This window comes from Ruegeria sp. CDSC051, from assembly GCF_059610665.1.
Genome location: NZ_JBXWOC010000009.1, coordinates 1 through 57,671, shown reverse-complemented (window position 1 = coordinate 57,671; position 57,671 = coordinate 1). Strand labels below are relative to the sequence as shown.

General features: G+C 54.2%; 52 protein-coding genes and 2 pseudogenes. 30 read left to right on the top strand and 24 right to left on the bottom strand.

What is annotated here, in order from left to right; genetic code table 11:
- The first annotated feature begins 106 nt into the window (after positions 1 to 106).
- The 4 genes and pseudogenes from AC2FH0_RS17690 to AC2FH0_RS17675 all read left to right on the top strand — a co-directional run bounded on the left by AC2FH0_RS17690 (position 107) and on the right by AC2FH0_RS17675 (position 3,050).
- Positions 107 to 979 (top strand): hypothetical protein, encoded by an 873-nt coding sequence (locus AC2FH0_RS17690; protein WP_496692139.1) that lies wholly within the window; start codon positions 107 to 109, stop codon positions 977 to 979.
- Positions 976 to 1,740, top strand: coding sequence for a hypothetical protein (locus tag AC2FH0_RS17685; RefSeq protein WP_496789987.1), 765 nt, complete (start codon positions 976 to 978; stop codon positions 1,738 to 1,740). The genes AC2FH0_RS17690 and AC2FH0_RS17685 overlap by 4 nt, the downstream gene beginning before the upstream one ends.
- 114 nt (positions 1,741 to 1,854) lie before the next feature.
- On the top strand, positions 1,855 to 2,127 hold the full coding sequence (locus AC2FH0_RS17680) for a DUF3604 domain-containing protein (RefSeq protein ID WP_496703652.1): 273 nt from the start codon (positions 1,855 to 1,857) through the stop codon (positions 2,125 to 2,127).
- Positions 2,128 to 2,346: 219 nt separating this feature from the next.
- A pseudogene (locus AC2FH0_RS17675) lies at positions 2,347 to 3,050 on the top strand (DUF3604 domain-containing protein).
- Between the two features lie 370 nt (positions 3,051 to 3,420).
- On the opposite strand, the gene AC2FH0_RS17670 reads toward AC2FH0_RS17675, so the two are convergent.
- The 8 genes from AC2FH0_RS17670 to AC2FH0_RS17635 all read right to left on the bottom strand — a co-directional run bounded on the left by AC2FH0_RS17670 (position 3,421) and on the right by AC2FH0_RS17635 (position 12,782).
- Entirely contained in the window at positions 3,421 to 4,371 is a 951-nt protein-coding gene (locus AC2FH0_RS17670) for a DMT family transporter (protein WP_496703650.1), read from the bottom strand.
- A 113-nt stretch (positions 4,372 to 4,484) separates the two neighbouring features.
- Positions 4,485 to 5,243 (bottom strand): alpha/beta fold hydrolase, encoded by a 759-nt coding sequence (locus AC2FH0_RS17665; RefSeq protein WP_496789986.1) that lies wholly within the window; start codon positions 5,241 to 5,243, stop codon positions 4,485 to 4,487.
- A 360-nt stretch (positions 5,244 to 5,603) separates the two neighbouring features.
- The gene (locus tag AC2FH0_RS17660; RefSeq protein WP_496709587.1) at positions 5,604 to 6,575 is read right to left on the bottom strand and encodes a D-cysteine desulfhydrase family protein; all 972 of its coding nucleotides are present in this window, start codon (positions 6,573 to 6,575) and stop codon (positions 5,604 to 5,606) included.
- 61 nt (positions 6,576 to 6,636) lie between these two features.
- Complete coding sequence (locus tag AC2FH0_RS17655; protein ID WP_496789984.1) at positions 6,637 to 7,365, bottom strand: TSUP family transporter; 729 nt, start codon at positions 7,363 to 7,365, stop codon at positions 6,637 to 6,639.
- Positions 7,366 to 7,465: 100 nt separating this feature from the next.
- On the bottom strand, positions 7,466 to 8,209 hold the full coding sequence (locus AC2FH0_RS17650) for an aspartate/glutamate racemase family protein (protein ID WP_496789983.1): 744 nt from the start codon (positions 8,207 to 8,209) through the stop codon (positions 7,466 to 7,468).
- A gap of 28 nt (positions 8,210 to 8,237) precedes the next feature.
- On the bottom strand, positions 8,238 to 9,476 hold the full coding sequence (locus AC2FH0_RS17645; protein WP_496789981.1) for an NAD(P)/FAD-dependent oxidoreductase: 1,239 nt from the start codon (positions 9,474 to 9,476) through the stop codon (positions 8,238 to 8,240).
- 4 nt (positions 9,477 to 9,480) lie between these two features.
- The gene (locus tag AC2FH0_RS17640; protein ID WP_496789980.1) at positions 9,481 to 11,694 is read right to left on the bottom strand and encodes a TRAP transporter permease; all 2,214 of its coding nucleotides are present in this window, start codon (positions 11,692 to 11,694) and stop codon (positions 9,481 to 9,483) included.
- Between the two features lie 80 nt (positions 11,695 to 11,774).
- Positions 11,775 to 12,782, bottom strand: coding sequence for a TAXI family TRAP transporter solute-binding subunit (locus tag AC2FH0_RS17635; protein ID WP_496709582.1), 1,008 nt, complete (start codon positions 12,780 to 12,782; stop codon positions 11,775 to 11,777).
- A gap of 129 nt (positions 12,783 to 12,911) precedes the next feature.
- Between AC2FH0_RS17635 and AC2FH0_RS17630 the strand changes: the two genes are divergently transcribed.
- Both AC2FH0_RS17630 and AC2FH0_RS17625 read left to right on the top strand, forming a co-directional pair.
- Positions 12,912 to 13,889: a LysR family transcriptional regulator gene (locus AC2FH0_RS17630; RefSeq protein WP_496697300.1), complete on the top strand. Its 978-nt coding sequence runs from the start codon at positions 12,912 to 12,914 to the stop codon at positions 13,887 to 13,889.
- Between the two features lie 718 nt (positions 13,890 to 14,607).
- Positions 14,608 to 15,732: an ImmA/IrrE family metallo-endopeptidase gene (locus tag AC2FH0_RS17625; RefSeq protein ID WP_496709580.1), complete on the top strand. Its 1,125-nt coding sequence runs from the start codon at positions 14,608 to 14,610 to the stop codon at positions 15,730 to 15,732.
- Here AC2FH0_RS17625 and AC2FH0_RS17620 read toward each other — a convergent pair.
- Both AC2FH0_RS17620 and AC2FH0_RS17615 read right to left on the bottom strand, forming a co-directional pair.
- Entirely contained in the window at positions 15,711 to 16,649 is a 939-nt protein-coding gene (locus tag AC2FH0_RS17620; protein ID WP_496709579.1) for an alpha-glutamyl/putrescinyl thymine pyrophosphorylase clade 3 protein, read from the bottom strand. The genes AC2FH0_RS17625 and AC2FH0_RS17620 overlap by 22 nt on opposite strands.
- Positions 16,650 to 16,880: 231 nt before the next feature.
- Positions 16,881 to 17,702: a thymidylate synthase gene (locus AC2FH0_RS17615; protein WP_496789978.1), complete on the bottom strand. Its 822-nt coding sequence runs from the start codon at positions 17,700 to 17,702 to the stop codon at positions 16,881 to 16,883.
- Between the two features lie 148 nt (positions 17,703 to 17,850).
- Between AC2FH0_RS17615 and AC2FH0_RS17610 the strand changes: the two genes are divergently transcribed.
- A complete protein-coding gene (locus AC2FH0_RS17610) occupies positions 17,851 to 18,651 on the top strand; it encodes a hypothetical protein (protein ID WP_496709577.1) in 801 nt (266 codons plus the stop codon).
- A gap of 167 nt (positions 18,652 to 18,818) precedes the next feature.
- Here the strand turns inward: AC2FH0_RS17610 and AC2FH0_RS17605 are convergent.
- Positions 18,819 to 19,320 (bottom strand): annotated as a pseudogene (locus AC2FH0_RS17605) (tyrosine-type recombinase/integrase).
- Between the two features lie 367 nt (positions 19,321 to 19,687).
- Here AC2FH0_RS17605 and AC2FH0_RS17600 point away from each other — a divergent pair.
- Positions 19,688 to 20,077 carry a hypothetical protein gene (locus AC2FH0_RS17600; RefSeq protein ID WP_496692096.1) on the top strand — a complete coding sequence of 130 codons (390 nt, stop codon included), beginning with the start codon at positions 19,688 to 19,690 and terminating at the stop codon, positions 20,075 to 20,077.
- Positions 20,078 to 20,347: 270 nt separating this feature from the next.
- On the opposite strand, the gene AC2FH0_RS17595 is transcribed toward AC2FH0_RS17600, so the two are convergent.
- Both AC2FH0_RS17595 and AC2FH0_RS17590 read right to left on the bottom strand, forming a co-directional pair.
- Entirely contained in the window at positions 20,348 to 21,586 is a 1,239-nt protein-coding gene (locus AC2FH0_RS17595; RefSeq protein WP_282022217.1) for an adenylate/guanylate cyclase domain-containing protein, read from the bottom strand.
- Between the two features lie 61 nt (positions 21,587 to 21,647).
- Positions 21,648 to 22,100 carry a MarR family winged helix-turn-helix transcriptional regulator gene (locus tag AC2FH0_RS17590; protein WP_142639108.1) on the bottom strand — a complete coding sequence of 151 codons (453 nt, stop codon included), beginning with the start codon at positions 22,098 to 22,100 and terminating at the stop codon, positions 21,648 to 21,650.
- A gap of 58 nt (positions 22,101 to 22,158) precedes the next feature.
- Between AC2FH0_RS17590 and hmgA the strand changes: the two genes are divergently transcribed.
- From hmgA to AC2FH0_RS17555, 7 genes are all read left to right on the top strand, one after another.
- Entirely contained in the window at positions 22,159 to 23,514 is a 1,356-nt protein-coding gene (gene hmgA, locus AC2FH0_RS17585; RefSeq protein WP_496709576.1) for a homogentisate 1,2-dioxygenase, read from the top strand.
- A gap of 65 nt (positions 23,515 to 23,579) precedes the next feature.
- Positions 23,580 to 24,836 carry a fumarylacetoacetase gene (gene fahA, locus AC2FH0_RS17580; protein ID WP_282022216.1) on the top strand — a complete coding sequence of 419 codons (1,257 nt, stop codon included), beginning with the start codon at positions 23,580 to 23,582 and terminating at the stop codon, positions 24,834 to 24,836.
- Between the two features lie 10 nt (positions 24,837 to 24,846).
- Positions 24,847 to 25,797, top strand: coding sequence for an MBL fold metallo-hydrolase (locus tag AC2FH0_RS17575; protein ID WP_496702843.1), 951 nt, complete (start codon positions 24,847 to 24,849; stop codon positions 25,795 to 25,797).
- A gap of 127 nt (positions 25,798 to 25,924) precedes the next feature.
- The gene (locus AC2FH0_RS17570; RefSeq protein WP_496789977.1) at positions 25,925 to 27,535 is read left to right on the top strand and encodes an FAD-dependent oxidoreductase; all 1,611 of its coding nucleotides are present in this window, start codon (positions 25,925 to 25,927) and stop codon (positions 27,533 to 27,535) included.
- 5 nt (positions 27,536 to 27,540) lie between these two features.
- Positions 27,541 to 27,738, top strand: coding sequence for a DUF2783 domain-containing protein (locus tag AC2FH0_RS17565; protein WP_142639098.1), 198 nt, complete (start codon positions 27,541 to 27,543; stop codon positions 27,736 to 27,738).
- A gap of 19 nt (positions 27,739 to 27,757) precedes the next feature.
- Entirely contained in the window at positions 27,758 to 28,396 is a 639-nt protein-coding gene (gene maiA, locus AC2FH0_RS17560) for a maleylacetoacetate isomerase (protein ID WP_282022213.1), read from the top strand.
- A gap of 73 nt (positions 28,397 to 28,469) precedes the next feature.
- The gene (locus AC2FH0_RS17555; RefSeq protein ID WP_496789976.1) at positions 28,470 to 28,820 is read left to right on the top strand and encodes a DOPA 4,5-dioxygenase family protein; all 351 of its coding nucleotides are present in this window, start codon (positions 28,470 to 28,472) and stop codon (positions 28,818 to 28,820) included.
- Here the strand turns inward: AC2FH0_RS17555 and AC2FH0_RS17550 are convergent.
- Positions 28,817 to 30,445: an acyl-CoA synthetase gene (locus AC2FH0_RS17550; protein WP_282022212.1), complete on the bottom strand. Its 1,629-nt coding sequence runs from the start codon at positions 30,443 to 30,445 to the stop codon at positions 28,817 to 28,819. The genes AC2FH0_RS17555 and AC2FH0_RS17550 overlap by 4 nt on opposite strands.
- Before the next feature lie 243 nt (positions 30,446 to 30,688).
- Here AC2FH0_RS17550 and AC2FH0_RS17545 point away from each other — a divergent pair, with 243 nt between their 5' ends.
- Both AC2FH0_RS17545 and tnpB read left to right on the top strand, forming a co-directional pair.
- A complete protein-coding gene (locus AC2FH0_RS17545) occupies positions 30,689 to 32,080 on the top strand; it encodes an aminotransferase family protein (RefSeq protein WP_496709575.1) in 1,392 nt (463 codons plus the stop codon).
- A gap of 647 nt (positions 32,081 to 32,727) precedes the next feature.
- Positions 32,728 to 33,081: an IS66 family insertion sequence element accessory protein TnpB gene (gene tnpB / locus AC2FH0_RS17540; RefSeq protein ID WP_496692091.1), complete on the top strand. Its 354-nt coding sequence runs from the start codon at positions 32,728 to 32,730 to the stop codon at positions 33,079 to 33,081.
- 106 nt (positions 33,082 to 33,187) lie between these two features.
- Here tnpB and AC2FH0_RS17535 read toward each other — a convergent pair whose 3' ends face one another.
- From AC2FH0_RS17535 to AC2FH0_RS17505, 7 genes are all read right to left on the bottom strand, one after another.
- Entirely contained in the window at positions 33,188 to 34,765 is a 1,578-nt protein-coding gene (locus tag AC2FH0_RS17535) for an arylsulfatase (RefSeq protein ID WP_496692090.1), read from the bottom strand.
- Positions 34,766 to 34,836: 71 nt separating this feature from the next.
- Positions 34,837 to 35,697 (bottom strand): DUF302 domain-containing protein, encoded by an 861-nt coding sequence (locus AC2FH0_RS17530; protein ID WP_496703609.1) that lies wholly within the window; start codon positions 35,695 to 35,697, stop codon positions 34,837 to 34,839.
- 14 nt (positions 35,698 to 35,711) lie between these two features.
- Positions 35,712 to 36,092 carry a DUF4345 domain-containing protein gene (locus AC2FH0_RS17525; protein WP_496702829.1) on the bottom strand — a complete coding sequence of 127 codons (381 nt, stop codon included), beginning with the start codon at positions 36,090 to 36,092 and terminating at the stop codon, positions 35,712 to 35,714.
- 588 nt (positions 36,093 to 36,680) lie between these two features.
- Positions 36,681 to 37,112 (bottom strand): glyoxalase superfamily protein, encoded by a 432-nt coding sequence (locus tag AC2FH0_RS17520; RefSeq protein WP_496786541.1) that lies wholly within the window; start codon positions 37,110 to 37,112, stop codon positions 36,681 to 36,683.
- On the bottom strand, positions 37,109 to 38,500 hold the full coding sequence (locus AC2FH0_RS17515; RefSeq protein WP_496709574.1) for an MATE family efflux transporter: 1,392 nt from the start codon (positions 38,498 to 38,500) through the stop codon (positions 37,109 to 37,111). The genes AC2FH0_RS17520 and AC2FH0_RS17515 overlap by 4 nt, the downstream gene beginning before the upstream one ends.
- Positions 38,501 to 38,840: 340 nt before the next feature.
- Entirely contained in the window at positions 38,841 to 41,216 is a 2,376-nt protein-coding gene (locus AC2FH0_RS17510) for a thiamine pyrophosphate-binding protein (RefSeq protein WP_496789975.1), read from the bottom strand.
- 11 nt (positions 41,217 to 41,227) lie between these two features.
- The gene (locus AC2FH0_RS17505; protein ID WP_496692084.1) at positions 41,228 to 42,433 is read right to left on the bottom strand and encodes a methionine gamma-lyase; all 1,206 of its coding nucleotides are present in this window, start codon (positions 42,431 to 42,433) and stop codon (positions 41,228 to 41,230) included.
- Between the two features lie 113 nt (positions 42,434 to 42,546).
- Here AC2FH0_RS17505 and AC2FH0_RS17500 point away from each other — a divergent pair, with 113 nt between their 5' ends.
- The 5 genes from AC2FH0_RS17500 to AC2FH0_RS17480 all read left to right on the top strand — a co-directional run bounded on the left by AC2FH0_RS17500 (position 42,547) and on the right by AC2FH0_RS17480 (position 44,759).
- Positions 42,547 to 43,005 carry an Lrp/AsnC family transcriptional regulator gene (locus AC2FH0_RS17500; RefSeq protein WP_281973936.1) on the top strand — a complete coding sequence of 153 codons (459 nt, stop codon included), beginning with the start codon at positions 42,547 to 42,549 and terminating at the stop codon, positions 43,003 to 43,005.
- A gap of 168 nt (positions 43,006 to 43,173) precedes the next feature.
- Positions 43,174 to 43,617, top strand: coding sequence for a MarR family winged helix-turn-helix transcriptional regulator (locus AC2FH0_RS17495; protein WP_496703599.1), 444 nt, complete (start codon positions 43,174 to 43,176; stop codon positions 43,615 to 43,617).
- Positions 43,618 to 43,628: 11 nt separating this feature from the next.
- Positions 43,629 to 44,006 carry a hypothetical protein gene (locus AC2FH0_RS17490; protein WP_142640351.1) on the top strand — a complete coding sequence of 126 codons (378 nt, stop codon included), beginning with the start codon at positions 43,629 to 43,631 and terminating at the stop codon, positions 44,004 to 44,006.
- Positions 44,007 to 44,036: 30 nt separating this feature from the next.
- Positions 44,037 to 44,351: a monooxygenase gene (locus tag AC2FH0_RS17485; RefSeq protein WP_142640352.1), complete on the top strand. Its 315-nt coding sequence runs from the start codon at positions 44,037 to 44,039 to the stop codon at positions 44,349 to 44,351.
- A gap of 228 nt (positions 44,352 to 44,579) precedes the next feature.
- Positions 44,580 to 44,759, top strand: a complete 180-nt coding sequence (locus AC2FH0_RS17480; protein WP_058275054.1) for a hypothetical protein — start codon at positions 44,580 to 44,582, stop codon at positions 44,757 to 44,759.
- Positions 44,760 to 45,061: 302 nt separating this feature from the next.
- Here AC2FH0_RS17480 and AC2FH0_RS17475 read toward each other — a convergent pair whose 3' ends face one another.
- Together AC2FH0_RS17475 and AC2FH0_RS17470 are read right to left on the bottom strand one after the other, a co-directional pair.
- On the bottom strand, positions 45,062 to 46,012 hold the full coding sequence (locus AC2FH0_RS17475) for a proline racemase family protein (RefSeq protein ID WP_496707097.1): 951 nt from the start codon (positions 46,010 to 46,012) through the stop codon (positions 45,062 to 45,064).
- A 446-nt stretch (positions 46,013 to 46,458) separates the two neighbouring features.
- The gene (locus AC2FH0_RS17470; RefSeq protein ID WP_496692080.1) at positions 46,459 to 47,112 is read right to left on the bottom strand and encodes a TetR family transcriptional regulator C-terminal domain-containing protein; all 654 of its coding nucleotides are present in this window, start codon (positions 47,110 to 47,112) and stop codon (positions 46,459 to 46,461) included.
- A gap of 109 nt (positions 47,113 to 47,221) precedes the next feature.
- On the opposite strand from AC2FH0_RS17470, the gene AC2FH0_RS17465 reads away from it, so the two are divergent.
- From AC2FH0_RS17465 to AC2FH0_RS17430, 8 genes are read left to right on the top strand one after another with little or no spacing between them, the layout of a single operon-like run.
- Entirely contained in the window at positions 47,222 to 48,091 is an 870-nt protein-coding gene (locus AC2FH0_RS17465) for an ABC transporter permease (RefSeq protein WP_496692079.1), read from the top strand.
- Positions 48,088 to 48,876, top strand: coding sequence for an ABC transporter permease (locus AC2FH0_RS17460; protein ID WP_496789973.1), 789 nt, complete (start codon positions 48,088 to 48,090; stop codon positions 48,874 to 48,876). The genes AC2FH0_RS17465 and AC2FH0_RS17460 overlap by 4 nt, the downstream gene beginning before the upstream one ends.
- Entirely contained in the window at positions 48,873 to 49,970 is a 1,098-nt protein-coding gene (locus AC2FH0_RS17455; RefSeq protein WP_496789972.1) for an ABC transporter ATP-binding protein, read from the top strand. The genes AC2FH0_RS17460 and AC2FH0_RS17455 overlap by 4 nt, the downstream gene beginning before the upstream one ends.
- A 17-nt stretch (positions 49,971 to 49,987) precedes the next feature.
- On the top strand, positions 49,988 to 51,049 hold the full coding sequence (locus tag AC2FH0_RS17450; RefSeq protein ID WP_271952673.1) for an extracellular solute-binding protein: 1,062 nt from the start codon (positions 49,988 to 49,990) through the stop codon (positions 51,047 to 51,049).
- Between the two features lie 60 nt (positions 51,050 to 51,109).
- A complete protein-coding gene (locus AC2FH0_RS17445; protein ID WP_496789970.1) occupies positions 51,110 to 53,170 on the top strand; it encodes an oxidoreductase in 2,061 nt (686 codons plus the stop codon).
- The gene (locus AC2FH0_RS17440; protein WP_496692076.1) at positions 53,170 to 54,402 is read left to right on the top strand and encodes an aromatic ring-hydroxylating oxygenase subunit alpha; all 1,233 of its coding nucleotides are present in this window, start codon (positions 53,170 to 53,172) and stop codon (positions 54,400 to 54,402) included. Before AC2FH0_RS17445 ends, AC2FH0_RS17440 begins: the two co-directional genes overlap by 1 nt.
- A complete protein-coding gene (locus tag AC2FH0_RS17435) occupies positions 54,395 to 55,957 on the top strand; it encodes a trimethylamine methyltransferase family protein (RefSeq protein WP_271952679.1) in 1,563 nt (520 codons plus the stop codon). The genes AC2FH0_RS17440 and AC2FH0_RS17435 overlap by 8 nt, the downstream gene beginning before the upstream one ends.
- Positions 55,950 to 57,314 carry an aminotransferase gene (locus tag AC2FH0_RS17430; RefSeq protein ID WP_496789969.1) on the top strand — a complete coding sequence of 455 codons (1,365 nt, stop codon included), beginning with the start codon at positions 55,950 to 55,952 and terminating at the stop codon, positions 57,312 to 57,314. Before AC2FH0_RS17435 ends, AC2FH0_RS17430 begins: the two co-directional genes overlap by 8 nt.
- Positions 57,315 to 57,441: 127 nt before the next feature.
- Here AC2FH0_RS17430 and AC2FH0_RS17425 read toward each other — a convergent pair.
- The coding region (locus tag AC2FH0_RS17425; RefSeq protein ID WP_496789967.1) for a hypothetical protein at positions 57,442 to 57,671 on the bottom strand (230 nt) is incomplete at its 5' end.

The following is a 57,671-nucleotide window of genomic DNA, read 5'->3' as shown; positions in this document are numbered from 1 at the left end:
ACAACACAACACCGCACCAGTATATTTTCGTGGTGCAAACTGTTGACCTTCGCCGTGACGCTGTACGTTAGGGTTGATATTCAACGGTGAGGTTGAGCGAAGGGTAATGGGAATAGAACTACAATGGAGTTTGGCGGAACTTGGGGCGCGTAAAACCGTACCTTTTGCCTTTGTGTGTTTACTGTTCTTCGCATCCTGCGCAACCACGAACCCAGAACTTTTGAAGTCCGAGTTGAACGCTCGGCCCAGTGCACAGAATGCGTCGCCAAGCGACTACGCCGGGGAAGTTCAATTTAGCATCTCAAACAAGATTCCCGCTCGTGGGAAAAACCTACCTTACACATTTAACGCGGGCATCAGCAGTGTTACTTCAACGCGCCTAGGTTTCCGGGGGCTCTTAGATCTGCGAGAAATCCAAGTCCAAGCGCCAGCGCTTCTGTCGGGTACTCTGGAACAAAGTTGCTCTTTGAATGTTGATTTTGAACTCGACGACGCCCGCGCCAGCGGTGATCTCATTGAACTCGTAGGCTCAGTGGACGTCGAGCTTTATCGTTGTCGAAACGAAGAATCCGAGGGGACCAACGGGCGTGGAGTTCGCTTTATCTCGACGACTGTTGGGATCGCCGCAGCGGCACGCGCCAATGTTCAAGATCAATGCGTTCACTTTGATCTTGCCGACGTCGTGCTTCAACCTACTGGGTTTGTCGGCGGGTTGGTTAACCTAATTGGCCTCACGGAGCGTGTCGAGGAGGTCGTTCTCACCAAGGCAAAGGAGTTCACCGAAGAGAATGTGATTTGTCCGGAGATGCCTTCGGAGCTTTCTTCGTTGAATCCGGTTTTCGACGCCGGCGGTACACGAGAAATTGGTGACGGTGGCATCGGTGTTGCGTTGAGCGGCTCAATCGACACCAGTGCGATGACGATGATGGAACTCCTGGCGGTTATGCAATCTCGCGGTATTGTTGGGGGGGCAGGATGATGGATCGGATCTTTCTTCTGATACTAGCTACTGCCGGGCTTTTCGGAACCGCGCTGCTGGCTGAAGAGGTTACCTTCGAAGCAAACGGGGACGTCAAGCTAGGAGGTCGTGAGTTTCCCGTCGATCTGGCATTGAGACTAAAAGATGTGAACGCGACAAGGATCTCAATCGAAAGTGTCATAGACCTACGCCGAACAAACGAAGTACTTGTAGAGGAACTCAAACGAGCCGCGTTTGTAGATGTCTGCAACGCACTGATCGGTGTGACCGAAGCAACGGCCCGTGCCGACGATACAGTGATTTCGCTAAGTGGGAGGATCGAAGCAGAGCTTTTCCGATGCGAAAGCCGCAGCGGCGGTGGATCTATACGCGGCGAGAACACTTTCGCTGGTGGTTTGACGGTGGGTGCTTCCGCTTCGGCCGAATTCAAAGATGACTGCCTTTTTTTCCGTTTGGATGACCTGAGACTTGCTCCGGATCAACTCACCGAGTCGTCCGATGCAAAGGGTAATGTCGAAAAGGTTCGGCAGGTATTCATCGAGACCGCGAACGCAATACTTCAAAGAAACCCAGTATGCCCAGAACTACCTCCCGAACTTGTCTCTCTCTCGCCAACTTACGACGCCGGTGGCACACGGGAGTTAGGGGAAGGTGGCATCGGACTGTTCTTCCGAGGTTCAATCGAAACGAGTACTGAAGCGATTATTGACATCCTTCAGGTGCTCCAGTCGAAGAAGGTGCTTCCACCTCCGCCCCGCTGAACCTAGCCAACGGCTTAGTGCGGCAGATAGAATTTAATTATTTCGAAGAACAGGAACGAGTCGTAGAAATATGCATTTAACGTAGCATCATTCGTGCAATAGATGAGGTCGAAAATGATCCGTTTTGCATCTGTTCTTACCAATTTGCTTGCTTTTTGCGCCCATGCCGAGGACATCCCGAGCACTCAACGCGGCGACAGGCAGTATTCACCTTATCCACGGCAGAGCTTTCCCAATCAGGTCTTTTTTGGCGACACTCATTTGCATACGTCCGACTCTGCAGATGCCGGTATGATCGACAACGTGCTAGGCCCTGAAGAAGCCTACCGCTTTGCCAAGGGCGAGGTGGTGATATCCAGCACCGGTGTCGAAGCTAGGCTGCGCTGACCATTGAACTTTTTGGTGGTTGCCGATCACGCTAAGAACTTGGGTCTCGCGCCGCTGTTGGCAGCGAAAGACGCCACGCTTTTCACGCCTGAGTTTGGGCAACAACTTAACGCTGCCGTTGAACCCACTGCGAACCCGATCCGTTTCGAAGAAGTCGTGGGCGGCATCGGTGGCGACGAGAAGGTTGCCCAATATGCATGGCAAACTTCGGCGTCGGGAATGGCGGCAGTTTGGGCAAGAGAAAACACACGCGAGGCCATTTGGCACGCTCTTGCTGGGAAAGAAGTCTACGCAACCACAGGTCCGCGCATGCGCATTCGCGTTTTTGCCGGATACGATTTTGAAGATACGGACCTGCCGCGTGCAGATTTTGCCGCGTATGGATATGAAGGAGGCGTCCCGATGGAGCCAATCTAGACCGCATTCAAATCGTCAAAGGGTGGTTAAATAGCGACGGGACAACTTCGGAACGCGTTTACGATATATCTTGCGGCGGGCGCGAACTAGTGAACGCGAAGTGTGGCGGACCCGTTGGCGGCACGGTTGACGTTGAGAGCGCTACTTGGACAAACGATATTGGTCAGGCAATTCTATCCGGGTATTGGGAAGACCCCGATTACGATCCGGAACAAAGCTCTTTCTACTATGCCAGAGTGTTGGCAATACCAACGCCACGTTGGACAACATACGATGCCAAAGTGCTCGGAACCGAGATCCCTGACGAAGCCCCACGGTCGATACAAGAGAGGCATACACATCGTCAATCTGGCACACACCTTAGGGACGATTGTTATAAGGCTGAAACCAGAATTTACTTGTTCCGCTTTGGGCTCATACCAGACCCCGGTGCCGTTGCAGAAAGGGCTCCTGCCCCACCTATAACTGATCATGCGGACAGCCCATTCCGAACCTTCACGCCATAATCTCCATGCTGCGGCGCGGCCCGTCGAACCTGCCGTTCGCTGCGAGCGCAAAATCAAAGGCTGCTTGAACTCGCAAAGTGCGGGACGAAGTTGCCCTTCGCCTGTCTAGGATCAAAGACCGCAAGCGGCCCAGAGCCGACATCCCTCAGCCAACTTACATGCTGCGGTCGCAGCCCGCATTACTGCCCTTCGCCGCGAGTGCAAAGCCAGAAGGCCATTATGCTCACTGTTTGCGGACTTTGCAGCCATTCGGTTGCCCCTGCTGAATGTCCGCTACTCAAAAATAGACCCGACGCTTGGCCTGGTCAGTTGGTGACGACGGGGGTCGTCACTCCGTAATGTGGTGGTCAAAGGTATTCCAGAAAGCGCCTCATTCTGCTTGTTGGGGCTTGCGTTTTGTGAAGCGGGAGAAAAGCCGCCCATCTGTTACAGCAAAGCCAAGAGCAATGATGGCGAACCCGACCCAAGCTTCCGGCTCCATCTTTTCACCAAGGAACGTGACACCAAGACCGATAGCGAACGGTGGGATCAGCAGCGTAACCAAAAGAAGATTGGCGGCTCCGGCGCGCGCAAGGATTGCGAAATAAAGTACATAGGCCAGCGCTGTTGATAGAGCGGCCATCCCAATAAGCGCTGCCCATACACCAGCAGACAGAGCGAAGCTTGGGGGGCCATCCATCACGAGAACAATCGGGATCATAAGCACTGTACTGCTGATCAGCATGCCAAGTGCGTTCACAAGTGGTAGTTGGCCTGAAAGAGCAGTTCTACCCCAGACACCGGCAAAAGCATACGAGAGCGTCGCCCCAAAGATAGCCAACTGCGCCAAGTTACTCGGATTGAACTCAGTCAATGCACTTGGTCCCATAATGAAGGCCACCCCTAAAATACCCAGGGCGGCACCTGCTATTTTCTTCGGAGTCAGCGGCTCATCCTTTAGAAGCAAGCCAGCCACGACCGCTGCAAACATTGCCGTCGTTGCGTTGAGTATTGAAGCCAACCCGCTGTCGATTTGCGTTTGCCCCCAGAAGATCAGCGAGAATGGAATAGCGTTATTGAGCGCTCCCATAACGAGATAAGCGCCCCATACCCGAGGGGCACGTGGAACTCTCAATCCTTTGAATAGGACGATGAGTGCCAGTATTGGGACAGCCCAGATCACTCTATGCAGCGTTATTGTCAGCGGGGGCACTTCAGTCAGTGCGACCTCGCCAAAGAAGAAGGACCCGCCCCAAACAGCAGCGAGCAGAAGCAGCATGACGCTGGCCGTAAAATCCATTGCTGGCATGGGTTGGTTTGTCATGTCTTCTGGTTCCGTCACTAACTATCACCTAACGGATTAGCTGACGTGCCCCCGACACCGCGACCCGTTTCTTGCGGAAAGCCAAAACAATGCCAACTCTCATCTATCCAATTGTGAACGGCTGCATTCGCCTATCGGCGGAGTGCCTCAGCAATCATTTCTGCAAGCCTTTCGGGCTGATCAACGCTCGCCCAGTGTGTGGCATTATCGAGAACGATCCGATCCATCTTGTTTTCTTCTAACCAGCGGACGGTGCTATCCGGACAGTTATCAGGGTTGTAGAGATAAATCACATTTGCCGCGTTCTGCAAAAATTCGCCGGGCACGCAGCTTGCTGAAAAACGCCGTGCGTCGGTGCCGAGTTGCCACAGCGCCAGAGTATCAGCCTTCGAAACTTCATTACGATACCGTCGGATGATTGGTGCCGTTTTCGCCATTTCATCAAGCCGCTCAAGAAAAGCTGCACGAAACGCAACCGGATCACTGTAGTCCGCGGCAGCTCCCGAAAAATAGGCATCCTCAGCGGTGATATTACCCTCTAGAGAAATAATGGTTGTCAAAGGACAGTCGGCCCTTTTGGCGGCCAGGGAGGCTATGATTGAAGCAACCGAATGAGCGACAATGATCTCAGCTCCGTGCTTGATCGCTTTGTCGGCGACGGTTTGTGCAAGTGCTTCAAGAGTTGTTGCCTTTGCCAGAGGCTGAGCGCCAAACCCCGGAAGATTGATGGGTAGCAAACGATAGCTATTGGCGAGGTGGGTGTCAGCCAAACCTTCAAACATGCTCGCATTGCCACCAAAGCCTGCAGCACAGAGAATGGTGGGTCTTTCATCGTTCATTTGACTGGGGTGTTTGGTCATTTCGGCTTCCAGAGCATCGTTTGCAGACATTAACACTGCTCCGCAGCATTCGACAATTCGAGCTCGTTACGGTCATCGACAGGCAGTACAACTTCACCTTTTTCAGACGAAAACCTGACCGTCGCGCACGGCCCGAAGGAGACATTCATCGTAAGTGCCGCCGCAGCAATGCGGCTTCGGCCTCTCGCTGCGCTCGCAAGATCGTTCGCCATGCGAATTCACAGATCGCGCAACAATCCTGCCGTTCCCAGCGAAGAACTCAGTTGCCACTCGCGAACCAAAGCTGACCTTGCGTATTCGCAAATCGAGCCGGAACGGGCTAAAAAAATCGTTTGGGTACTAAAAGTACAGCCAAGCAGGGTCCTGATCCGGATTTGTGCTTTGGACACCTCAAGCCGGGTTGCCTACTAGCTCTTTTTGATACCCGAAAAGTGCGGGCAACCCGCCCGTGTGCAGCAAAACGACTTTCTCACCTGGTTTTATCTTTCCACGTTCGATCAGGTCCAGCAAACCGGCGAATGTTTTGGCAGAATAGACCGGGTCTAGAAAAACCCCTTCGGTTCGGGCCATTTTCTCCAAAGCAGCGCGTGTTTTGGCATTCACTTTGCCATAGCCTGGCGGCAAGGCTTCATCCCAAACATCAATCCTGTCCTGTAGAAAACCTGCGTCGATATTCAGCAAATCCGCGAGATTCTGCAGAACGGTTTTCATTCGAGCCTTTTGCTTTTCACGATCCCGGCGCACGCAAATCCCAAACACCGAGGCAATGCTTTCTTCCAGCGCCAATCCGGTTAGCAAACCGCCATGTGTCGCGCCGCTGCCTGACGGGACAACGACCGCATCGAAATCTGGCATCTGCTGGTACAATTCCTGCCCAGCGACGACATAACCCAGGGCTCCTAGGGGTGGATGATGCAGGCCAAGGTGAATAACGTAAGGTGTGCAACCTTGGGCTTTCAATTCGTCGGCGCGTGCATGCAATGCCGCGTCCGCTCCGGGTTCGTCTTCGCCCTCTGGGTAACTCATTTGCTCGGCACCCAAGATTTGTGCCAGGAGTACATTTCCGGACGCATAATACTCTGATCCCATGTCCGGCACACGCTCTTCCAACTGAAGCACCGATTGCATACCCAGTTTGGCCGCTGCGGCGGCTGCAGATCGCACAAAATTGGATTGAACGGCGCCCGTGATCAGAATGGTATCAGCGCCTTTTTGCTGCGCATCTCCTAGATAAAATTCAAGCTGCCGTGTTTTGTTGCCACCAAAACTAAGCCCGGTCAGATCATCACGTTTCAGCCAGAGATCGATATCCAGCTCGGCCGATAGGTTGTCCAGGTGCTCCAAAGGTGTTGGGCCAGACATGAGTTGGGCACGTGGAAATCTGTGCAGATTTTCGTTTCGTATCATCGTGTGACCTTTGAGATTAAGCCGTCATATAGGCGCGATAGAACAGAACACAGCACGCGATCAGTGAAACCACGCGGATCGATGCTATGACGACCGCCTGTGGCAAGTAGGGACCTGTCGCACGGCCAAGTAAGCTGCCGATCAAGGTTATGGCGAGGAACCCCCATACTGACGACCCATACGAGATTGATTGTGCCCCGGACAGATTGTGCAACAAAAATGCGATGCCATATGCCACCAGCGCTATTGGTTGAACCAGCTTTGCCACCTCTTTGGCGGACCGACCCTTTGCAATCAAACCGAACACCATAAGTGGACCCGGGGTTGCCGCCCATACAGTTGCAAGCCCGGACAATCCGGTAACAGCTGAAAACCCGACGTTTCCAATTAAGCCACGCAAGGGGAGCAAGGTTGTAATCAAGCCGATTAACAACAGGCAGGCCGTCAGGGCGAGAACAAACGCCTCGCTCAAAAGGGGATAAACAATGCGGCCAGCAGCCACTCCAACGACGCATCCAATGACCGCAGTGACGATTATTCGCCGATTGTTTTTCAGAACATGCCGGTCCGTTGCCACCGCTGACACAACGGTGTTTAGCAGAAGCAAAATGGGAACCGCCGTCGGCGTGCCAAGCATAATCATCATGGGTGGCCCCGCAATGATGCTAAATCCGATGCCAACCCCGACTTGCAGCATAGCGCCAAGGCAAATAGCGGTCATCAGGATGTACAGTTCAGCGGGCACTCAAACTCCTATGGATCGGGGGATTGTTGCAGGGCCACAGGTACCTTGATTGACCAGCTGAGGTCTACTTCAATTCCAACCCGCCTACGGCACGGCGCGGTCAGCGCTGCCACGGCATCATTCCAGAGTATGGTACTCGGGCCGCCACAGAATGCGCCATATGCGCCAGTGTTGTAAGGTCAAAAACGGGAAGCTGCAGTTCTTCCTGAAGGCGCGCGGCATATGGCGGCAGATCTGTACACTCCAATACCAATGACCGAATATCCGGAGCTTCAAGCATAAGACTGCGAGCGGCATCCAAGACCTCGGCTTCGATCAGATCAGTATCCATCCTCGTTCGTGCGTTCCGCAAGATCACCTCGGCGAATTCTGATGTACCTTCCAAGCCCTTCACTGCCACAGGAACACCGGCTGCACCGACACCTTCAAAATGCTGGGGCGTCAGTGCCGATGCATCCGCAGTCAGCACGCCCACTGGGGCGCTGGCCCCGGTCATGTGATAAGCCAGCGGCACCTGGATCAGGCTGGATGCAAAAACAGGAACGGAAACCGCCGCTGCCAATTCCTTTTGAAACAGGGCCAGGAAGCCACAGCTGCCGGTGATGGCACGAACGCCCTCAGCCTCAAGCCGCTTGGCTCCTTCAATGAAGGGGGTCAGTAATTCGGGCGTAGGGTTGTTCAGCAAGGTTGGGACCGTCACGCCATCGATCATCTCATACAGGACCGGAAATGGCAGGCTGGATGGGTTCTTGATATGGCCCGGCGGTTTTGGAAAATAACTTTCAAGGCACAGAACACCGATCGACGCGCCGCATATATTCTGACCGCCTTGGTAAATTGGCATTGTTATTAGACCTTTCTGACTTGAGTGTTCAAAACCTAGCCAACGAAAACGGCGCCATATCGACGTTCGGGCTGCGACCGGATACAAGATCCGCCACAAGCTCACCGGTTTTCGGGGCCATCATTAGCCCGTAATGTGAATGTCCGAACGCGGCATACAGCCCGTCTGAGCCGTTGATCGGCCCGATAGCAGGCAAACTGTCCGGAAATGATGGCCGTCGACCCATCCAGAATCGTGCCTCGCTTGTTTCGAGGTCTGGCAACATCGCCTTTGCCTGTTCGGTCAGGATTTCTTTCTTGCGCGGATCAGCGGGCGCATCGACGCTGCCAAATTCGGCCGTGCCGGCGACTCTCAGGCCGCCCAGCATCGAGCTTGCGACGACCTTTGCGTCCACATCCATGACCGAGTTGTTCAATTGGACTGAACGGTTCGGGAATTCAACGTGGTAGCCGCGCTCGGCAACAAGGGGCACTGGCAACCCAAACGGTTTCAGCAGGTCGGCGGACCACACCCCAGCCGCAAGTATAAGCCTGGGGGCGTGCAGCGTATCCTGTGATGTTGTAATCTGCCAACTTCCATCTTGGGTCTGGATCAACTTGGAGACTTCGGTTTGTACGATCTCGGCCCCTTGCATGCGTGCTTTTTCAGCCAGAACTGCCCCCAGACGTCCTGGTGAGGTTACGCGTGCCTGACCTTTGATCACGATCGCGGCTTTGAATTCTTCTGACAGTGCAGGTTCCAGGCCGCGCAACTCGGCACCATCGACAAGCTCCAGATCGCCTCCTTTTTCCTGACGGATCAGATATCCAAGCCCATTCAGATCAGCCTGCTTCCGGTGGCGAAAAGCGTGAATATAGTAGCTGTCAGTGATCAGGTTTTCGTGCCCGGTGCCTTGGAGATGGCGACGATACAGGTCGATAGAAGGGCGGCACAAAAGCTCCATCGCGTCCGAGATTTCGCGCACTGATCTTTCGCCAGAGTTTCCCAAAAACCGCAGCCCCCAGGGGATCATTTTCGGCCAGAAACTGGTTCTGACCGAAAGCGCGCTTTTAGGATCCAGTAGCATCTGGGGCAGTGATTTCCATATGCCCGGCATCGCTTGCGGAATGATTGACCACGGCGACACTACACCTGCGTTCCCGAAAGAAGTTTCCTGCCCCGGTTGACCGCGGTCAATCAGCCGAACCGGAATGCCGCGCTCTTGTAGCGACAAAGCGCAACAAATGCCGACGATCCCTGCGCCGATAATGGTCACTTGTTCTGTCATGGTTTCACGCCGGTGAGTGACTGCGGTTGCGGGCGATCAGTTGGGTGACGATGACAGGTGAAGCCACGGCCAGCGCGATCAGATCAGCAGTCAGGCTGGGCGCGACAAAGATAATCCCAGCGATGGCTAACAGAACGCGCGATGCGATATTCAGCGGACTCAACCAATACCCAACCACAGCCGCCGACAGGGCAATAACCCCGGCGATGCAACTGGTCGCGGTATAGGTGAACTCCCACAGGTTAAACCCGGTTGAGGACACGAATAGCAGCACCGGCGCATAAACAAAGGCCATAGGCGCTATCACTTTGCCCAAACCAAGGGTGAAGGCAGAAAGACCAGTTCGGAACGGGTTCGAGTTCGCAATGGCAGCCGCGGCATAGGCTGAAGTACAGACCGGTGGTGTAATTTCGGACACCACACCATAGTAGAGTACGAAAAGGTGGCTGGCGATGGGTGGAACACCCAGTTGCGCCAGCGCAGGCTGCGCCACTGACACCAGCATGATATACAGCGCGGTGGTCGGAATGCCCGCGCCCATCAAGATACAGACGACGGCGATGAACACCAGTGAGATGAACAATTGTAAGTCTTCCATCGCAAAGAACTGGAAGCTGCCGAACGAGATCATGTTGTACAGATCCGATGCCAGGTTGCCTGCGCCCTGTGTAACCATGAAACCGATGCGGAACCCGATGCCAGTGGTGTTGATCACGCCTACCACGATACCGACCGCAGCAGCGGCGGCGCCAACGGCCAGCGAGTATTTAACGCCCAACTCGACCGCTTGCAGCATCTCGGGCACTTCGATGCGTTTCTGCGGGTTCAGCGTCGCGACGACTGTCAAACCGCACAGGATTGCCGTCATGGTCAGGTCAAAGCCACCATCTGAGAATTTCCACAACACAAAGGCCAGAAACGCTGCTGCGTAAATCAGTGTCGGTGGGTGCTTCAGTCGCGACATGCCAGCGATCACGGCAAGCGAGATTCCACAAAAGGCCGACATGAAGGGCGTATATCCAGTGAACAAGACCACTAACAATCCGATCAGCGGCACTATATTGGCCCAGCCTTCGGCCCAGACGGCTTTGAGCTGCGGCAGTTGCTCTTTGGTCAGACCTTTCAAGTTCAGCTTGCGCGCCATCAGGTGCACCACGGCAAAGACGCCAACATAGTGCAGAAGGGCTGGAAAGATCGCTGCAATCACGATCGTGGTATATGGAACCTCGAGGAACTCGGCCATGATAAAGGCGGCGGCCCCCATGATCGGCGGAGTGATCTGACCACCAGCAGAAGATGCTGCTTCGACGCCGCCCGCAAAGTGGCCGGGGTATCCTAGACGCTTCATGTTGGGAATGGTCAGCGCGCCGGTCGAAACGGTGTTGGCCACCGAAGAACCCGAGATCGTGCCGAAGAAGGCCGAGGATACCACCGACACTTTTGCCGGACCGCCGGTATAACGGCCCGCCAAAATAGTTGCATTGTCGATGAACAGCTGCCCCAGCCCCGTACGCTGCGCGATCACGCCAAACAGCACAAAATGAAACACGATGGTCGAAACAACCCAAAGGGTGACGCCATAGATGCCTTCCTGCGGGAAATACATCGACGACACGAAGGTTTTGAAGTTCACGCCGGGATGTTGCAGCAATCCGGGAAAATACGGCCCCAGCAGGGCATATGAGATAAACACACAGATGATCAGGGGCAGCACCCAACCCAAGGTGCGGCGCGCGATGTCCAGCACAAGCAGGATAATGATAACGCCCAAGATCACGTCATAGCTATTGGGGTTACCCATGCGAAACGTCTGTTCCTCGATACCCAGAAAAGGAATGCCGCGCCAGGCGACGCCAACATACAGCGCTGCGATGATCCCCAGCACCATGAAGACCAAGTCGTATAGTGGGATGTTGCCTATGCGAAACCGGCTTACTTTAAGCGCATACAGGCTTTTGGCCCCGATAATCGGGATTGTCGCGTAGACCAGAATGAACAACAGGGCCAGATAAATGCCCATGTGCCAGTGATCGGCAGGCAGGCCAAACCCGGCTGTGAAAAATTCGTAGAATGCAAAGATCAGGGCGACGACGCGCAGAACAATTCCGGTTGTCGGAGTTACCTGCCGGACGGCGGCGCCTTCGTCGAATTGTTCTTCGATTGCAGCCAGTTCCTCGGCTGTCAGCTCGTGGTCATCAAGCTTTTGTGTCACGGACATGATGGCCCCCTGATTGCGCGTATTTTGAGTACCCGGTGCTCAGATCTGAGCACCGGACATTTAAGTTTCGTGAGACAGAGTTACTGAAGAAGCCCGGCTTCTTTGTAGAACTTCTCGGCACCCGGATGCAGCGGAACACCCAGCGCCTCGACGCCGTCCAACGCCGTATCTGGTGTGATCTGCTTACCCTTGGCATGACCGTTGTCCAGCAGCTTGCGAGTGTTGTCATTCCAAAGAGCTTTGGTCATCTGATAGACCAGATCATCGGACAGGTCCGAGGATACAACCAGCATCGCGCTTACCGCGGGGGTCTTCGTATCCGCATCAATACCTTCATAGACGCCGCCAGGGATGGCCGAAGGGATATAAGCCGGAATGATCTCATTGATTTTGGCCAGATCCTCATCGCTGAACGAGTGCAGGTTCATACCTTTGGTCGAAGACAGCTGCACCATCGCTGCAACCGGCCAGCCTGCGGCATAGAAATAGGCATCAAGCTGACCATCGGCCAGCCGCTCGGCGCTCTGGCTGTTGTTAAGCTCGGCCTCATCCATGTTGTCACGGTTAACGCCCCAAGCATCCAGCATCTGCAAAACGGCAACCTGCGTGCCGGAACCAGCCTGCGCAATACCAACGCGCTTGCCTTCCAGATCACTCAGATCGTTAATCGTCGAGCCGGCCGGAAGCACCAGATGCAGGTCTTCGGGGAACAGATTGGCGACGATGCGCAGTTTTGGATGGGGTTTGCCTTCGAACTTTCCTTCACCCAGATACATCGAACGGGTGACGTCGGCTGCAGCCAGCCCGGCCTCAAGTTCTCCGTTCTGCACGGCGGCATTGTTGAAGACCGAAGCGGTGGTGGATTGCGCGATCGCGATCAGGCCCGGAACACCGCACTGGCCGCCTTCTTCACACGGGCGCGATCCCGGAGGGGCGGAGATTCCGTTTGCGATGGTGCCACCGATGGGGAAATAGGTTCCGCCAGCGCCACCGGTGCCAATACGGAAGAACGTTGGGTCCTGCGCCAGCGCGGGGGCTGCCAGCGCGCCCGCCAATGCAAGACCAGTCAAGCATTTCACAAATTTCATTATCATCTCCCTTGTTGGAATTTCGGTTTTGGTTTTCCCAAACTTCGATCCTGCAAGCGTAGAGACAAACTTCATAAATACAAATTTGTTATATTTCACTAAACTAAAGTTTTGCTTATGTTTAAGAATATGAACCTAACTCAGCTAACCGTATTTCGTGAGGTGATGGAGACCGGCTCCATCTCTCAAACCGCCAAGAAACTAAATCGCACGCAGCCTGCAATCAGTCTTGCGTTGAAAAACCTTGAAAAATCTCTGGGCCTGATGCTGTTCGAACGTAAAGGACGGCGTTTGGTGCCGGTTCCCGAAGCGCATTATCTTTTGGCAGAAACGACAGGCATTCTTGACCGCCTTGCGTCGATCTCCAACACCATGGAAGGTCTCATCAAAGGGCATGCCGGAAGCTTGAATATTGCAACGATGCCTGGTCCATCTGCCTTTTTGTTCCCGCGTTTCATAAGCCAGTCAGTTGGCGAAAACCCCGAAATTCGCATAACACTTTCCACTCGCAGCTCACCTCAGATTATGGAGCTTGCGGGATCACAAAACATCGACTTCGGCTTTGCTGACTTCGAGCATTCAACCGGTAAAGAACCCCAATACTCCGCCGAGCTTATCCAGGCAGATTGCTTCTGTGCCCTTGATCGCGATCATCCGCTTTCATCGCGCCAGAGCTTGGCCTTATCAGACCTGGATAGAACGCCAATGGGCGGCCTGCATCCTTCACACCCGTTTCAACGAAAAATCCGGCAGGAGTTTGAAAATGTTGCCGCTGAATACAACCCAACGGTAACTTGCCAGTACTTTCTGCCATTAATCCCCTTTGTGAGTTCAGGACAGTGTTGCAGCATCGTAGATCCGCTGACAGTTGCGACTGAGCGTGAACTTAACTTCTCGAATGGCAAAGTGGTTTTCTTACCCTTCACGAAACCGCTCAGATATGAGTATGCCATCCTCGAACCAAACCACCGACCACCGTCCCAATTGGCACTACAGACCAAAGCGGGATGGAAGGCAGAAGTGTTGAGGATGTTGGATGGTGTGAAGGCAAACCCCCTTTCCTTTTGGGTAGATGAAGCAGGGACAGAACATAATAGATCACAATAGACCTTACGATCTGAAAACCAATTTTTGTGTTTGGCTACTGTGTGACCAAAAGCCGGCATTCATGCATGTTGCAGCATTCGTGACTTTGGGCTCACTACGGACCTCGGAGACAGCGCAGCATCCATGCGATAAACGACCTGGGCACGGTCAGTCCGGCCCTTCGCAGTCATTCAATAGATCTACCAAATGCTGCCGCTGCATTCCCAACAACAGACGTTCATAACTCCGCCGAACTTCTCTTGCTTCTAAGTCGGTGTTGTCAGAAATAGCAGTTGGCGCGTGACTTTTGTGGCGAGGCTAAGTAGCATCTACCCTATGTATGACCATTGGGAAGATAAGGTACGGCGCCCATCCACCAAGGCCCTATTTTGTGCAATTGTTAGGATGGTGGGTCCTTGGAACCGACATTTTCGAGCAAACTCATGAGAGACTTAGCGACAGAACCCAAGAAGGCTTACCGTCACCTCGGAAGTGAAAACGGTCAAGCCTTCATTGGTTTGGTGGCGGACTTTAGAGCGGCCATCTTTGCCGGGGATGTACCGATGGCTCCAATTTCGGCCACCAGAGTAGGAGACAGTTTCGAATTAGACTGGTTCGTATCGTCTGGTTGTACGCTGAAAACAGTGATAGCTGCACGCGGCGCTGGGGACGAAGCTTGGAAAGATTCTCATAGAATCCAACTAGAGGCTCTAAAGATTGGCGGGGAGATATTGACTTAATGTTTGAACCAGACTGGGCTTCCCCACCGGGTGACACGATCTCTCGACTGGCTACCGCAGGCAATCTGTCTGTGCACGACTTGGCCGAACGCATAGGGTTCGAAGAAGACGTGCTCTCTGGCATCATGGACGGCAGAACCCAAATTTGCGATGAGATTGCAGACGCACTATCCAACGAACTCGGTGCATCGCGCCAGTTCTGGATCGAGCGTTACAATCAATTTCTTGACGACAAAGAGCGCATTGCTGGTTCTGCTCAAACAGAGACGCTTTCCACATGGGGGCAGTCTTTTCCAGCCAAAGCATTGCGGCAACTAGGCTGGCTGCCGAAGGGCTCTCGCGGTGAGCGGTTATCCAAAGACATACTAGATTTTTTTGGGTGCGACAGCATCAAAGGTTGGAATGAGCGCTACTCATCTGGGATAGGCCAAGTTGCGTTTCGAACGTCTTTTGCGTTTGAAACTGATGAAATGGCAACTTTGGCTTGGCTGCGCGTCGGTGAGGTTCAATCCGAAAGCTTGGCTCTCGCGAGGTTTTCTGCGAACGACTTCAAAAACCGTTTGCCTGAATTGAAGAAGTTGTGCGCACTCAAGCGCCCTGAGTTGTTCTTTCCAAAACTTCAGCAAGCTTGCGCCGAACACGGCGTTGGTCTTGTTAGTTCGAAGGCACCGACAGGTTGTCGAGCAAGCGGTGCCACTTGGACGTCGGCCAAGGGCAACCCTATTATTTTACTAAGTTTCCGATATCTGAGTGAGGACCATTTCTGGTTTACCTTTTTTCACGAAGCTGCGCACGTAGTTCTTCATGGCACTGACCACATTTCGGTTGATGGCAGCGACCCGTCGCCTTTAGGTGTGTCCGCAGTCGAAGATGAAGCTGATATTTTCGCTCAAGATGCGCTTGTCGCAGCTGATCTACGAGACGAGATGCTAAATGCCATACCGACTCGTCCACATGCACGTAGGATCGCGCGAAAAGCTGGGGTGACACCGGGCATTGTTGTCGGGCAGCTTCAGAAATCTGGGGCGCTCCAACCACACCAGTTTAACGATCTTAAGCGCCGGTACAAATGGAGCGACAACACAATACTTCCTGTCCTTTCTCAACCTCGGAAATACACGTAGGCATTCGGGCTTTTTTGCCAGTTGCAAAGGCTATCCTCGATCACTTGCTTGCCTACCCCGAGAATCTCGTCCAAGGCATCAACACGCGGCTCCAAGGCTCTGCCGGTGATATTGTGATCTCGGTTGTTAAAAAACAGTAGCCGTGCCCCAGCAAGCGGTCCTGTTGCCTTGTCCAAGTAGACGCTACCGGGTGTAATCGGAGCAAGCTGAAGTTTGCCGAGCATCGTAAGGAAGTCAAACCTGCCGAGGCGACCACCCCCAAACCCAAATACCCCCTTCATGGATTTGTAGAGAGCATCGAAAGCGGCCTGCGGCTCCTGACCCACACTTGCATGTGTCGCGATCATTCGTTCGCGAAAGCCACCGAGCTCGGTTTGCCACTCATAGTATGTTCGAAACGTCTTGGCTATTGCGAGTGGTTTTTTGCTTTGGAATTTGCGGTGGTTAGAAAAACTACCGGAAATGCTGGCGTCGGCCAAGCCAGCAGAGTTCACGCCCAACATGTTTTCGAAGCCTGCCGGGTTCGCAGCATATTGAGCGAATGTCCAAACTGGTCCTGCGCCGAACGATCCATAGACATTTGCAGCGAGCTTCCATTCGTCTACCGCATGTTTACCGAAATGAGTGAGGACGAATGTTATCCATACTGCTTCGTCCAACTGTCCACCTCGTTGAAAGTGAAGCGCCCCTCGTATTGGGTCGAAAATTCCAGAATGCGGATCACACCTGCCCGCGTTCACGCCACGCATCAACAACAAGTCAGTATATGAAATTCGGCGTAGGCTGGACACGATTTGTTGTGCCCAGCAACGTCTCCGCTGAGCACTCGCAATACTCGGAAGTGGACCAAATTGCGCTTCGATCTGGCCGATCTTTGCGAGAATTTCATCTATTCTGTCTTTGTGGATGCCGTTCATTTGCCGCCGCCTCAGCTCAAATTTTCAAATAGATCCCTAACGGGAGATTTTTTTCTTTCGAGCCTACCAAGGATGTAGATTCGATAGGTCGGTGAAATATCCTTCATGATATTTACAACTCTACGTAGCTCGGGCCTCTCGGTTCTGAGGCCATCTCCGCGTTTCTTCATTTCCTCAAACATCTTATGAATTCTGAAGAGTTCAATGAAATCTCGCCAGTATGCGTCAAGGTCAGTTGGAACAACGTAAACCTATGTTGCCAGATCGAATTTCCTGCTCCGCTCTCTTTACCTTATCGATGCTCGGCCATGGGTTTCCTGATGGCATTTCAGGCATTGGCGAGAAATCATGGAAACCCTCTCTGTAGTATGCTTCGGCACCAGATGTCGAAGTGTTCGCTAGGCGATCCTCAGTTGCCTCACAGTCATGGTATAGGTGTAGGCTTGTTACAGAATGGGTGTAATTACCCAACCCAAAGCCAAGTTCACGAGCTGCAACCTCTTGAAGCATAGTGAATGTGAAGATGTCGTGCGGGAGGCCGAAGAATGCGTCATTGGAACGCATATGCGTGTGCATCATCAACTGCCCATTCCTAACCGCAAATTGAATGGTACAGGTGCAAGGCTTGTCGCCGTTCTTGGGCCTTGCATCGGAGTTGGCGTAAATTTGTACTAGTGCGTTGCGCGAGCCTTCTCGCTCACGCAAAGTACGGATCACCCGATCCCACTCGCTAACTCCGTCACGCTTTTCTAGTGCCCCTTTTCCAAAAATTCGCGGTCCGTAGGCCCCGTTTGCAGTGACTTCGTCTTTTATCAGTTTTGGATAATTGGGGATGTAGTGTTTGATGAAATCGACGCTATCACTGCCCGCTAGATACCAGAAAAACTCGCCAATTGGGCTAAAAGCTTTGGCCTTTGAAAATGATCGGCTTAGCCGCGCCCGCGGGTTTTTTAGTTCTAAGAGCGCGCCAAAAACCTCGGTGCTTCTTCCCTTGTTTGAGTCGACTTCAAAATTCCCACGCCCGTTGAGAAGCTGCTTGAAGACAGCCCTCATCAGATCATCTAGGCTGTCTTCGCTCGCGTGAAACAACTTCGCTCAACCTCACCTTTTGGTTGAATTTCGACGTTGTCTCGGGAAAGTTCAAGGGGTTAGCCGAGCGGTTTCCTGAACTTAATCCACAAGCGGCGCAACGGAGAAAACTATGACCGCAATTGAAATCAAGAAATTTATCGAGGGAGTGGAAGAGCTGAGGTCGTGGCGCCTAAACAATATCTACTGCGAAATAAAGGAATGGGGTGATCGGCCAATCGAGTTCAAATCTGATCCTCGCGGGACCCAACTATTTTCAATAGAGGAAATGAAAAGATCATTCTGTAGGCGATTTATTAACTTAGCCGATTCAGCTGGCCGACTACTTGAGGAGAATAGGGTAGTAAGCGCGGCCATCCTTGCGAGAGCACAGATTGAGACTGTCGGCATGGCAGCCTTTTTTGTGCATGAGGTGTCTCGAATGACGCAGAAGGGCGACCTTGAAGCTTTTGAAGGACGAGTTGCTCAGTTCCTCGGCGGACCGGTCGACGGCGGGGGCATCGCCAAGCGCGTTCACGTCATGGATGCTATGAGGCACCTCGACAAACTAGACCATACCTATGTTGAATACCTCTGGACCAAATATCCTGTAATGAAAGGTTTTTTTAACGCGTTAGACGAGGTCAAGTCATCAGGACTGGAAATCCAAGACCTTGTTAGCAGGATTTCTGCGATGAAGAACTATGACACGTTGAGCGAGTTCGTTCACCCAAATGCTCTGGGAACCTTTTTCATCTTTGGGCAACCTGAGGATAGAGGCCCAGACGAAGAAAAAGTAAGCGAGCTACTACGAAGGATGACTGGTGCAGCCACATGGCAAGGGCACCATATGATAACAGCCTTGAATGCCGCCGAGGGGTGGTCTGACGATTACTTTCAGCAGTTTGGGACCGAACGTCCGCTTTCTCCGTAATATACTGTTCGCTTTGCACTCGCGGCCAAGGTCAGCTCTCCGCCCTTATTACCAAAATATACAAGCCGCAGCATCGGTCAATACGGGCTTGAATCGAACAACCGCTGCGGCACGAATGTGAGTCCGATCCGGATTGGCGAACGGCAAGTGCGGCCCGCTAACGTGGTTCAAATGTCGATCTGCTCGGCGATGCTCAGCGCATCTTTAAGTTCGACACCAAGGTATCTGACAGTGCTGTCTACCTTTGTGTGTCCAAGCAGGAGTTGAACTGCTCTGAGATTTCCGGTTTTGCGGTATATCTCCGCTGCTTTGGTCCGGCGCAGCGAATGGGTACCGTATCCACTGGGCTCCAGCCCGATCGCCGCCACCCAATCTCGCACAAGTCGACCATATTGGCGTGTTGAGATATGCGAGCGGTCGTGAAACCGGCTGGGAAACATGAAACGGCAGCCGATCATTTCCGGTGACGTGATCCAAGAGGCAATCGTATCGCGCGTGTTTTCAGAGAGTTCGAACTGAACGGGCCGCTTGGTTTTGCTTTGGATAACAGACACGCGCACGGATAGCCCAAACCTGTTTCGGAAGCAGCGGCCGTTTCTGGCCGACAATCCGGCCCTTGTTCCAGGCTTTTCGTTTCGGAGTGACAGCGGGAAGTTGGACTCTTGGCATGATTTGCCCTCCGATCCTCCCTCCATCCCCGAACATCAGCACCGCGCTGACGAAGTTATCGTACAAACGGAGTGAATGCCTGCTCTCGGAAGTCAGCCGAGAACACCATTTCTGCCGGTGCATTCGGCAGCTAGGAGCCCAATCCTTCCTAGCTGTTGCAGTGCAGCGAATGACTGCTACTAAAAGTCGAGGTGTGTGTTTGAGTGAAAGGGTTTTCACTTAGGGACGCAGTGATGGAGCCGCGACTCATACGAACTGGGTCAAAATCAAATTCTGTAGCGCCGTGTAGTCTTGAATAGAAATAGCCCTTTGCCTATACCAGCGCCAACAGGTGGAGTTCACTCTTGATGACTCGATGGGACAATGTATGAAGAACGCTCTTTTGTTATCAGCTTCGCTGGTGGTTTTGGCATCTTGTGATGTCGCGCCCACGTCGGAAGTAGAGGGTTTTACACTGTCAGAAACTCCTGCATCTCAAAGCAATCCGGCACCTCAAGTGGCTGAAATAGATGGTCTTTCATTTATGGTCGCTACTTCGGATGACAGATCAGCGGCATTGGTTGGCATCCCAAGGCAACGCGGATCATATACTGGAAGTGATGTCGAATCCGCCGCGGAGCAGATTACGGGGTGCGACGCAACAATTGTACCGGGGGAGTGGTTTTTCCTCGGTGATTTGAAGAACTTTGAATTGAGCAATCTCCGACCCAATGTACGCCATCCATTTACGGGTTGGCAGGTCGAACTCAGCTGCTGATTTAGTCGGATACAAAATGCGATGCGAGTTAGCTGTTCACCGAGATTTTTCTGGCCGTTGCTGTAAAACGGACATCGGCGCAACCGCAGCGAATTTACCCTTCGTCCCGCAACCTGTAAATCTGGGAAGTAAATCTCGCAGCGGCATGCTTGAATGGCCGGTTTTCACACCGCGCAGCGGCGCTGAGAATGATGCGGCCGTGGAGATTTTCGTGCTGTGAGCGCACGCAGCGAGAAAACCGAATTCACAGAATGGGCTCAAACCGGACGCTCAAACGCCTGATTGCGTTCCGGCAACATTATAAACCGTAAACAGCTCTTTCGGCTCGGCCACACCGCGCAGCATATAGCGCCCGACCGAGATCAGATCCTGATCGCAGGGCTGCGCCGCGCGGGCTACGTCATCCGAGATCAGTATCCGTTGCCCCAAAGACCGATGCATGCCAGCGATACGCGCGGCCTGATTCACCGCTGGGCCGATCACCGTGAAATCCAAACGTGTCTCAGAACCGATATTGCCATACAGAATTTCGCCCGCATGCAAGGCCAGTGTGAAGTTGGCCACCGGCAGTCCAGCGGATTCGCGCTGCGCATTCAGTTCGGCGATCCGGTCCTGCAACATGGGAACCGCCTGCAGGGCCGCCTGCACGTCCTCTTCAATCTCGCCGACATTGAACATAGCCATCAGTCCATCGCCCATGAACTTCAGAATATTGCCGCCATTATCGTGCACGACGCCAACGGCAACCGCCAGATAGTCGTTCAACATATCGATGATCTCGATTCCGGGCAGATTCTCGGAGAGGCTGGTAAAGCCCTCAAGGTCGAAATTCCATATCACGGCGTCGATCTGCTGTAGGGATCCGCGACGAATTTCACCCGACAAAACACGCCGTCCAGCATCCCGACCTAAGTAGACGCGCATCAGATCTTTGGATATCCGCGCGTTCGAGGCTGACTTTAGTGCCAGGCCCAAATGGGGCAGGGCCGTATTGATAAGGTCAAGATCCTGTTCCCGAAACCCATCCGGCGCGTTCGAGGCCCACGACAACAGGACTCCATCTACGGCTTTTTTTGAGGTCTGCGACCGCGGATCGAAATTCACACCTTTAGCGTAATACTCGGTCGCACCAGCTTCGCGTAATTCATTGATCAATGGATAGCGGCTGGGCTCGTTCTGATCGACCATGCGTTCATGGACGCCGTCAAGATCGTGATGTAAAATCGCATATAGAGGACTGCTCATCCAGTCTTCTCTGGTCTCTTCTGAATACTCGAATTTTTGATAGTCACCGCCGGTGTCTTGATACCAGCTGTATCCGGTGCCGCCATATACCGGGTGCAGCGCCGATTGCGCCGCGTGAAATCGCATCAGGGGCACACCAAGTTCAATCAGACGGGTGCAATAGCCATCCAGCAATTCTTCTTTTTCGGCACCTTCAAGGCCCCGCGTCACCAGCCAGTTGATCAGATCATTTGATTTTGCCGCGTTTTGGTTCGGGGCTGTCATTTCACATTCCTGTGTCCGCTCTGGCTTCCATCTGGGAGCGAAAGGTTCGAATTACCAGAGGTCAATTCATATCAGCCAGCTTTCGCAACATTTTGCGCAACAAGGTAGCCTCGTTTTCTGTGAACATTGCGGCAAGCTGAGCATCATATTGCTGCGCAATACCGCGCAATTCGCGATAAACCGACCGTCCGGCCGTGGTCAATGCAAGATGTTCAACGCGGCGATCTGTCTGGCTGACGGTTCTGACAAGAAATCGGCGCTGCTCAAGCCTGCTGACCGCGCGGCTTATCTTGGTTTTGTGAATCCGGGCGCGTTGACCGATTTCTTTCGCGCTCAATTCTCCGTAATTGCCCAGATGAAACAACACTCTCCATTCCGTGCGCAGCATCCCATAGCGGTCTTTGTATACACGCTGAAATTCCAGTGCGCTTTCCTCGGCTGCCCGGTTCAGCAGATAGGGCAGGAAATCCAGCAGATCAAACCCGTCTCTTTCGGTACTTTCTGTCTTTGTCATGCTTGTTAGTTACAAAATCAACTATTATCTCACAAGCAGAAAACAGCAGGAGCCAAGGATGAACCATCCGACAGACCCGCATAAAATGATCCAGGCCAGTACGCCCTCTGGCACCCATCCGGGCTATATGCCCGGCTTTGGCAATGATTTCGAAACCGAGGCCCTACCCGGTGCGCTGCCGCAGGGCATGAACAGCCCGCAACGCTGCAACTATGGGCTATACGGCGAACAACTGAGCGGCACTGCCTTTACCGCCAACCCACCCGAGCGCACCTGGTGCTATCGTATCCGCCCTTCGGTGAAGCATTCGCATCGCTACGATAAGATCGACCTGCCCTATTGGAAATCGGCGCCTTGTGTTGACCCAGATGTTACCAGCCTGGGCCAGTATCGCTGGGACCCCGTCGCTCATACCCAAGATGGGCTGACATGGCTGACAGGCATGCGCACGATGACCACAGCAGGGGATGTGAATACGCAGGTCGGGATGGCCAGCCACATCTATCTGGTCACCGAATCGATGGTGAATGACTATTTCTTCTCGGCCGATTCCGAATTGCTGGTGGTGCCGCAAGAAGGCCGCCTGCGCTTTGCGACCGAGTTGGGGATCATCGACCTTGAGCCCAAGGAAATCGCCATTCTGCCGCGCGGGTTGGTCTATCGGGTTGAGGTTCTTGAGGGCCCTGCCCGCGGCTTTGTCTGCGAGAATTACGGGCAAAAATTCGAACTGCCCGGACGCGGCCCGATCGGCGCCAACTGCATGGCTAACCCACGAGATTTCAAGGCACCTATCGCGGCCTATGAAGACCGTGAGGTACCATCGACCGTCACCGTCAAATGGTGCGGGCAGTTCCACACCACAAAGATTGGGCAAAGCCCGCTGGATGTAGTCGCCTGGCACGGCAATTATGCCCCGTACAAATACGACCTGCGCACATATTGCCCGGTGGGGGCGATCCTGTTTGACCACCCTGACCCGTCGATCTTCACCGTACTCACCGCGCCGTCTGGACAGCCGGGCACAGCCAATATCGACTTTGTCCTGTTCCGCGAACGCTGGATGGTGGCCGAAGATACGTTCCGTCCTCCGTGGTACCACAAGAACATCATGTCCGAGCTGATGGGGAACATCTACGGCCAGTATGACGCCAAACCACAGGGCTTTGTTCCCGGCGGCATGAGTCTGCACAACATGATGTTGCCGCACGGACCTGACCAGGATGCCTTTGACAACGCGTCGAATTCGAACCTTGGACCGGATAAGTTGGATAATACGATGTCCTTCATGATCGAAACCCGGTTCCCGCAGCATCTGACATCATTTGCAGCGACCGAGGCCCCGCTGCAGGATGATTACATTGACTGCTGGACGTCGCTTGAGAAAAAGTTCGACGGTACACCGGGCAAGAAATAATACCGATTGAGGTCGCAGATTTTTCGACGAAAAATCTTGGCCCCTGACAGAGGTTTGGAGACAAAATGCCATTGAAGAAATCCTGGGTGAGCTCGGCCAATTCTGCCGATCACCCTTTTCCTTTGAACAACCTGCCTTATGGCGTGTTTTCGACAGGCGGCGAAGACCCGCATTGTGGTGTTGCAATCGGCGACATGATCCTTGATGTCACAGCTGCCGAGGCCGAGGGCCTGGTCGTTCTGGACGACGAACCGCTGTTCGACCTGCCTTTCTGGAACCCACTGATGGAGCAAGGCCCCGCCGTTTGGGCCGCCCTGCGCAACCGTCTGATGGATCTGCTGGCCGAAGGCAGCGCGGCACAAGAGGACGTCGCGCCTTTGCTTGTGGCGCAGGCAGATGCCGAGCTGCACATGCCTTTTGCCGTCAGCGAATATACCGATTTCTACGCCGGTCGGCACCACGCCCAAAATGTCGGCACCATGTTCCGTGGACCAGAGAATGCATTGCCCCCTAACTGGCTGCATATTCCCATCGGGTATAATGGCCGGGCGTCTTCGGTCGTGGTGTCGGGAACAGATATCCGCCGCCCCTGGGGTCAGTTGAAATCCCCCGATCAGGACCTTCCGGCCTTCCTTCCCAGCCGTCGTTTCGACATCGAGCTTGAGATGGGCGCCATCGTGGGCACACCCTCTGACGGACCAATTTCCGTGCAAGAGGCCGACGACAATATCTTTGGCTATGTCCTTCTGAATGACTGGTCCGCCCGCGATATTCAGGCGTGGGAGTATCAGCCGCTTGGGCCGTTTCAGGCCAAGGCAACCGCAACGTCGATCAGCCCATGGATCGTGACCAAGGCGGCGCTGGAACCTTTCCGCTGTGACACGCCCGAGCGGGATTTTGAGTTGCTGGCCCACCTCAAAGAACCCGGCCCGATGCTGTATGACATTGATCTGTCGATCACCATGGCCCCGGACGGCAAGGCCCCGACGACCATTGCGCGGACAAACTATAGTCAGATGTATTACTCCGCCGCGCAGCAACTGGCCCATCATACGACCTCGGGCTGCCCGATGAACACCGGCGATCTGCTGGGGTCCGGCACCATCTCTGGCCCGACAAAGCCCGAGCGCGGTTCGATGCTGGAGCTCAGCTGGGGCGGGAAAGAGCCGCTAACGCTGGAGACCGGCGAAAGCCGCAGCTTTATCGAGGATGGCGACACGCTGACCCTGACAGGGGCGGCCAAGGGGAAAGGGTACACGATCGGATTTGGCGAATGTGCCGGAACCGTGCTGCCCGCGCTTGAAAACCCATACTCGCGATAAGGAACCAGAAATGGCCAAGGCATTTGCGTCCCAAGGGGACATGTCGGAAAAGAAAATCTCGTTCACCGAGGTAGGAGACGGGCTTTATGCCTTTACCGCCGAAGGGGATCCGAATTCGGGCGTCATCATCGGTGATGACAGTGTCATGATTGTCGAGGCACAGGCGACGCCCCGTTTGGCCAACAAGGTAATCGAATGCGTGCGCTCGGTCACCGACAAGCCGATCACGCATGTGGCGCTGACCCATTATCACGCCGTCCGTGTTCTGGGTGCCAGCGCCTTTGGGGCGCAGCAGATCCTGATGTCAGACATGGCCCGCGCGATGGTGGTGGAACGGGGACAGGAAGATTGGGACAGTGAGTTCCAGCGTTTCCCGCGCCTGTTCGAAGGGCACGAAAGCATTCCCGGTCTGACCTGGCCCACGACCACGTTCAGCGACACCATGACGGTGTATCTGGGCAAACGTCGGATTGACCTGATGCATCTGGGCCGCGCACATACAGCAGGCGATATCGTGATCCATGTACCCGATCAGAATGTGATGTTTACCGGTGACATCGTCGAGTATCACTCGGCCTGCTACTGCGGCGATGGGCATTTCGGCGACTGGGGCGATACACTGGATGAGATCAAGTGGTTTGATGTCGACGCCATTGCGCCAGGCCGTGGCGATGCCCTGGTCGGCAAGGACATGGTCAATGCAGCCATCGAAAACACCCGGGATTTTGTCGACAGCACCTATCGTCCAGCAGCCAAGGTTGCGGCGCGCGGAGGAAGCCTGAAAGAAGCATGGGACGCGGTGCGCGCCGAATGCGACCCGAAATTCGCCGATTACGCGATCTATGAACACTGCCTGCCCTTCAACGTCGCCCGTGCCTATGACGAGGCGCGTGGGATCGACACCCCGCGCATCTGGACCGCCCAACGAGATCTGGAGATGTGGGAAGCCTTGCAGAGTTAAGGACATACGGTCGCATTTGATCCAGATCGTTTTTCGCAGGACGGATTGGTGAGACCCTGGGATCGGGACCACTGAGCCTGAACGGCTGGTGGAAAGGACCCTCAGCGCAGCGCAATGGGAGAGCCCCATGAACAAGATCTTTGAAATACCGCTTTACGCCTACGCGCGAAATCCCGATCAGGACGCCGTAGCCCCAATACGCCACAAGGTGATCGTCATCGGCGCCGGGCCAATCGGCTTGGCCACAGCTATTGATCTGGCACAACAGGGCGTTGAGGTTGTCGTTCTGGACGAAAATGACAAGGTCAGCTTTGGCAGCCGGGCCATCTGTTTTTCACAGCGCACGCTGGACATAGCCGACAGGCTTGGATGCGCAGAGCCCTTGGTCCGGAAAGGTGTTCTTTGGGATACCGGCAAGGTCTTTTTCGACACAAGACAGATCTATGAATTCAATTTGCAGCCAGAACAAGGCTATGCCAATCCGGCATTTATCAATCTGCAGCAATATCACCTAGAACAGATCCTTGTGGACCGCTTGCGCGCACTCCAAGCTGAAGGCGCGCCAATCGATATTCGCGGCCGCAATAGGGTCGAGGCGATCGGCACCCATGAGGACCATGTCACGCTTGAGGTAGAGACCCCCGAAGGCCCCTACAACATAGAAGCCGACTGGTTGATCGCCTGTGACGGCGCGCACTCTCCGGCCCGCAGGATGCTCGGGTTGGATTTCGACGGGCGCGTGTTCGAAGATAACTTCCTGATAGCTGATGTCGTGATGGAGGCTGACTTTCCTTCCGAACGCTGGTTCTGGTTTGATCCACCGTTCAACAGGGGGCAATCCGCCCTGCTTCACAAACAGCCTGACAATGTTTGGCGCATTGACCTGCAACTGGGTTGGGATATCGACAAGGAACGGGAAAAACGGCCCGAGAATGTGATCCCGCGCCTCAAGGAGATGCTGGGCGAAGATGTCGAATTCGATTTAGAATGGGTCTCGATCTATACCTTCCAGTGTCGCCGGATGGAGCGATTCCGGTATGGCCGGGTCCTGTTTGCCGGCGACAGCGCCCATCAGGTTAGCCCGTTTGGTGCGCGTGGGGCCAATTCGGGTGTGCAGGATTCGGACAACCTGTGTTGGAAGCTGAAGCTGGTTATCGACGGAAAAGCGCCCGATTATTTGCTGGATAGCTACAGCCATGAACGGGTGCAGGCCGCTGATGAGAATATTGCCTATTCCAGTCGCTCGACCGACTTCATCACGCCGAAATCCCAGATGTCCCGCCTGTTGCGCGACGCCGTTCTTGACCTGGGCGAGCACTACGAATTCGCGCGCCCTCTGGTGAATTCCGGCCGTCTGAGCACACCTTGTACCTATGCGGGCTCGTCGTTGAATTCCGCAGATGCGCTGAACGGGCCAGATATTACCCGTCCCGGCGCTGCGTGCCCGGATGCCCCCCTCGGCGCCGCGTTCCTGCTGCCGATACTCGCGGGCAAGTTTACCCTTTTGACGATTGACGCCGACGCACCAGACACTCTTGAGGAAGACGGGGTTCAGGCAACCCGCTTGGCGTTGTCCGTTAAGGACGATCCGACCCTGGCGCTCAAGCGCCGCTATCTGGGGGATGCCACCAGCGCGGTTTATCTGATCCGTCCCGATCAACACGTGGCCGCCCGCCGTGATACGTACGAAGAAAACGCATTCCGGCAGGCGATCCGCAGGGCCACCGGTAAGGAGTAAGCGAGATGACCCAACTGATCCTCACCCCTAATCTGGACAATGCAGATGATTTCTATTTTGAACTGATCGCCGCCCATGACGGGCTGGATAAAACCGACAGCGACGCGCTGAATGCGCGGCTGGTACTGGTGCTAGCCAACCATATCGGAAATGCCGAGGTGTTGTCTGAAGCCCTAAAAGCCGCCAAGCTGAACGAGAATTGACGTAAACAGGAGGCCAGCGATGAGTGGCGTAGTTCTGTATGATTATTGGCGCTCGTCGGCCAGCTACCGGGTGCGGATCGCGTTAAACTTGGCTGGCATCACCTATCGTGCGGTGTCTGTCGATCTTGTCGCCGGAGATCACAAATCTGACGCTCATCTGAGGCGCAACCCGCAGGGGCTGGTTCCTGTGCTTGAGATTGACGGGCTGCGGCTGACGCAATCTTTGGCAATCATCGACTATCTGGACATGACACGGGGTCTGGGGTTGCTTCCTGCGGAACCCGGTATCCGCGCACAAGCACTGGCGCTGGCACAAACCATCGCCATTGATCTTCACCCAGTCTGCAATTTGTCAGTCGCACGCCATGCAACCGCGCTCAGTGGGAATGCAGAAGGCATGCCTGGCAACTGGATGAACCATTTCATACGACCAGGTCTGCTTGCGTTCGAAGCCCAGTTGGGCGGTTTCCAACAGACCCCATATTGCACTGGACCGCAGCTAGGGCTGGCTGATCTGTGCCTGATCCCACAGATGTACAATGCCCGCCGCTATCAGGTCGATCTGACCGACCTGCCCCGTATCCTGGGCGTCGAGGCCGCCTGCGCCAAACACCCAGCCTTTGCCGCAGCGCATCCCGATCAACACGCCCCCACCTGATCCTCTGCACAGGGTCTGTGTGACGATGCGAATGGGAATTGCCTGACCCCTGCCTTACGTTCTTCAAAACAAAATGCAGGAGGCCCTAATGCCCGAAATCATCGGCTATCACGCCCATGTCTATTTCGATGCAGAAACGCAGGATACCGCCCGGCAGCTCTGTGAAGAAGCAGTGCGCCTGTTCCCAGTTGCAATGGGGCGGATGCACGCCCGCAATGTAGGCCCACATCCAAGGTGGAGCTGCCAGTTGGGCTTTGCAGCCGACGCATTTGATCAGGTCATTCCCTGGCTGACGCTGAATCGGCAAGGGTTGACGATATTCACCCATCCCGAAACCGGCGAGCATCTAGCAGACCACCGCGACCGCGCCATTTGGATGGGTGAGATGCTGGATCTAGATCTGTCGATCTTCGACCAGCCTTAACCCAATGCCTTCGCCTGATCTCTCAGCTTGAACTTCTGAATCTTGCCGGTCGAGGTCTTTGGCAAAGGACCGAAGACCACCGTCTTAGGCACCTTGAAATGGGCCATGTTGTCCCGGCAGAACGCGATGATCTCTGCCTCTGTCGCTTGCCCATCTGGTTTGAGTTCAACAAAGGCGCATGGTGTTTCGCCCCATTTGTCATCGGGGCGGGCGACCACGGCGGCCTCCATCACGGCGGGGTGCTTGTACAAGATATCCTCAACCTCAACCGATGAGATATTCTCACCTCCTGAGATGATGATATCTTTGGACCGGTCCTTGAGTGCGACATATCCATCCGCATGCATCACCCCAAGATCGCCCGAGGCGAACCAACCGCCCCGGAACGCCTTGTCCGTGGCATCGGAGTTTTTGAGATAACCTTTCATGACAACATTGCCCTGCATGAAAATCTCACCCAGCGTCTCGCCATCCGCAGGCACGGGTTCCAACGTATCCGGGTCGGCCACCATAAGGCCGGACAGGGCCGAATACCGCACACCCTGACGAACCTTCAAAGCGGCGCGTTCTTCGCCTTCTTTGCTGTTCCATTCATCCTTCCAGGCGCAGACCACGGACGGACCATAAGTCTCGGTCAGGCCATAGACATGGGTAACCTCGATCCCCATATCCTCCATCTTCTTAACCACAGCCGCCGGAGGTGGCGCGCCTGCGGTCATCACTTTGATCTCGTGATCGAAATCCTTAAGGTGATCGGGCGCGTTGGCCAACATGTTCAGAACAATCGGCGCACCGCAGAAATGCGTGACCTTCTCATCCCGGAAGGCGGCATAAATCGGCTCATCCCGAACCGCCCGCAGGCAAACCGAGACCCCTGCATTTGCCGCCATGGCCCAAGGGAAACACCAGCCGTTGCAGTGGAACATCGGCAAGGTCCACAGATAGACTGAATGCCGGGGCATGCCCCAGTCCAGCAGATCAGATTGGGCATTCAGGGCCGCACCGCGGTGATGATACACAACCCCTTTTGGATTGCCTGTGGTGCCCGAGGTATAATTCAGCGTGATCGCATCCCATTCATCCGCTGGCAGGGACCATGCGAACTCGGGATCGCCTTCGGCCAAGAGCGCATCGTAAGTCAGACTGCCCTGTTTCTCGCCACCATCAAAGCTGGGATCCTCGATATCGATGACGAGAATATCGTGATCAACCTGTTCCAGTGCGTCTTGCACAACCGTAGAAAATTCCGGATCGACCAGCAGCACCTTGGTTTCCGCATGGTTCAGGATGAAGGCAATGATCGGCGCGTCCAGCCGGGTGTTAATCGCGTTCAGCACGGCGCCGGCCATGGGAACGCCAAAATGGGCCTCGTACAGTTCGGGGATGTTTGCTGCGATGATCGAAACTGTATCTCCTCGCCCTATTCCACGCCTATCCAGAGCGCTCGCCAGTCGACGACAACGGGTATAGGTTTCGGCCCAGGAATACCGGCGGACGCCATAAACAACTGACGGGTAATCAGGGTAGACCTGCGCCGTCCGTTCGATAAAGCTTAGCGGTGACAGCGGCGTATAATTCGCCTGACATTGATCCAAGTGGCGTTCATATATGTTGGCCCCTGTCATCTGCGGATCCTCCCAAATCGCAAGTTGCGCGAATTGAACACAAACATAGTCCCATGACAAACCCGTAGAAATACGGGCTGAGGCGGCCAAATAACCGTGCTGTGCCCGACTGGCGATACGAACCTACCCGATCTGGCCCTATCTTGTACTGGCCATTCACGCTGATCTGAGCCATCGAATATACAAGCCGAGGCGACACCGCCTCTGTAAGATGTGCACACGCTAATTTTGAAAGGACATGTCATGGACGGCACGTTCAACGAAAACGATCTTTCCCGCGTCGTCGAAGCCGACCGCGCCCATATTTGGCACCACTTGATCCAGCATAAACCCTTTGAAACCAACGACCCGCGCATCATTGTCGAAGGTAAGGGCATGCGTGTCTGGGATCAAAAAGGCAAAGAGCATCTGGACGCTGTATCGGGCGGCGTATGGACTGTGAATGTCGGCTATGGCCGCGAATCGATCTGTAAGGCGGTTTACGATCAGCTGATGAAGCTGTGCTATTTCGCCAACTCGGCGGGCTCGATCCCAGGTGCTTTGTTCGCCGAAAAGCTGATCGAGAAAATGCCTGGCATGAGCCGCGTGTATTACACCAACTCGGGCAGCGAGGCGAATGAGAAGGCGTTCAAGATGGTTCGCCAGATTGCCCACAAGAAATACGGCGGCAAGAAGACTAAGATTTTGTACCGTGACCGCGACTATCACGGCTCGACCCTGGCAGCGATGTCGGCAGGTGGTCAGGACGAGCGCAACGCGCAGTACGGGCCTTTCGCCCCCGGTTTCATCCGCGTGCCGCATTGCATGGAATACCGCAAGCACGAGCTGGACGGCGCGCCCGAAGAGAATTTCGGCGAATGGGCCGCGGATCAGATCGAAGAGGTGATCCTGCGCGAAGGCCCCGATACGGTTGGCGCCCTGTGCCTTGAGCCCGTGACAGCCGGTGGCGGCGTGATCGAAGCGCCAGAGGGTTATTGGCAGCGTGTGCAGGAGATCTGCAAGAAGTACGACATCCTGCTGCATATTGACGAGGTCGTCTGTGGCGTTGGCCGCACCGGTACCTGGTTCGGGTATCAACAATATGGTGTGAAGCCGGATTTCGTGACCATGGCCAAGGGTGTCGCCTCGGGCTATGCCGCCATCGCCTGCATGGTGACCACCGAGGAAGTCTTTGACATGTTCAAAGAAGACGCCTCGGACCCGATGGGCTACTTCCGCGATATCTCGACATTTGGTGGCTGTACCGCCGGTCCAGCGGCCGCGATCGAGAACATGCGGATCATCGAGGATGAGAACCTTCTGGCCAACTGTGTCGCTATGGGTGACCGGATGACGGGCAACCTTCAGGCGCTGATGGAAAAGTACAAGGTCGTCGGCGACGTCCGCGGCAAGGGCCTGTTCCTGGGTGCTGAGCTGGTCGCAGACCGCGCGTCCCGTGAGCCGGTCGATGAAAAACTGGCGCAGGCCGTTGTGGCCGACTGTATGGCGCAGGGCGTGATCATCGGCGTCACCAACCGCTCGGTCCCCGGTCGGAACAACACTCTGTGCTTCTCACCAGCGCTGATTGCCACCGCGGATGACATCGACCAAATCACCGATGCTGTCGATGGCGCACTGGGGCGTGTATTCGGCTGACACCGATAGCAGTCTCTTAGGATGAGACCATGAAAACCGGCGCTGCTTGCGCCGGTTTTTTTCTCAATACGGATGCCCAAACCCTTAATATGCGACCGGATGTTCCCGCTCAGTGCTGAATGTCGGCGGCCCGGATTGTAGAATCCGTTGATGTATTCGTTGAGCGTAAGCGTTGCAACTGACCCCTGAATTAGCCCCTGATCTGCCTCTTGTTTCCATGGCATATTGTCTAAAACGAGAGGCGGCAGCAACGAGGCAAGTTCCGCAATCATTCTAAGTCTATGGTTTCACCATTTAGGTGCATGCGGGAGGACGCCGTGTCTGGCCACCCGGCTTCAAGCGGTTTGTCAAAACCAAACTTGATCTCGGTGAACTGACTGTTGGTGACATCATGGAGGATTGCAACGTTTCGCAATCCCTCGTCTACAAATGGAGGTCAGGCGTGAAATCTTCACGGGTCAGAAGCGTCGCGCGGAACGAAGAACAAATTTTTTCGAAGGTTCTAGTTAACGAAAAGACGCAGCCAGGCCGTGATCCAGAAACTGACAATCGCAATCTTCTGGCGCACCGGGAAAGCACCATGCCTTTCCTGCCAATTATCCGGTGAACTGTTTGGTCAAAATTGCACTCGCGATGGATAGCCATTCATGATTTCACCAGCTGGCAACTTTAAATTCTACGCCGCCACCAAGCCAGTCGATTTTCGTAAAGGTATGGGTGGTTTGGAGGCGATCGTACTGAATGAATTCGATCTCGATCCATGCTGTGTTGCCATATTTGTTTTCCGTTCGACACGCACGGGCCGGCTGAAGCTCATAGTTTGGGACGGGGCGGGTCTTGTGCTGATCTATAAGCGGATCGGGGGTGAAGGTTTTGAATGGCCACGCGTCAGTGACGGGGTGATGACGATGACCAAATCGCAGTTTGAGGCCCTATTCGAAGGGCTTGATTCGAAGCGTGTGATAACGCGCTCTTCGGACTGCAATCAGTCCCTGATGTGAATAGCAGCGAACGGCGATACCAAGCCCAAAGCAGAATTTTGAGAGATAGTGGAAGGAGCACTCCGCCGTCACCACGGCGAAGTGCTGAATTGTGTGTGTCTAGTCGTTATTGAGACATCCCGCCTTCGCTGGAAACCTGTTTCTCAACTTGGCTTTGATTGGCCAGGTCAGAGCCACGCGGCGGGAACTCTTGGAATGTCTGAAGGTGTTGCTGCACCAGTCGCGCAGCAGGTCCAAACGCCCACATCTTCTGCCCCATCCATTTGGTATACATCCCGGATTCTTCGGCGGCCTTTTCATAAGGGTCGCGGCGCAGATTAAACAACATCGGCGCATTTAATTCTTCTTTTGGTCCGGCCCAGCCATGCTCTTGGATTACGAAATGGGCTTTCCAGTCCCTGTAGCGGACGGCCTGAAGGCTCGTGCCTTCGTAGTAGATGATTTCGTCGCGGTTGCTTTCGGCACCTCCCGTCAAATACGACAGTTGGTTGTATCCGTCCAAATGTGCTGTGTAGCCTTCATATCCAGACAAGAGCGCCTCGGGCAGGTTGTCAGGGCCACCTGCCGCTGCCACCAGCGTCGGCATCCAGTCCATACCGGACATAATGCCGTTTGCAACGCGTCCAGCAGGAACATTGCCGGGCCATTTGATAATCGCCGGAACGCGGAAACCACCTTCCCAGGTTGTTCCTTTTTCCCCGTGAAATGGTGTCGTGCCACCATCCGGCCAGGTCATCGTTTCAGGGCCATTGTCAGCAGTGAAAACCACAATTGTGTTGTCAGTGACACCCAGCTCGTCAAGCCGCGCCATCACTTTGCCCACATTGTCGTCAAGCTCTTGCATCACAACGTCCTGCAGCCCACGCCCATCGCCCAGCATGTCTTCGTATTTGGGGCTCAGGTGCGTCCAAACATGCGCTCTGGCCGGGGCCATCCATACAAAAAACGGTGTGTCCGCTTCGACAGCGCGATCAATAAAGTCGATCGTCTTTTCGGTCACCTCATCATCGAGCGTCTTTTGACGCTCGGGCGGCGCGGGTCCATCGTCCAGGATGCGCTGATTGCCGACCACGCCCCAACGCGGATCCACCGTTTCATCCAGTTCTTCGGTTGCAAAGGCATGTATGATGTTGCGCGGACCGAATTGGGCATTAAATTCGGGATCGTCTGGCCAGTCAGGGTCCGACGTATATTCCATCGCATTCAAATGGTAGAGCCAGCCCCAGTACTCGTCGAAACCTTTTGTTGTTGGCAAAAACTGGTTCTGGTCGCCCAAGTGGTTTTTCCCGAATTGACCGGTGGTATACCCCAAGGCCTTTAGCATGTTTGCAAGCGTGGGGTCTTCATTGCTCAGACCCACGGGATCACCGGGAAGACCAACAGTGTGCATCCCGACACGTACAGGAAACTGACCCGTCAAAAACGCAGCGCGACCTGCGGTACAGGTCGGTTCCGCGTAGTAGTCCGTCAGCCGCGTTCCCGCTTCGGCAAGCTGGTCCAGGTTCGGTGTTTTGATGCTTTTGACGCCTTGGTGGTAGCTTCCCAAGCTGGCCCAACCGACATCGTCAGCCATGATCACCAAAATATTTGGCTTGTCCTCTTGAGCAACTGCACTTGCGGCGACAGCAACCGAAGCGACGACCGCTCCGACGAAAGTGCGCGCGATTGATAAGCGTTTCTGCATGAATCATCCTTTCTTGCATCGTATCGGGGTCGTCTGGTCGTCCTCATAGCCCCAAATTTATAAGCGCGTAATTACTGTACAGCAGCGGAAAATGTCGCGCTTAAACGTTTGTTGAGCATCGCGTGTGGCTCGATTGAGCTGCCATAGTAGAGCTGTGCAAAGGCGGCGATGTCGTTGAACAGAACCACAGCGTTGCCATCTGTGCCTTCATAGACAAGCAGTTTCTGGCAAAAGGCATCAAGACCGATCGCCGGGTAATCCGCCATTGCGACTCCACCGGGCGCGGGCCCCCCGAACAGCAGCAGCTTTGCGGCGGGAAGGGCAACGTCAAACGCGGCAGCTTCTTTCATAAAATCGATCTCGCCGAACCAAATTGTATCTGTTTGCGCGGTCACTGCTTTTTCGAGGCGCGCAACCGTTTCGGCAACGCCATACGCCGACGCAATTTCAATAATGCCAAAATCACGCTCGACAGCATCGGTGGGAATCGGGCTCGGGTCTGCGCCATCAACCGCGCGCAGTACCGCTTGCAGGCGCTCATCAAAGGCAGCAAGGGCCGCTGACCCCTCAAGCCCGTGACGTTTGGCGATGAACGCAGAGGACGTGTAAGATAAGGACGGCTTAGCCTCGTCGCCGTATGACAACACCCTGAAGGGCAGATCCAACCCCGCACGAATGTTCTCGCTCAGGATGGCAGCGTTCACGCCGGGATCAGAGAAAAGCAAAACTCTCGACGGTGGCATCTCCACGCCTTCGCCAGCCGCCAAACGGGCATGATCTATCTCGATCACCCTTGCCATTTTGGCATCTGTCACCGCCTCTGCCACTGCTTCGAACAAAATATCGGTGTCGGCTTGCAGTGTATCATCTGCATCGGCGGAGATCGGAGTTAATGCCAGCGCAGCGGCCAACAGAGTGTTTCGGATACCCAAGTTGACCCTCCTGATCAAACCGCGCCTTGTTGACGCAAACGAAGCAGAGCCAAAGCTGCGAAAAGGATTTCTGCCAAAAAGTAGAACACCAGCAAGAAATTTGGCAAGCCATCGACCAAAAAGCTCAGCAGTCGGCCAGCGGCGAGCCCGGCCATGAAGAGGAACAGGCTCCAAAGGGCGGCGTTTGTAAGGGCGGGCTTGAATGCCCCGGCAATCCAAAACATCAACATCGCCAGATACAGCCCCATAATTGCCCGGAAGATGTGGGTGAGCTCTGTCGTGTCGACTGGAAATCCCAGCAACATCGGCACACTCGCCGACGGCATCGCGCCATAAGACAGTGCGATCGGGAACAACCCAACGGATGCGAGCAACAAAACAAAACGGTCAGACAAGGAATTTCCCTTTTGGCTGCCTCTACAAGAGCCAGATAGAATATACTTTCAATTCCGCGTTAGGCAACTCAGAACCATGGTCAATTTCCTTACCGCCGGAAACTTACGCGGGACGTTAGGATAATACCGCAGGCACGACCTGCATATCAGGCTTTGTCCCCAACTCAGTCACGCATGTACCACGAGACGTATTACCGCTTCGTCCCGCGACTTGATCCTTAGTCCACCCGTTGATGTTGCTTGCGCAGCGAATGGCCGGTCTGGTGAAGCGGCGCTGTCGAGGAAGATGGATGTCTCCTTTGGGCCATCTGCTACGATGCTAGTTCTGCGAAACTGGCAGATGCCGCGCCGCATCTGAGGTCGGCACTGAGCCCAACCTGTACCTTCGGTATTTTTGCTGCGCGCGCTCGCAGCACGAAAATCGCCGTAAGAGGTCAGGTTCCGCCGCCGCAGGGCAGCGGCAAAATCTGCCATTCGTCGATTGCGCAGAATTTTTAATACGACATATTCACAGGTTGCAAGACAAGACGGCCATCGGCTTCAATCGCGCCAACAGCCGCTGACAAATTTAAGAACCGGATTTCCCTGTCAGCATAAATTGATTTGAAGGTGCGCCTGCCCGTCGCTTGTCCGTTCAACAGAATGTCCATTGGGACCAATTACACCACGAATGCGCGAGCGGAAATTTGAGAAGCCTTCGGATGTGACAACGTCTACGGCTTCATCCAAGTGCACCTCTAACCGGAACCATCCTGGTTTCATGATCGAAATAGAGACCACATGCCCCGTGAACGGTTGCGATAGATACGTTCCGCTGACCTTGTCCCCGATGGCCCATCCCTTGAGTGGTCCGTTTCCGATGGCTGCAAACATCGTGTTCCAATCGCGGAACCCGTGTTGGTGGGCGACCAACTCGAGGGACTTGGCATGGCCAATCGATGCCCCTTCTTCGGTCAATTTTGTGCGCAAACGCTTAGCTTGATCCTTGGCTTGCGTAGCTGACGGAAATTGCGTGTTCATGACGCCACTCCTTTTTTGGTGTGGAAAATACCCCATTTTAACTCTGGGTCTTGGGCGGAGAGCCAAAGCACTACAACAGTGAGACCCAACATCATCACTTCGGCCAGCGGGCCCGCATACCAGATGCCAACTTCGCCAAACCAGAGGGGCAACAGGAACGTCAACGGGATCGCAAAGGCATAAGGTTTTGTCAGCCCTAGAAGGGCTGCCTTTCCTGCAGATCCAATCGCCTGAAAATAGGTCGCAATCATCATCAACGGGCCCAACAGGAAAAAGACACATGTCATTACCGGCAAGATGCGCGCAACCTCTGCAATGACCGACGTGTCGTCTACAAACGCGCTCGCGATCCGGCTAGGCATGCTAATCACAACGACCTGCACGATTGCGCAATAAACAAACGCGACCCAAAGTGCCATGCGCAGGCTTGCATCTGACCTTTGCCAAAGTTCAGCACCATAGTTGTTGCCCGTGATCGTCTGCATTGCAAACGACAAGCCCAGAAGTGGCAGGAAAGCAAAGGTGATGACCCGCGTGATGATCCCGTAAGCAGTAATTGTGTCGGCGTAACCCGGGCGACCAATCCATTGGAGGGCTGAGATAATCGCGGCCGACCCGAGAGCTAGTCCAATGAAATTGAGGCTTTGTGGTGCACCCAGTGCGAGGATCCGCCCCCATTTTCCGCATACGGAATGGGACAGCAAGGTCGCAGGACGCAGCGATGTTTCCCCAAACAATCGGAACGCAAATATGATCGCAAACGCGAGCGCTTGTGCCGCCGCTGTGCCATAGGCTGACCCAGCTACGCCCATGTCCAGAACGGCGATGAGTACGTAGTTGAACCCGATGTTTGCAATCGAAACCAGCAGGCTCATCGCGGCCATAAAGCCCACGCGCCCTTCGTTGCGCAGCGCATCAGAATTTACCGACAACACGAACAAAAGCGGTGAGAAGAACACCGTAATCCGCAGGTAGACCAACCCCATTTGCGCCAAAGTCTCTGACCCACCAGCGGCCAGCAATGCAACTGGCTGGCCCAATAGAAGGAACAACACTATCAGAACTGCGCCCAATCCAATTGCCAGCCCATGTGCGCCAGCAAACGTGGCACGCGCGCCGTTCATGTCACCCGCGCCAAGGGATCGCGCCAGAAGGCTCGACATGCCGTTCGCCACAAGCGTGGAAAGCGCCACAATCAACATGTAGATCGGGAACATCAACGTGACCGCAGCCAGCGCATCAGGGCCTACATAAATGCCCAGAAACAGCGCATCTGCAACAGACAGAAGCCCATTCATCCCCATCACGAAAATGATCGGGAGTGCGGTCCTAAAGTAGATGGTGCCAAGCGGCCCATCGGTGAATGTATTGGTGGGGGTATCAGTCATGTCCCATATCTCTCTTGCCTGATCGCGCAATTTGAGATGGGACCCGCATTACCATCCGCGCGATATGCGGAAAGAGGTAGATAGAGAATCAAGTCGCAGAACTTAACCAAGACAAAAGTCAGCGGGAGGCAGGCGTCCACAGCCTGTACGTTGGCTAATCTGATATTTTTCTGTCGTCAAGCGGTTAGTCTGCATCCGATTTTGCGGAAGCTGACTTACGCCGCGTTGCAGAAAAATTGGCAAAATGGGCTCTTACCACCAGTTGAAGTGCTCCACAGAGAGTGGCGACAGGAGAGCCCATAGTTAGAGACGCAGCAACGTGAACCAATGTCTGCTGCTGCTATGCTATAGCCACAATCGGAGGGATTTTACGACCATGGGACAATTCGCCAGCTGATTGGATCAACGCGTTGGCGTCAATGCGGAAATGACGGTACAAATCCGCAATAGACCCGGTTTGGCCGAAATGCTCCACACCGTGCGGAATCGTTTTGTGGCCATGAACAGCACCCAACCAGGACAAAGTTGCCGGGTGTCCGTCGATCACTGTGATCAATGCGCAGTCGCGCGGCACATCTGCCAGCAGCGTTTCGATATGTGCCTCAGCGCCCCGAATGCCATTTGTGCGCGCCCGTTGCGCTGCAGTCCAGCCGGCGTTCAACCGGTCGGCAGAGGTCACTGCCAGAACGCCAACATCCCGCCGCCCCTGGGCGATATGGCCCGCTGCCCTGATGGCCTCCTGGGCAACCGCGCCCTGATAAGCAATGACAACTTCGCAGTTCGGTCCCGGTTTGCGTAGCCAATAGGCACCGTCGATGGCCCCCTGACGGAAATCGTCATCCACGCGTTTACCGGGCTGCTCAATCGGGTTGGTCGTCAGACGTAAATAGACCGAACCGCCGGTCTCGTCGCGCAACCACGTGCGTTCATCGGGATCTCCCTCGCCATCTTTTTGCATATAGGCAAAGGCCCATTCCATGATGACCGCCAATTCATCCGCAAAGGCGGGCTCAAATGCGGCCAACCCGTCTTGCGACATGCCAATCAGCGGCGAAGCGATTGATTGATGCGCCCCGCCTTCCGGCGCCAAAGTGACGCCAGAGGGCGTGCCCACGATCATGAAACGGGCATCCTGATAACAGGCGTAATTCAACGCATCCAAGCCACGGGACACAAAAGGATCATAGACCGTTCCAATGGGAATAAGCCTTTTGCCAAAAACCGAGTGCGAAAGCCCTGCCGCCGCCAGAAGCAAAAACAGGTTCATTTCAGCAATGCCAAGTTCGATATGCTGACCATCTGGTGTAAACTCCCACTTCGCGGTGGAGGGGATATTTTCAGCCTTGAAAGTGTCGGATTGATGGGTGCGCGCAAACAGTTTCCTGCGATTGACCCAAGGGCCAAGATTGGTTGTGCCGGTCACATCCGGAGAGGTCGTCACGATCCGCTCGGCCAGCGCGCTGTTGCCTTTGGACAGGTCATCCAGAATCTTGCCGAATGCCATTTGAGTCGAGATTTCACGACCCGGATCCAACTCAACTGAGGGGACGTCGATAACGTCATCTGAGTATCGGCGCGGCCCGCTGGCGAAGAAGGGCGTCTTTGCCAGCATTTTCTCAAACGCTGCCGGGTCTGCGATGGTGGCAAAGCGCTCCCATTCATCACCTTCAGTAACACCCATGAATTTCTTCCATTCGGCCATCTGAGTCTTGTTCATCAACCCACCATGGTTGTCCTTGTGGCCAGCAATCGGCGTCCCCCAGCCCTTGATCGTATAGGCAAGGAAACAGACCGGGCGGTCGTGATCTATTGCGGCGAAGGTATCTGCCATGGTGGTGACGCAGTTCCCACCCAGATTTTCCATCAGAGCGGCCAGTTCGTCATCGCTGCGCGCATCAAGCAACGCGCTTACGTCGCCTTGATCGCCGAGGGTTTCCATCAGTCGCTCGCGCCACACCGCGCCCCCCATGAAGGTCAGTGCCGAGTAGAGCTGGTTGGGGCACTGATCAATCCATTGACGCAGCTTCTCTCCGCCCGGCTCTTTAAACGCAGCACGTTGCAAAGCGCCGTATTTAACCCGCACAACATCCCATCCGAAGGCGTCAAAGATTTTCTCAATCCGTTGGAACAGTCCTTCACGCACGACACCGTCCAATGACTGGCGGTTATAATCAATGATCCACCAGCAATTACGCAGATCGTTCTTCCATCCCTCTTGCAGGGCCTCATAGATATTGCCTTCGTCCAGCTCAGCATCGCCAACCAATGCGATCATGCGTCCAAGCTTTTGCGTATCGCCCCAGGATTTGGCCTGTACATAATCCTGCACAAGTGACGCAAACGAGGTGATAGCAACGCCAAGGCCCACCGAACCGGTCGAAAAATCCACGTCATCGATATCTTTCGTGCGGGAAGGATAGCTTTGCGCGCCACCAAATCCGCGAAAGTTCTCCAACTTCTCACGGGTCTGGTTTCCCATCAGATACTGAATCGCGTGAAAGATCGGCGAAGCATGTGGTTTGACAGCAACCCGGTCTTCCGGGCGCAGGGTCTGAAAGTAAAGCGCAGTCATGATCGACACCATCGACGCCGAAGACGCCTGATGCCCGCCAACCTTGATCCCGTCAGCCTTGGGCCGAATGTGGTTCGCATGGTGGATCATCCAGTGGGACAGCCACAGCAGACGTTGTTCAATTGTCTTGAGATCAATGGACATGGTCAATTTCCTTAAGCTGCGCTGCGGACAGGGGGTCTTGGTAAGGCTTGTTCGAGATCGTGGATCACGTCGTCGATCCCCTCCAGACCAATGGAGAGGCGGACCAGCCCATCGCTGATGCCATGTGCGGCGCGTTCTTCAGGCGTATAGGTAGAGTGGGTCATGCTGGCCGGGTGCTGCACCAATGTTTCAGCATCTCCCAATGATACGGCGCGTGTGATCATTTGCATACTGTTCATCATCGCGCGCCCTGCTTCCAGACCGCCATCCAGTTCAAATGCAATCATGCCGCCGAATTTGGACATCTGCCGCTGCGCGACATCATGCTGTTCGAAACTGCTCAGTCCCGGATACCAGACCTTTCGCACACCGGCGGATTGCTCCAGATATTCGGCGATAGTCGCAGCGCTGCTGCAATGCCGATCCATGCGCAATTCTAGTGTCTTGAGGCCGCGCAGTATGAGCATCGCGTTAAACGGGGCCATGACCGCGCCGGTCATATCCTTCATCCCATAGAGGCGGATTTCAGTCACCAGCTCGGCCGATCCGGCCAGCAACCCTGCAACAACATCTCCGTGACCGCCTAGATATTTCGTCGCCGAGTGCAGAACGATATCTGCGCCATGTTTGATTGGCTGGGTCAGATAGGGCGTGGCATAGGTATTATCCACCACCACGTAGGCGCCGTTGGCATGGGCAATGGCTGATACAGACTGGATATCTACAAGGCGCATATTCGGATTGGCGGGTGTTTCAAAATAGACCACCTTGGTTTTTCCGCTGATCGCCGCTGTCAGGTTTTCCGGCTCCGTCAGATCCACATGGGTCACTGTCACACCGAATTTTGCCAGCCCGTGCCGCATGAAGGAAAATGTGCAGCCATAGAGCGTCTTGTCGAGAATGACCTCATCCCCCGGGGCAAGAAGAGTCCACATCGTTGCGGTGATCGCCCCCATCCCCGAGGCCAGGGCCAATCCTGCCTCTGCCCCCTCAAGCACCGCGATGCGTTGCTCCAGCAAATCGCAAGTCGGGTTCGAGATGCGCGAATAAACATGCCCTGCCTGCTCGCCCGCGAACATCGCACCGCCTGCTTCCGCGGTTTCGAAAGCGAATGTCGAGGTCAGATGCAGCGGAGGCGTCAACGCTCCTTCGTTTTCCATCGGGTTATAGCCATGGTGAATGGCAAGAGTGGAAAAGCTGTCGGGGCGGTTGCGCATTGGGTGACTCCTTGGTTTTCAAGAAGCAGAGTATGACGACACGAGTGGCAAAATATTCCAAAAATGTCTTATACTACCTCGTTTGTAGCAGTATATGCTAATCTATGAAAAAAATAGACCGTAAAGACCAACAGATCATTCGAGCGTTGCAGCGCAATGGCCGAATGACGAATCAAGACCTGGCAGCAGAGGTGAACTTGTCACCTTCGCCCTGTCTGAGGCGGCTGAAGCTGCTCGAGCAAAATGGAATCATCACCGGCTACAGTGCCAACATAGACGCCGAGGCCTACGGGTTGCCGGTAACGGTATTCGTTCACGTCAAACTGGAAAGCCATACTGAAGCGACTGTAAAGAAATTCGAAGCAGCCATTGCGCGGATTGACCAGGTACTGGAGTGTTTCGTTATGACCGGCTCATCGGATTACCTGCTTCGTGTGGTCGTGGCTGATCTTTCAGATTACGAAAAATTCGTCCGCAGAAAGCTGCATCCTCTTGGAGGTATTGCCTCCATGGACAGCAGCTTTGTCTACGGAGTTGTCAAGAAGACAAATGTATTTCCAGTGACAGAGTAACGTTGCTTGATGAACTGAGATGAAATGATTGCGGACATTAGCGCAGATGCAGCGAAAGCTCGATTTATGCGTCATTCCAACAAATGCTGCATATCGAGCGAATGAGTGGATTAGGTCATTCTATGGGGAGTACTTGAATTTATCCCTAACTAGGGATACATGCGCAACATGAGACATAAAAATCAAGCCCGAGAAAACCAAACCCTGGTGCTGGCCCTGCTACGCAGTCAGCAATTATTCATGCGCGCTATGGTGTCTGCGTTTCGTTCGGCGGGCCTTACAGCGCCACAATGGGACGCGCTGGAAACACTTAGCAACAAGGGTCCGCTGTCAATCAACGATCTGATGCGGCTGACACTGTCTACATCCGGCAACCTGGATGTGGTTGTCAAAAACCTGGTTCAAGCCGGATGGGTGGAAAAGAGTGTCGATGAAACCGACAGACGGGCGCGTGTTCTGTTATTGACCGCAGCCGGGCGCCAAAAAGTGGCCGAATTCCTGCCACTCCACAATCAAGCTCTGGAACAGATTTTTGGTGGTCTCAGCGTGCAGGACAAACGCCAGACGATCAAGACACTCAACCAACTCCGAAAAAAACTGCCTCAACCTTAGAAAGTCGTAACATGCCTAACAAAACACTCCTGACCGCGCATGGCGTGATTTACATGTTGTTCGCGCTCGCGCTGTTCTTTGCCCCGGCCATCCTCTGGCCAAACTACGGCCTGCAAATAAACGACCAATACGCTGTGTTCCTGTCACAGCATAACTCGATATTTCTGGGCGGCATCGGGATCATCAGCTTTCTGTTTCGGGACGTTGAACATGGCAGTGAAGCTGCAATCGCCATTCTCACAGGATTGATGTGGACCAATCTACTTGGCGTCATCATCACGCTTTACGCCTGCCTGACAGGAGTTTTCACCGGGTTTGGCTGGTCTGACCCCATCTTCTTCGCCTTGCTTGCGGTCCTATGCTTCTACCAACTCGGGAAAAACCGCTGAACTTTCCCAAACTCACAAAGGAAACTAAACATGAGTACACTGAAAGTCTGGGATCTGCATATGACCTATGAAGGTCCGATCACAGAAGAATTTCTCGCCGGCACCGAGCAACTTGCAAAGAGTATCGCGGAGGAGCCAGGAATAATCTGGAAGATTTGGACTGTCGAAGATGGAACCAATCACTATGGGTCCACATACCTGTTTCGGAACCGCGAATACCTGGAAAGCTATAAAAGTATGCATCTGAAGCGCCTGGAAGCGATAGGGATCACAGTGACCGCCGACCATGTTTTCGACATTATGGAAGAGGTCAGTCGCATCAACAGAGCCCCACTTGAAGGCTGACGAGCAATGACCGGACATTGGCACGCTAAACGTTGATGTCCGGTTCGGTCCGCTATCCGGAATTGCAAAGTTTGGTCTTGATTGTCCGCTTTGGGCTGGGTCTGTCATTTGTAGCGTTTGGTATCACCGCTGCTTCACTAAGATACTCGTGATTTTGCTTGAGCTGGCGTCAACACGACCACCATGCTTTATGACAGATCAGACACATTGATAAGGTAGACGAAAACCATGGCAGAACGATTTGAGCGTCACCGTCAAGCTTGGACACAAGAGGAAATTCAAAAATTGCACCTACTGGTGTCAAAGGGGATGGGCTTGAAGGCCATTGCCAAAGCTCTCACGCGCTCTGAGGAATCGACCAAGAGCAGAGCGAAGCTTGACAAAATAAAGATCAAGAAAGCACGCTGATTTTGGTGCCTTTAGTGTACTCCTGTCGTTCTTTACTGCCACGACCAATGTCCGATTTGGGCTGATTGAGCTAAAAAACCCAGATTTTAGTGAAGATGGGCGAAAAACTTGCCCGCAGAAGGCCTTTCCGAATATTCGTCGGGGGTCGGCCCAATACTCTCGTCGGCAATGTCCGAAGCTTTCAGTGGCCCTACCAGGCACTGGGTTGCAATTAAGGCGCCACAACGGGTTCTGGCAGAATGGAATTCAGTTGCTCGGTTTGTTAGGGTTCTGCACCCAAACACCCAATTTAAAAAGCTGCCTTACGGATTAGCGTAGTAAAAAGAAGGAAAGCTATGCCTTGCAACGATCCTAACTTCTGCTGATACAGTGGCGAATTGACCGACAACTTGGCATTCAAAAATCCCGCCCGGTGCTTCGATTGTCACGGACCTGCCGGGAGATAGTGACCCGTTGCCCTCGCACGCCACCACAACAGACAATGCGCCTGTCCCCCCAGCCGAATTTGCCAGTTCTCCCTTTTCAGAGGCCCAGACAGTTTTAATATGGTTCTTCCCTGATTTCGAACTGAACATGACCAAGTATTTACCGTAGCTGCCGCCAATGCCAAAATTAGACATCGGGTATTGTTTACTAGCCGCCCCGCTTAACTCAATTGCAGCGTTGGTCAATTTTTGGCGCTCACTAAGCGAAATACCTAGATAGTCTGCATCGACAACCAAATACGGCAACCCGGCATCGACTAGAGAAACTGGAATGTTTCCATTTAGAGGAAGATTCAATATTTGATTATTAATCAATAGCTTGGGCTTGACAGTAAACCACTTGGCATGTGTCATAACGCTACCTGTTCGGGTTACTTGTACTTCCATGACACCATTTGCTGTTTCCAAAGCAACAACTTGTTGATCTTTGGCTAATGCTTGACGCTTCGCGCTCGCAATTATGGTGGCTGCAGCCATGAGTGCGGTTCCGGCATATGGTGCGTATGCAAACTGAGAGGCTAGAAAAAGTGCCCCATCGGTACCTTGCTCAAAGGGTGGATAGAGTAGGCAAGAGTTGATGAGGTGGTTTCCATTTGGTGGGAGGTTCAAAAAACCCCGAAACTGTTCATGATCCGAACGAAGCTCCAGCAAGGCGCCAGCCGCGTTCCTAGAAACTAGTTTAGGAAGACCAGAAACTGCCACTCGAAGAATATCTCCAGCGAGATCTACATCTATCGCACCCGTTTGTCCCTGGTGTTTATTAGGCATTGTTCGGCGTCCTGGATATCGTGTGCTACCTTGTAGCTTCTGGCTGCAAACATCCATGCTTGCTTTCAGCTGATGGTGTATTGGACTGAGTCTGTGTGAAAACTCTGGATGATGCATGCTTTTCGGCAAAGGCTGGAGGCATGTATGTCGAGATTTATCGCAAGCGCCAAACGAAGTCAGTCGTTGCTATTCCCGACCGGCTTGAAGATTGGACCAACGGGTGCGTAGCCACACCACGACGTCAATAATGCTGCGAAACCTCACTTTGTTGCGCATCTCGGACTACAAAGTTTAATTGTGAAAGTCCGCTAATAGCGCACAGCGGACGTCGAGATTTTTCAATAGCTAGGTGGATGCAACTTGGAGGCTAGAGGCCTCACCAATACCAGTAGTTGCTTTCCAGGAAGAGGCATTGTTTCCATCTCAAACCCGAGCGTCGTGAAGGCTCACAATTTGAATTTTCCTGGAAAAAGTCCGCCTAAAAATCTTCGAATAAGTTCAGCAGAGCGTCGTCGCGAAAAAACCTGCATATCGGTAAGGTAATTTACCCACATACCTTCCAGTAAGGCCAACGTTCCGCTAGTGGCATCATTCACCAAGTTCGGATCATGTCCGTTTTGTTGGGCTATCTCCGTGAACGCACGCCGCAAAGTCTCGACAAGTTTGGGATCCTGAGTGCTGCTGTATCGGGCAATACCAGGGTGTGAGCTCGCGATGCCTCGGAATGCATGCCAGATTTTCGTACTTCGTGGATTGAGCAAAGCTTCGGACAGATCCGCCTCGATCACAGCCATCACTCGCTCTTCGGGCGATGCATCCGAGCCCAGATCGGTCATTCTGTCCATCTCGGCATAATACTCGGTACTGAAATGCTGGGCCGCTGCGGTCAGCAAATTGTCCTTCCCCCCGAAATGCAAATGGATCATTCCGCGCGACAGACCTGAGCGCTCGCAGATGCGACTGACCGAGGTATCGGTGACTCCAATATCAGCAATAGTATCCAGTGTCGCCTTGATCAGAAGCTGCCTGTTGGCTTCTGGATCGCGCTTCGAGCTACGTTTTCTTCCTTTAGGCTCTGTCACTCTATTCAATGATTCCATCAGCTTAGGGTCTTCTCATATGGGTGGCTCACAGGAAGATTGACACGAAAGGCCTTTCTGGCGCAACATTAAATGGACGATCGTCCATTAGAGACTCGTAAGTACCGAGATGGGAGATAGGGTGATTTTTCGTAGCGAAGCGTCCCGGGGTTATACCCTCAGCGCACCAGCCACGGCATACGTGGGGTTTCTGGTGGCGGCGCCTTTGGTGATCCTGATCGCCTATTCGTTCTGGACCCAAACCTACGTAACGCTCGACAAGACACCGACGCTGAAAAACTATAGCGACGCGTTTGCCGATCCGCTGGTTCGACATTTAATGCTAAGGTCGATCTGGATTGCCGGAGCAGTTACGGTAGTCACTGTCGCACTGGCCTATCCCATCGCGTACTTCATCGCGATGAAGGCCCGGAAAAAGACCATCTGGCTTCTGCTCATCACCATTCCGTTCTGGTCCAGCTACCTCCTGCGCGTATTTGCCTGGAAACTCATCCTTGGGTTCAACGGGGTGATGAATTCTGCACTATTGATGCTTGGTCTGATCGACGAACCGCTCGACTTCTTGCTCTATAATGAATTCGCCGTCGTGCTGACGCTTGCTCATGCCTGGGCACCTTTTGCGATCCTGCCAATCTATGTCTCGTTGCAGAAGATCGATCCAAGCCTGTTAGAGGCCGCCACAGACCTCGGTAACAGTCCTTTGCAACGCTTCATGCGGGTGACACTGCCGTTGACCATCCCAGGGATCATTGCTGCTTGCCTGATCATCTTCATTCCGACTGTCGGTGACTACGTGACCCCAGCGCTGGTCGGCGGATCGGACGGGAAGATGATTGCCAATCTTATTCAGGTGCAGTTCGGGGCCGCCAACAACTGGCCTCTCGGCGCCACACTGTCGCTGATCGCGATGCTGTCGGTCGGTTTTGTCGCTATCGTGTTTGTCATTACCGCCACCCAGCTTGGGAGGAGGATCAGATGAGACGCCCCTCGACCCTGACAGCCTATGCTTTTCTGTATTTGGTTTTTCTGTACCTGCCGGTTCTTTTCCTACCTTTGTTCTCGTTCAACAGCGGTACAATCGTTGCCTTTCCGATCAAGGGCTGGACGCTGGACTGGTATCGGAAGCTGGGCGAGCAGGATACTTTGATCCAGGCCCTTTGGAATTCACTTGGCGTCGGCACGGTCGTCGCACTTCTATCCACTGCTATGGGGCTGTTCGCTGCCCGCGCCTTTGTTCGATACCGTTTTCGGGGTCAGCGTGCTGCTGAAGGTTTGGTGATGCTGCCTTTGGTCATACCTGGCATTATCGTGGCCTCGTCAATGCTGGTCCTGTTTCTGTTTCTCGGTCTCAAGCCATCTCTGCTGACCGTTGTTCTGGGCCATACGTTTCTTGCGCTGCCATTTTCCGTCTCGATCTTGAAGTCCGCGTTCGATGACTTCGACGCGTCGCTGGAAGAGGCATCTTACGATCTGGGCGTCGGCGTGTTCGAAACCTTTCGTCGCGTGACGCTGCCGGTCGTTTCCCCCGGTATCGTAGCCAGCATGCTGGTCACTTTTACGGTCAGCTTCGATGAGTTCGTCCTGGCCTTTTTCCTGTCAGGCAACCAGCCAACTCTGCCGGTCTATATCTGGAGCCAGATCCGTTTCCCCGCCAAGCTTCCAAACGTTTTGGCCTTGGGCTCTATCCTGCTGCTCACCTCGGTTCTGCTTCTGGTGCTGGCCGAGTATTTCCGCCGCCGCTCATCCGCATCAGAGGTCCGATGACAGACAGAAACATCATAGAACTCAGGGGCGTCGAAAAGCGCTATGGCACATTCCTGGCGGCCAGCGGGATCGATCTCGATCTCAAAGAGGGCGAGTTTTTCTCACTCCTCGGCCCCTCGGGATGCGGCAAGACTACGGTATTGCGGATGATCGCGGGCTTCCAGGAACCGACCGCGGGTACCGTGCTGATCGACGGTCAGGATATGGGAGGTGTGCCTGCCAACAACCGTCCAACGAACATGGTCTTTCAGAGCTACGCCATCTTCCCGCACCTGAACGTCGGGAACAACGTGGCCTATGGATTACGGGGCAAGGCGCCTAAGGGTGAGATCGACCAGCGCGTAGCCGAGGCCCTGGAAATGGTCGAGCTGGGCGGTCTTCAGGATCGCGGCGCAAGTGAATTGTCGGGTGGGCAGCGGCAAAGGGTGGCGCTTGCCCGCGCGCTGATCATGCGACCCAAAGTATTGTTGCTGGACGAGCCCTTGTCAGCACTCGACAAGAAGCTGCGCGAACAGATGCAGTTTGAAATGCGCAATCTGCAGCAGTCGCTTGGCATCACCTTTGTGATGGTCACACATGACCAATATGAGGCGATGACCATGTCCGATCGTATTGGCGTGATGTTCAATGGACGGCTCAAGCAAGTGGATACACCAACCACGCTTTACGCCCGTCCCTGTGATCAGCAAGTGGCCAGTTTCATCGGTGAGATGAACATACTACCTGCCCAGTTATTGGGCGAAACCGGCAATATGTTGTCGATCGATGCAGCCGCCTTCGGGCGGATTGAGATTGAGAGAAACCCCAACGTTGCGACCAGCTCTAAAGACATGAACATCGGTATTCGCCCGGAACAATTGGAAATCGCTGCTGAAAAACCCGAGGACTATCCATCAACTGTTCAAGGCACGGTCAGCAATGTCGCCTTCTACGGTGAGAACATTCACTACCACATTCAGGTTGCGGGAGCTGAGAAACCCATCTCGGTCTCAGTTCCAAACTATTTTCACACGGTCGATTTCAAACGCGGTGACGCAGTTTGGCTGGGGCTTCAGGGGGCAAGCGTGATCGATCTAGGTACAGACACAAAGTAAAATAGTGGGAGGATAAAATGAGAGTTCAGGGAATTGCGGCCTTCGCATGTGCGACGGCGATAAGTACGGGAAGTGCCATAGCAGGTGGCGCTGATCTGACGGTTTTTGACTGGTCGGGATATGAAGACCCCGGGTTCTTTGCCAGCTACATGGAAAAATACGGGGATGAGGCGCCAAGCTATTCCTATTTCGGAAGTCAGGAGGAAGCCTTTACGAAACTGAGTTCAGGTTTCACGGCTGATCTGGCGCATCCTTGTTCCGACGCGGTCCGGAAATGGGTCGCAGCCGATCTGATCCAGCCGCTCGATGAAAGCAAGCTGACCAATTGGGCCGATGTTTTACCTGAGATTAAGGAAGTCGACGCCATCGTCCTGGACGGCCAGCTTTACATGTTGCCGTTCGAGTGGGGGAACACGGGTCTTATCTATCGTACCGACAAAATCTCGGGGGATGATATCTCGCTGCAATTGCTGGCTGACCCGGCCTATGCAGGTAAGATCGCGATCCCGGATGCGGCGTCGTCTGCATATGCCCTGGCTGCGCTGGCCACTGGAAACGCTGATGATTACACAAATCTGAGCGATGAGCAGTTCAAAGAAGCATCGGATTTCCTGCGCTCAATCCACCCAAACATGCGCTTTTACTGGTCCGATGCAGGTCAGTTTGATCAGGCCATGACCAGCGGTGAGATCGAAATGGGTTGGGCCTGGAACCAGTCCGAACTGAACCTGATCTGGAACGAAGTGCCTGCCGCGATGATGCGTGATGTCGATAAGGGCATCGCGACTTGGGCGTGCGGTTACGTGCATCTGAAGTCTTCCACGACTCCGGTCGATCAGGTCTATGATCTGTTGAACGCGCTCACTGACCCTGCCAGCGGTCAGTACATCATCGACAACTGGGGCTACCCACATTCCAACGCAAAAGCGTTCGAAGTTGCCGATCAGGCCAACATCGAAGCCTATGGTTTTGCTGACCCTAAAAGCTTCTTCGAAGGCAGTTTGTTCTTTGATGCGGTGAATCCCGAGCTTGAGGCGAAAATGCTGGCAGAATTTGAACGGATCAAAGCCGGCTTCTAACACAACCACTTTTCCGGGGCCTTACGGCTCCGGATCCCAGATACAGGAAAACGCGTGAACATGTCGAACGCGAACCCATATGCTCTGCTTTTTGAACCGGTTCAGATTGGACCAGTCACAGCCAGAAATCGCTTTTATCAGGTGCCACATTGCACCGGGCTGGGGCATGTCCGACCGCGGGCGGATGCCGCCGTTCGTGGGATGAAAGCCGAAGGTGGGTGGGCGGTGGTTTCCAATCAGGAGACCGAGATTCACCCAACCTCAGACCTGTCTCCTTACGCCGAGGGGCGGCTATGGGACGGGCGCGATGTTCCCGCGTTGCGGCTGATGACGGATGCGGTACATGCGCATGGTGCGCTGGCAGCTATCCAGCTGGTGCACAATGGCAACCATGCGCAGAACCTGCTGACCCGGGCTCCGGTTCTTGCACCTTCCGAGATGTCTGTCGATACGACGCATCCCAAGCAGGCGCAGGCCATGGATAAAGCTGATATTCGCGAGTTCCGCCGCTGGCACCGCGAGGCCGCCCTGCGCGCGAAAGATGCCGGATTTGACATCATTTACGTCTATGCCGGACACAACATGACTTTGGCGCAACATTTCATGCTGCCGCATATGAACCAGCGTAGTGATGAATATGGCGGGTCGCTTGAAAACCGTGTGCGCCTGACACGCGAACTGCTGGAAGACACCCACGAAACTGTAGGTGACAGCTGCGCTGTGGCGCTCCGTTTTGCCATTGATGAGATGGTGGGCGCTGACGGCATGCAGGCTTCAGAAGAAGGCCGTGCCGTGGTCGAGCTTTTGGCCGATCTTCCTGACCTATGGGATGTGAACGTAGCCGACTGGTCCAATGACAGTGCCACAACTCGCTTTCAACCAGAAGATGGCTATCAGAACGCGTTTCTGTCGCACGTCAAACAGGTAACACGGAAACCCGTGGTTGGTGTTGGTCGCCTGACGTCCCCCGATATGATGCTGTCGATGGTCAAAAAGGGAATTGTCGACCTTATCGGAGCGGCGCGACCTTCCATTGCGGACCCGTTCATACCGAATAAGATTGAAGAAGGCAGGATCGACGAAATTCGCGAATGCATCGGCTGCAACATCTGCGTGTCTTCGGACAATCTGGGTATTCCGATCCGCTGTACCCAAAACCCGACCATGGGCGAGGAATGGCGTCGCGGCTGGCACCCTGAGATCATTGCACCGAAAAAAAGCGAGGCGGAAGCACTGGTAATCGGTGGCGGACCCGCGGGTCTTGAGTGTGCCATGCAAATCGCACGGCGCGGCTATCAGGTGACCTTGGCCGAAGCCTCAGCTGAATTTGGTGGACGTGTTGCAAAGGAAAGCAGGCTTCCCGGCCTAGCGGCCTGGTCGCGCGTCGTCGACTATCGCCTGAATGATCTGAAACAGCGCGGCAACGTTCAGTTGTTCACCGACAGCAGACTTGACGGCGATCAGGTGGCAGAGCTTGGCGTCGAACACGTCTTTGTCGCCACCGGCAGCCGTTGGCGTACGGATGGCATGGGGCGAAACACCCAGCGCCGTATGCCTCATATCGAGCAAAGCGCCAGAGTGCTGACACCTGATGATATCATGAACGGCATATTGCCTCCGAATGGCCCGGTGTTGATCTATGATGATGACCATATCTATTTGGCAGGTGTGATTGCAGAAAAACTGGCAGCTGCCGGATATCCGGTGGTCTTTGTCACGCCGGAGAGTTTGGTCTCTGCTTACGCCGTACATACTTTGGAGCAGCCCCGTATTCAGGCTCGTCTGATCGAACTTGGCATAGACATTTACTGCAATCAGGTGCTGACCGCGGTTGAAGGTGACATGGCCCGCATCGGATGTGCCTTTACCGGTCGCGAAGCGAGTATTCCCTGTGCCTCGACAGTTCTGGTTACCGAGCGCCAGCGAGAGACAGCGCTTTACGACAGCTTGCGCGGGGTTGGGTTGAAGACCCTCGAACTTTTAGGCGATGCCGCGTCTCCAGGACTGATCGTGGACGCAGTCTTCGCAGGCCACCGCGCCGCCCGCGATTTTGAACGCCCAAAGGCAGAAGCAGACAAGGATTGGTTTCGCCGCGAGATAGTCGATTTGGAGGAAACGTGATGAACAGCCGACCGATTGGGTTAGATGCTTTGATGGCCTCGCACCAGCACGGCCACGCTCTGCCGCGCGGATTCTATACCTCGCAAGACATCTATGACTATGACATCGCCCAGGTCTGGAACCGTAACTGGCTTTGGGCAGGGCATGTCAGCCAAATCCCAAACCCCGGTGACTATTTCCTGTTCGACTATGGCCCGGAGAGCATCATTATTGTTCGCGACCGCGAAGGCGAAGTTCGCGCTCATTTGAACGTCTGTCGCCATCGTGGATCTCGCGTCTGCACTGAACAGTCTGGCAACTCCCGTGTTCTTGTTTGCCCGTATCACGCCTGGACATATGAACTTTCGGGGAAACTTCGTGCTGGCCATAACATGGGGGAACACTTTGACCCATCCAAATTCGGGCTCTTTCCCGTTCAGGTGAGTGTCTTTAAAGGCTTGATCTTTGTGTGTGCCGATGCAAACACGCCATCGCTAGATCCTGTCCTCAGCCAGCTTTCGCCACTCGTCGAACCCTATGGCTTTGACGATCTGAAAGTGGCGCATACGGCGTCTTTTCCGGTTCCAGCGAATTGGAAACTGGCGGTTGAGAACTATCTTGAATGCTACCACTGCGGACCAGCACACAAAGAATACTCTCGCTCTCATAGCCTGAAATCGCCACAAGACATGGCTGGCTTGGTCGAGCCGCTAAATGCAAGGGCTTTAGAAGTCGGGCTGACACCTGATGAATTGGCGCTTGTTGGCGAGGCTGCGCCCACCCCATTCACCAGCGGGTATTATCGGCGCTACCCGCTTTACCAAGGTTACAAAACCGGCAGCAAATCGGGTGAGGCACTTGCGCCATTGCTTGGAACGCTGAAAGGCTTCGACGGTGGCGCAACTGACTTTGATATTGGCCCATTGAATTGGTTCCTGATCTATTCGGATCACATGGTGGGCTATCGCTTTATTCCACGTGGTCTACAAGAAACCGACATTCAGGTGGTCTGGCTGGTTAACGCTGATGCCGAAGAAGGCCAAGATTACAACAAGGAAGACCTGACCTGGCTTTGGCATGTCACATCTTTGGATGACGAACGCATCATTCGGCACAACCAGTCCGGCGTTAATTCTCAATACTTCCAACCGGGGCCCTTGGGCGAAATGGAAACCTCGATCCAGGATTTTTACGATTTCTATTTTGCCATGATCCGCTCGGAACCAGAACAAAGGATGGCCGGTAATGGCTGAGGTAAAATCACGCCGTCGCGGTGGTGGTGGGCGCGCCGCGCGCATAAAGGTTCAACAGGCGACCACGGGCAATGAGGCCGTGCGTGGGGGATTAAGTGGCGGCCGCTATAAGCCGCTTACCCCAACAGATATGGAAAACATCCATCAAGCGGCACTGACCGTTCTGGAAAAAACCGGCATTACCGATCATTTCCCGGAATTACTTGATCTGGTGCTGCCCAAGGGCGCGGTGATGAATGATCTAAATCGGCTGTGCTTCCCCCGCGCACTGATGGAAGACATCCTGGCTGGTGCTGCCAAGGAGTTTTACGTCTATGCCCGCGGAGAGCGTGAAGGCAAAGACGACATGCATTGCTCGGCGGAGAGCGTCTATTTCGCCAACTCCGGCACCGCCGTGACCACCTTCGATTCCGAAACTAAATCTTATCGCCCTTCGATCCTGCGCGATGTCTATGATTTCACCCGTCTGGTGGACCGTTTGGACAACATCCATATGCTGGGCGACACGGTTTTGGCCACCGATGTGACTGATGATTTCGCTCATGACATGAACACCATTTATGCCATGCTCGCAGGCAGCCAAAAACCTGCCTGTCTGACCTTTCGCGACCGCAGCCATATTCCGCATGCCATCCGCATGTTTGATTTTGCTCAAGGTGGCGAAGGGGCTTTCATGAAAAAGCCAAGCGTCATATTTGGCGGCTGCCCTATGGTTTCCCCCTTGCGGGTCGGCAAGGAAAACATGGAAATCCTGATTGATACCGCCAAGCTAGGCCTGACGGTTGATCTGGCGGTGCCTCCTCAGGCCGGGGCGACAGCCCCTGCGACGCTTGCGGGAACATTGGTGCAAACCGTGGCCGAAACGCTGGCCTGCGTTGCCATCGTAAACCTCATCACACCGGGCTGTCCGGTCTGCTTTGCCGCCTGGCCCTTCATCACTGACCTGCGCAGCGGGTCGTTCACCGGCGGCAGTGGCGAACAGGCTCTGATCGGGGCCGCAGCCATTCAGATGGGTAACTTTTATGGCCTTCCAACCTCTGTCGGCGCAGGCATGACCGATGCCAAGATACCCGACGCGCAATACGGGTTGGAAAAGGCACTAACCTTCACGCTTGCCGCTCATGCCGGTGCCAATCGTTTGTGCGAGTTCGGGGGTATGATCGGTAGCCTGATGGGATGCAGTTTTGAAAGCATGGTCATCGATGACGAAGCGGGCGGTATGATCCTGCGGTCGTTGCGCGGGATTGAAGTCACGGATGAAACCATGGCGGTGGATGTGATCCATCAGTGTGCCATCGACCCTGGTCATTTTCTCGGCAACCCGCACACACTGAGCTATATGAACAGCGAATTCGTCTACCCACGGCTCATGGATCGTGAGCGCACGGACACATGGGAAAACGAAGGCAAAACTGATCTGCTGGACCGCGCCCGTGACAAGGCCAATTCCATTCTCGACAGCCATTTCCCCAACTACTTCGGCGCTTCAGACGCTCAGGTGCGCGAAGAGTTCCCAATTGTGATGAGCACAGAAAGCATGGCCCGCCGTGGATAACTCTAACGTCAAGCAATGGGATAACGATCACTTCCTGCACCCGTGGGAAGCGATGGCAACTTTGGGCGAAAACGATCGGACATTTATCGAAGGTGCCAGCGGCATCCATGTCATGAACGAAAAAGGCGAACGCTTGATCGACGGACCGGGAGGCATGTGGTGCACCCAGATCGGTTATGGCCGAGAGGAGATGGCCGAGGCCATGGCTGAGCAGGCTCGAAACCTTGCCTATTTCTCACCCTTTAACAATTCCAACTCGACTACTGCGCGGTTCGCGCGCGAAATCGCTAAACGTGCGCCGGGCGAATTGAACAATGTCTTTTTTACCACCGGCGGTTCCACCGCAGTTGATACGGCCATCCGGTTTGTTCATTTCCGCAACAACCTCTTGGGACGCCCCGAGAAAAAGAAAATCATTTCAAGGCAAAAAGCTTATCATGGAAGCACTTTTTTGGCGGCCAGCGTCAGTGGAAAAGAGCGTGACAGGCTTTGGCTCGACAAGGCGGATGACCTCGCACATTTCTTGCCAGACGTGAATCCGCTTTATCGTGCGCCTGGTCAAAGCGAAGAGAGCTTTCTGAAAGAGAAAGTTTCGGACCTGGAAAACGCCATTGTGGCGCTTGGCCCAGAAAATGTTGCCGCTTTTATCGCCGAACCGGTTCTTGCCTCTGGTGGCGTGATAGTGCCGCCGAAAGGGTATCACGAAAGTTGCCTAAACATCTGCAAGAAGTATGATGTTCTATACATTTCCGACGAAGTAGTGACCGCTTTCGGGCGATTGGGCCATTGGTTTGCGTCAGAAACAGTCTTTGGCATTCAGCCAGACATAGTCACCTGCGCCAAAGGAATGACATCTGGGTATGCGCCGATGGGTGCCGCTATTATCTCGGACAGGCTAATCGCCGATATTGCGGGAAAAGATGCAACCTTTTCTAATGGCTACACCTATTCTGGCCACCCGGTCAGCGCGGCCGCTGGTCTGAAAAGTATGGAAATTATTGTACGGGAAAAGCTTCTCGAACACGTTCGAAGGGTCACTCCGATTTTTCAGGATCAGCTACAGCAGTTGGGTCAGATTGACATCGTTACCGATGTGCGCGGCATGGGGTTGATGGGATGCGTTCAGTGCTCAGTCGATGGTGATCCCCAGAGCGATCTGGGGTGCGACTACGAGATTGGTAGCCAGATCGATTTCGAATGCCAGAAACGTGGGTTATTGGTTCGACCTGTGATCAACATGTGTGTTCTTTCACCGCCCCTAATCATTAGCGAAAGTGAAATTGAGCAAATGTTTGCTGTCTTGCGAAAAGGGCTTGAAGCGACAAGTGCGTGGCTCAGCGGGATTAGAGGCCAATGAATTGCTTGCGCTATTGTTGCGAAAGCCCGGAGGCCGCCATTTCAGCGTATTGTCGTATGCTCCACGATCTCCGCCAAAACCGTTCGGCCTTGGCGGTTTTGAAGAAGGTTTTGACAGCGACGGTTTCCTACGGGTTGGCATTATCTATTACGGGTCTGTCACAGTGTTTTTCTCGTACTTCTTGCTTCCACGGTGCTTCCAGTTGTGATGGCGCAACGCAAAAGCCCGCTCCGGCACGGTGTGTAATATATTGATATTGTGTAGTGATTTTGGTTGCGGAAGTAGGGTTTGAACCTTTGGCCTTCAGGTTATGAGCCTGACGAGGTGAAGACGTTAAGCAATTGATCCAGTGGATCA

Excerpts from the sequence above, each read along its gene's own strand:
- AC2FH0_RS17490 (WP_142640351.1), top strand. The coding sequence starts at position 43,629 with ATGCCTAACAAAACACTCCTGACCGCGCATGGCGTGATTTACATGTTG.
- fahA (WP_282022216.1), top strand. The coding sequence starts at position 23,580 with ATGCCATTGAAGAAATCCTGGGTGAGCTCGGCCAATTCTGCCGATCAC.
- AC2FH0_RS17650 (WP_496789983.1), bottom strand. The coding sequence starts at position 8,209 with ATGCCAATTTACCAAGGCGGTCAGAATATATGCGGCGCGTCGATCGGT.
- AC2FH0_RS17665 (WP_496789986.1), bottom strand. The coding sequence starts at position 5,243 with ATGTCTGCAAACGATGCTCTGGAAGCCGAAATGACCAAACACCCCAGT.
- AC2FH0_RS17690 (WP_496692139.1), top strand. The coding sequence starts at position 107 with ATGGGAATAGAACTACAATGGAGTTTGGCGGAACTTGGGGCGCGTAAA.
- AC2FH0_RS17455 (WP_496789972.1), top strand. The coding sequence starts at position 48,873 with ATGACAGACAGAAACATCATAGAACTCAGGGGCGTCGAAAAGCGCTAT.
- AC2FH0_RS17620 (WP_496709579.1), bottom strand. The coding sequence starts at position 16,649 with ATGAACGGCATCCACAAAGACAGAATAGATGAAATTCTCGCAAAGATC.
- AC2FH0_RS17445 (WP_496789970.1), top strand. The coding sequence starts at position 51,110 with ATGTCGAACGCGAACCCATATGCTCTGCTTTTTGAACCGGTTCAGATT.
- maiA (WP_282022213.1), top strand. The coding sequence starts at position 27,758 with ATGAGTGGCGTAGTTCTGTATGATTATTGGCGCTCGTCGGCCAGCTAC.
- AC2FH0_RS17685 (WP_496789987.1), top strand. The coding sequence starts at position 976 with ATGATGGATCGGATCTTTCTTCTGATACTAGCTACTGCCGGGCTTTTC.
- AC2FH0_RS17575 (WP_496702843.1), top strand. The coding sequence starts at position 24,847 with ATGGCCAAGGCATTTGCGTCCCAAGGGGACATGTCGGAAAAGAAAATC.
- AC2FH0_RS17610 (WP_496709577.1), top strand. The coding sequence starts at position 17,851 with ATGACCGCAATTGAAATCAAGAAATTTATCGAGGGAGTGGAAGAGCTG.
- AC2FH0_RS17630 (WP_496697300.1), top strand. The coding sequence starts at position 12,912 with ATGAACCTAACTCAGCTAACCGTATTTCGTGAGGTGATGGAGACCGGC.
- AC2FH0_RS17660 (WP_496709587.1), bottom strand. The coding sequence starts at position 6,575 with ATGTCTGGCCCAACACCTTTGGAGCACCTGGACAACCTATCGGCCGAG.
- AC2FH0_RS17510 (WP_496789975.1), bottom strand. The coding sequence starts at position 41,216 with ATGTCCATTGATCTCAAGACAATTGAACAACGTCTGCTGTGGCTGTCC.
- AC2FH0_RS17505 (WP_496692084.1), bottom strand. The coding sequence starts at position 42,433 with ATGCGCAACCGCCCCGACAGCTTTTCCACTCTTGCCATTCACCATGGC.
- AC2FH0_RS17515 (WP_496709574.1), bottom strand. The coding sequence starts at position 38,500 with ATGACTGATACCCCCACCAATACATTCACCGATGGGCCGCTTGGCACC.
- AC2FH0_RS17590 (WP_142639108.1), bottom strand. The coding sequence starts at position 22,100 with ATGACAAAGACAGAAAGTACCGAAAGAGACGGGTTTGATCTGCTGGAT.
- AC2FH0_RS17520 (WP_496786541.1), bottom strand. The coding sequence starts at position 37,112 with ATGAACACGCAATTTCCGTCAGCTACGCAAGCCAAGGATCAAGCTAAG.
- AC2FH0_RS17460 (WP_496789973.1), top strand. The coding sequence starts at position 48,088 with ATGAGACGCCCCTCGACCCTGACAGCCTATGCTTTTCTGTATTTGGTT.
- AC2FH0_RS17545 (WP_496709575.1), top strand. The coding sequence starts at position 30,689 with ATGGACGGCACGTTCAACGAAAACGATCTTTCCCGCGTCGTCGAAGCC.
- AC2FH0_RS17680 (WP_496703652.1), top strand. The coding sequence starts at position 1,855 with ATGATCCGTTTTGCATCTGTTCTTACCAATTTGCTTGCTTTTTGCGCC.
- AC2FH0_RS17640 (WP_496789980.1), bottom strand. The coding sequence starts at position 11,694 with ATGTCCGTGACACAAAAGCTTGATGACCACGAGCTGACAGCCGAGGAA.
- AC2FH0_RS17555 (WP_496789976.1), top strand. The coding sequence starts at position 28,470 with ATGCAGGAGGCCCTAATGCCCGAAATCATCGGCTATCACGCCCATGTC.
- AC2FH0_RS17565 (WP_142639098.1), top strand. The coding sequence starts at position 27,541 with ATGACCCAACTGATCCTCACCCCTAATCTGGACAATGCAGATGATTTC.
- AC2FH0_RS17615 (WP_496789978.1), bottom strand. The coding sequence starts at position 17,702 with ATGAGGGCTGTCTTCAAGCAGCTTCTCAACGGGCGTGGGAATTTTGAA.
- AC2FH0_RS17495 (WP_496703599.1), top strand. The coding sequence starts at position 43,174 with ATGAGACATAAAAATCAAGCCCGAGAAAACCAAACCCTGGTGCTGGCC.
- AC2FH0_RS17435 (WP_271952679.1), top strand. The coding sequence starts at position 54,395 with ATGGCTGAGGTAAAATCACGCCGTCGCGGTGGTGGTGGGCGCGCCGCG.
- AC2FH0_RS17485 (WP_142640352.1), top strand. The coding sequence starts at position 44,037 with ATGAGTACACTGAAAGTCTGGGATCTGCATATGACCTATGAAGGTCCG.
- AC2FH0_RS17570 (WP_496789977.1), top strand. The coding sequence starts at position 25,925 with ATGAACAAGATCTTTGAAATACCGCTTTACGCCTACGCGCGAAATCCC.
- AC2FH0_RS17625 (WP_496709580.1), top strand. The coding sequence starts at position 14,608 with ATGTTTGAACCAGACTGGGCTTCCCCACCGGGTGACACGATCTCTCGA.
- AC2FH0_RS17470 (WP_496692080.1), bottom strand. The coding sequence starts at position 47,112 with ATGGAATCATTGAATAGAGTGACAGAGCCTAAAGGAAGAAAACGTAGC.
- AC2FH0_RS17475 (WP_496707097.1), bottom strand. The coding sequence starts at position 46,012 with ATGCCTAATAAACACCAGGGACAAACGGGTGCGATAGATGTAGATCTC.
- AC2FH0_RS17645 (WP_496789981.1), bottom strand. The coding sequence starts at position 9,476 with ATGACAGAACAAGTGACCATTATCGGCGCAGGGATCGTCGGCATTTGT.
- AC2FH0_RS17480 (WP_058275054.1), top strand. The coding sequence starts at position 44,580 with ATGGCAGAACGATTTGAGCGTCACCGTCAAGCTTGGACACAAGAGGAA.
- AC2FH0_RS17600 (WP_496692096.1), top strand. The coding sequence starts at position 19,688 with ATGAAGAACGCTCTTTTGTTATCAGCTTCGCTGGTGGTTTTGGCATCT.
- AC2FH0_RS17440 (WP_496692076.1), top strand. The coding sequence starts at position 53,170 with ATGAACAGCCGACCGATTGGGTTAGATGCTTTGATGGCCTCGCACCAG.
- tnpB (WP_496692091.1), top strand. The coding sequence starts at position 32,728 with ATGATTTCACCAGCTGGCAACTTTAAATTCTACGCCGCCACCAAGCCA.
- AC2FH0_RS17635 (WP_496709582.1), bottom strand. The coding sequence starts at position 12,782 with ATGAAATTTGTGAAATGCTTGACTGGTCTTGCATTGGCGGGCGCGCTG.
- AC2FH0_RS17595 (WP_282022217.1), bottom strand. The coding sequence starts at position 21,586 with ATGACAGCCCCGAACCAAAACGCGGCAAAATCAAATGATCTGATCAAC.
- AC2FH0_RS17535 (WP_496692090.1), bottom strand. The coding sequence starts at position 34,765 with ATGCAGAAACGCTTATCAATCGCGCGCACTTTCGTCGGAGCGGTCGTC.
- hmgA (WP_496709576.1), top strand. The coding sequence starts at position 22,159 with ATGAACCATCCGACAGACCCGCATAAAATGATCCAGGCCAGTACGCCC.
- AC2FH0_RS17465 (WP_496692079.1), top strand. The coding sequence starts at position 47,222 with ATGGGAGATAGGGTGATTTTTCGTAGCGAAGCGTCCCGGGGTTATACC.
- AC2FH0_RS17450 (WP_271952673.1), top strand. The coding sequence starts at position 49,988 with ATGAGAGTTCAGGGAATTGCGGCCTTCGCATGTGCGACGGCGATAAGT.
- AC2FH0_RS17550 (WP_282022212.1), bottom strand. The coding sequence starts at position 30,445 with ATGACAGGGGCCAACATATATGAACGCCACTTGGATCAATGTCAGGCG.